Annotated in this window: 48 protein-coding genes and 1 pseudogene (1 of these 49 running past the window's edge); 25 read left to right on the top strand and 24 right to left on the bottom strand. The window is 71.7% G+C overall.

What is annotated here, in order from left to right:
• The 7 genes from ACZ607_RS19985 to ACZ607_RS19955 form a co-directional block, all read right to left on the bottom strand.
• Positions 1 to 7464 carry the 5' portion of a non-ribosomal peptide synthetase gene (locus ACZ607_RS19985; RefSeq protein WP_469736299.1) on the bottom strand. Its footprint begins 3441 nt before the window's first position, so 7464 of the gene's 10905 nt are visible here — the first part of the coding sequence; its start codon is at positions 7462 to 7464; the stop codon falls past the left edge of the window.
• 58 nt (positions 7465 to 7522) lie between these two features.
• On the bottom strand, positions 7523 to 9310 hold the full coding sequence (locus ACZ607_RS19980; RefSeq protein ID WP_469736297.1) for an ABC transporter ATP-binding protein: 1788 nt from the start codon (positions 9308 to 9310) through the stop codon (positions 7523 to 7525).
• Between the two features lie 40 nt (positions 9311 to 9350).
• On the bottom strand, positions 9351 to 10403 hold the full coding sequence (locus tag ACZ607_RS19975) for an iron-siderophore ABC transporter substrate-binding protein (RefSeq protein WP_469736295.1): 1053 nt from the start codon (positions 10401 to 10403) through the stop codon (positions 9351 to 9353).
• 115 nt (positions 10404 to 10518) lie between these two features.
• A complete protein-coding gene (locus tag ACZ607_RS19970) occupies positions 10519 to 11358 on the bottom strand; it encodes an ABC transporter ATP-binding protein (protein ID WP_469736293.1) in 840 nt (279 codons plus the stop codon).
• A gap of 67 nt (positions 11359 to 11425) precedes the next feature.
• The gene (locus ACZ607_RS19965) at positions 11426 to 12487 is read right to left on the bottom strand and encodes a FecCD family ABC transporter permease (protein ID WP_469736291.1); all 1062 of its coding nucleotides are present in this window, start codon (positions 12485 to 12487) and stop codon (positions 11426 to 11428) included.
• Entirely contained in the window at positions 12484 to 13542 is a 1059-nt protein-coding gene (locus ACZ607_RS19960) for a FecCD family ABC transporter permease (protein ID WP_469736289.1), read from the bottom strand. The genes ACZ607_RS19965 and ACZ607_RS19960 overlap by 4 nt, the downstream gene beginning before the upstream one ends.
• Positions 13543 to 13628: 86 nt before the next feature.
• Positions 13629 to 14969, bottom strand: coding sequence for a lysine N(6)-hydroxylase/L-ornithine N(5)-oxygenase family protein (locus ACZ607_RS19955; protein WP_469736288.1), 1341 nt, complete (start codon positions 14967 to 14969; stop codon positions 13629 to 13631).
• Positions 14970 to 15302: 333 nt separating this feature from the next.
• On the opposite strand from ACZ607_RS19955, the gene ACZ607_RS19950 reads away from it, so the two are divergent.
• From ACZ607_RS19950 to ACZ607_RS19905, 10 genes are all read left to right on the top strand, one after another.
• Positions 15303 to 15650: a VOC family protein gene (locus tag ACZ607_RS19950; protein WP_469736286.1), complete on the top strand. Its 348-nt coding sequence runs from the start codon at positions 15303 to 15305 to the stop codon at positions 15648 to 15650.
• 177 nt (positions 15651 to 15827) lie between these two features.
• Positions 15828 to 17282 carry a glycosyltransferase gene (locus tag ACZ607_RS19945; protein ID WP_469736284.1) on the top strand — a complete coding sequence of 485 codons (1455 nt, stop codon included), beginning with the start codon at positions 15828 to 15830 and terminating at the stop codon, positions 17280 to 17282.
• Positions 17283 to 17288: 6 nt separating this feature from the next.
• A complete protein-coding gene (locus ACZ607_RS19940; protein ID WP_469736282.1) occupies positions 17289 to 18824 on the top strand; it encodes a DUF6056 family protein in 1536 nt (511 codons plus the stop codon).
• 116 nt (positions 18825 to 18940) lie between these two features.
• The gene (locus ACZ607_RS19935; protein ID WP_469736280.1) at positions 18941 to 19888 is read left to right on the top strand and encodes a DUF1648 domain-containing protein; all 948 of its coding nucleotides are present in this window, start codon (positions 18941 to 18943) and stop codon (positions 19886 to 19888) included.
• A 2-nt stretch (positions 19889 to 19890) separates the two neighbouring features.
• Positions 19891 to 20292 (top strand): GntR family transcriptional regulator, encoded by a 402-nt coding sequence (locus tag ACZ607_RS19930; RefSeq protein WP_469736278.1) that lies wholly within the window; start codon positions 19891 to 19893, stop codon positions 20290 to 20292.
• A 255-nt stretch (positions 20293 to 20547) separates the two neighbouring features.
• On the top strand, positions 20548 to 22425 hold the full coding sequence (locus ACZ607_RS19925; RefSeq protein ID WP_469736276.1) for a CocE/NonD family hydrolase: 1878 nt from the start codon (positions 20548 to 20550) through the stop codon (positions 22423 to 22425).
• A gap of 21 nt (positions 22426 to 22446) precedes the next feature.
• A complete protein-coding gene (locus ACZ607_RS19920; protein WP_469736274.1) occupies positions 22447 to 23241 on the top strand; it encodes an integrase in 795 nt (264 codons plus the stop codon).
• Between the two features lie 135 nt (positions 23242 to 23376).
• A complete protein-coding gene (locus tag ACZ607_RS19915) occupies positions 23377 to 23466 on the top strand; it encodes a putative leader peptide (protein ID WP_469736272.1) in 90 nt (29 codons plus the stop codon).
• A gap of 210 nt (positions 23467 to 23676) precedes the next feature.
• Positions 23677 to 24828: an LLM class flavin-dependent oxidoreductase gene (locus ACZ607_RS19910; protein WP_469736270.1), complete on the top strand. Its 1152-nt coding sequence runs from the start codon at positions 23677 to 23679 to the stop codon at positions 24826 to 24828.
• Positions 24829 to 24911: 83 nt separating this feature from the next.
• A complete protein-coding gene (locus ACZ607_RS19905) occupies positions 24912 to 26252 on the top strand; it encodes an MFS transporter (RefSeq protein WP_469736268.1) in 1341 nt (446 codons plus the stop codon).
• A gap of 76 nt (positions 26253 to 26328) precedes the next feature.
• Here the strand turns inward: ACZ607_RS19905 and ACZ607_RS19900 are convergent, their stop codons facing one another.
• The 3 genes from ACZ607_RS19900 to ACZ607_RS19890 form a co-directional block, all read right to left on the bottom strand.
• Positions 26329 to 27684 carry an NtaA/DmoA family FMN-dependent monooxygenase gene (locus tag ACZ607_RS19900; RefSeq protein ID WP_469736266.1) on the bottom strand — a complete coding sequence of 452 codons (1356 nt, stop codon included), beginning with the start codon at positions 27682 to 27684 and terminating at the stop codon, positions 26329 to 26331.
• 10 nt (positions 27685 to 27694) lie between these two features.
• Complete coding sequence (locus ACZ607_RS19895) at positions 27695 to 28798, bottom strand: LLM class flavin-dependent oxidoreductase (RefSeq protein WP_469736264.1); 1104 nt, start codon at positions 28796 to 28798, stop codon at positions 27695 to 27697.
• Positions 28799 to 29134: 336 nt separating this feature from the next.
• Entirely contained in the window at positions 29135 to 29275 is a 141-nt protein-coding gene (locus ACZ607_RS19890; protein WP_469736262.1) for a putative leader peptide, read from the bottom strand.
• Between the two features lie 214 nt (positions 29276 to 29489).
• On the opposite strand from ACZ607_RS19890, the gene ACZ607_RS19885 reads away from it, so the two are divergent.
• From ACZ607_RS19885 to ACZ607_RS19855, 7 genes are all read left to right on the top strand, one after another.
• Positions 29490 to 29633: a putative leader peptide gene (locus tag ACZ607_RS19885; RefSeq protein WP_469736260.1), complete on the top strand. Its 144-nt coding sequence runs from the start codon at positions 29490 to 29492 to the stop codon at positions 29631 to 29633.
• Between the two features lie 121 nt (positions 29634 to 29754).
• A complete protein-coding gene (locus tag ACZ607_RS19880; RefSeq protein ID WP_469736258.1) occupies positions 29755 to 31371 on the top strand; it encodes an ABC transporter substrate-binding protein in 1617 nt (538 codons plus the stop codon).
• Positions 31368 to 32318, top strand: coding sequence for an ABC transporter permease (locus ACZ607_RS19875; RefSeq protein ID WP_469736256.1), 951 nt, complete (start codon positions 31368 to 31370; stop codon positions 32316 to 32318). The genes ACZ607_RS19880 and ACZ607_RS19875 overlap by 4 nt, the downstream gene beginning before the upstream one ends.
• Positions 32315 to 33244 (top strand): ABC transporter permease, encoded by a 930-nt coding sequence (locus ACZ607_RS19870; RefSeq protein WP_469736254.1) that lies wholly within the window; start codon positions 32315 to 32317, stop codon positions 33242 to 33244. Before ACZ607_RS19875 ends, ACZ607_RS19870 begins: the two co-directional genes overlap by 4 nt.
• Positions 33241 to 34989, top strand: a complete 1749-nt coding sequence (locus tag ACZ607_RS19865; RefSeq protein WP_469736252.1) for a dipeptide ABC transporter ATP-binding protein — start codon at positions 33241 to 33243, stop codon at positions 34987 to 34989. Before ACZ607_RS19870 ends, ACZ607_RS19865 begins: the two co-directional genes overlap by 4 nt.
• A 181-nt stretch (positions 34990 to 35170) precedes the next feature.
• On the top strand, positions 35171 to 35695 hold the full coding sequence (locus ACZ607_RS19860) for a GNAT family N-acetyltransferase (RefSeq protein ID WP_469736250.1): 525 nt from the start codon (positions 35171 to 35173) through the stop codon (positions 35693 to 35695).
• A gap of 70 nt (positions 35696 to 35765) precedes the next feature.
• Positions 35766 to 36593, top strand: a complete 828-nt coding sequence (locus ACZ607_RS19855) for a DUF1684 domain-containing protein (protein WP_469736248.1) — start codon at positions 35766 to 35768, stop codon at positions 36591 to 36593.
• A 101-nt stretch (positions 36594 to 36694) separates the two neighbouring features.
• Here the strand turns inward: ACZ607_RS19855 and ACZ607_RS19850 are convergent, their stop codons facing one another.
• Complete coding sequence (locus tag ACZ607_RS19850; RefSeq protein ID WP_469736246.1) at positions 36695 to 37798, bottom strand: AI-2E family transporter; 1104 nt, start codon at positions 37796 to 37798, stop codon at positions 36695 to 36697.
• Positions 37799 to 38036: 238 nt separating this feature from the next.
• On the opposite strand from ACZ607_RS19850, the gene ACZ607_RS19845 reads away from it, so the two are divergent.
• Entirely contained in the window at positions 38037 to 39518 is a 1482-nt protein-coding gene (locus ACZ607_RS19845) for a glycoside hydrolase family 43 protein (protein ID WP_469736244.1), read from the top strand.
• Between the two features lie 128 nt (positions 39519 to 39646).
• The gene (locus ACZ607_RS19840; RefSeq protein ID WP_469736242.1) at positions 39647 to 40387 is read left to right on the top strand and encodes a class I SAM-dependent methyltransferase; all 741 of its coding nucleotides are present in this window, start codon (positions 39647 to 39649) and stop codon (positions 40385 to 40387) included.
• A gap of 65 nt (positions 40388 to 40452) precedes the next feature.
• On the opposite strand, the gene ACZ607_RS19835 is transcribed toward ACZ607_RS19840, so the two are convergent.
• Both ACZ607_RS19835 and ACZ607_RS19830 read right to left on the bottom strand, forming a co-directional pair.
• Entirely contained in the window at positions 40453 to 41262 is an 810-nt protein-coding gene (locus tag ACZ607_RS19835) for an inositol monophosphatase family protein (protein ID WP_469736240.1), read from the bottom strand.
• A gap of 109 nt (positions 41263 to 41371) precedes the next feature.
• Positions 41372 to 41737 (bottom strand): hypothetical protein, encoded by a 366-nt coding sequence (locus ACZ607_RS19830; protein WP_469736238.1) that lies wholly within the window; start codon positions 41735 to 41737, stop codon positions 41372 to 41374.
• Positions 41738 to 41835: 98 nt separating this feature from the next.
• Between ACZ607_RS19830 and sigJ the strand changes: the two genes are divergently transcribed.
• Complete coding sequence (sigJ, locus tag ACZ607_RS19825) at positions 41836 to 42735, top strand: RNA polymerase sigma factor SigJ (RefSeq protein ID WP_469736236.1); 900 nt, start codon at positions 41836 to 41838, stop codon at positions 42733 to 42735.
• Between the two features lie 96 nt (positions 42736 to 42831).
• Here the strand turns inward: sigJ and ACZ607_RS19820 are convergent, their stop codons facing one another.
• The gene (locus tag ACZ607_RS19820) at positions 42832 to 43560 is read right to left on the bottom strand and encodes an esterase/lipase family protein (protein WP_469736234.1); all 729 of its coding nucleotides are present in this window, start codon (positions 43558 to 43560) and stop codon (positions 42832 to 42834) included.
• A gap of 268 nt (positions 43561 to 43828) precedes the next feature.
• On the opposite strand from ACZ607_RS19820, the gene ACZ607_RS19815 reads away from it, so the two are divergent.
• The 3 genes from ACZ607_RS19815 (at position 43829) to ACZ607_RS19805 (ending at position 46012) form a co-directional block, all read left to right on the top strand.
• On the top strand, positions 43829 to 44299 hold the full coding sequence (locus ACZ607_RS19815) for a MarR family transcriptional regulator (protein ID WP_469736232.1): 471 nt from the start codon (positions 43829 to 43831) through the stop codon (positions 44297 to 44299).
• Between the two features lie 308 nt (positions 44300 to 44607).
• Positions 44608 to 45126: a lytic polysaccharide monooxygenase auxiliary activity family 9 protein gene (locus tag ACZ607_RS19810; RefSeq protein WP_469736230.1), complete on the top strand. Its 519-nt coding sequence runs from the start codon at positions 44608 to 44610 to the stop codon at positions 45124 to 45126.
• Positions 45127 to 45277: 151 nt separating this feature from the next.
• The gene (locus ACZ607_RS19805; RefSeq protein WP_469736228.1) at positions 45278 to 46012 is read left to right on the top strand and encodes a chitinase; all 735 of its coding nucleotides are present in this window, start codon (positions 45278 to 45280) and stop codon (positions 46010 to 46012) included.
• 106 nt (positions 46013 to 46118) lie between these two features.
• On the opposite strand, the gene ACZ607_RS19800 is transcribed toward ACZ607_RS19805, so the two are convergent.
• The 3 genes and pseudogenes from ACZ607_RS19800 to ACZ607_RS19790 form a co-directional block, all read right to left on the bottom strand.
• The gene (locus ACZ607_RS19800) at positions 46119 to 46298 is read right to left on the bottom strand and encodes a hypothetical protein (RefSeq protein WP_469736660.1); all 180 of its coding nucleotides are present in this window, start codon (positions 46296 to 46298) and stop codon (positions 46119 to 46121) included.
• A gap of 73 nt (positions 46299 to 46371) precedes the next feature.
• Positions 46372 to 46521, bottom strand: a pseudogene (locus tag ACZ607_RS19795) (GNAT family N-acetyltransferase); the annotation flags it as partial.
• A 212-nt stretch (positions 46522 to 46733) separates the two neighbouring features.
• Positions 46734 to 47237, bottom strand: coding sequence for an NUDIX hydrolase (locus tag ACZ607_RS19790; RefSeq protein ID WP_469736226.1), 504 nt, complete (start codon positions 47235 to 47237; stop codon positions 46734 to 46736).
• Positions 47238 to 47321: 84 nt separating this feature from the next.
• On the opposite strand from ACZ607_RS19790, the gene ACZ607_RS19785 reads away from it, so the two are divergent.
• Positions 47322 to 47813, top strand: coding sequence for a DUF2975 domain-containing protein (locus tag ACZ607_RS19785; RefSeq protein ID WP_469736224.1), 492 nt, complete (start codon positions 47322 to 47324; stop codon positions 47811 to 47813).
• Positions 47813 to 48040, top strand: coding sequence for a helix-turn-helix domain-containing protein (locus ACZ607_RS19780; protein ID WP_469736222.1), 228 nt, complete (start codon positions 47813 to 47815; stop codon positions 48038 to 48040). Before ACZ607_RS19785 ends, ACZ607_RS19780 begins: the two co-directional genes overlap by 1 nt.
• A 42-nt stretch (positions 48041 to 48082) precedes the next feature.
• Here the strand turns inward: ACZ607_RS19780 and ACZ607_RS19775 are convergent, their stop codons facing one another.
• From ACZ607_RS19775 to ACZ607_RS19745, 7 genes are all read right to left on the bottom strand, one after another.
• Positions 48083 to 48541 (bottom strand): hypothetical protein, encoded by a 459-nt coding sequence (locus ACZ607_RS19775; protein ID WP_469736220.1) that lies wholly within the window; start codon positions 48539 to 48541, stop codon positions 48083 to 48085.
• Positions 48542 to 48603: 62 nt separating this feature from the next.
• On the bottom strand, positions 48604 to 50082 hold the full coding sequence (locus ACZ607_RS19770; RefSeq protein ID WP_469736218.1) for an aminotransferase class I/II-fold pyridoxal phosphate-dependent enzyme: 1479 nt from the start codon (positions 50080 to 50082) through the stop codon (positions 48604 to 48606).
• Positions 50083 to 50349: 267 nt separating this feature from the next.
• Positions 50350 to 51966 (bottom strand): phytoene desaturase family protein, encoded by a 1617-nt coding sequence (locus ACZ607_RS19765; RefSeq protein ID WP_469736217.1) that lies wholly within the window; start codon positions 51964 to 51966, stop codon positions 50350 to 50352.
• Between the two features lie 249 nt (positions 51967 to 52215).
• Positions 52216 to 53283: an FUSC family protein gene (locus ACZ607_RS19760; RefSeq protein WP_469736216.1), complete on the bottom strand. Its 1068-nt coding sequence runs from the start codon at positions 53281 to 53283 to the stop codon at positions 52216 to 52218.
• A 47-nt stretch (positions 53284 to 53330) separates the two neighbouring features.
• Positions 53331 to 54797: a glucose-6-phosphate dehydrogenase gene (gene zwf, locus ACZ607_RS19755; protein WP_469736215.1), complete on the bottom strand. Its 1467-nt coding sequence runs from the start codon at positions 54795 to 54797 to the stop codon at positions 53331 to 53333.
• The gene (locus tag ACZ607_RS19750; protein WP_469736214.1) at positions 54797 to 56275 is read right to left on the bottom strand and encodes a sugar porter family MFS transporter; all 1479 of its coding nucleotides are present in this window, start codon (positions 56273 to 56275) and stop codon (positions 54797 to 54799) included. The genes zwf and ACZ607_RS19750 overlap by 1 nt, the downstream gene beginning before the upstream one ends.
• A 310-nt stretch (positions 56276 to 56585) precedes the next feature.
• Positions 56586 to 57653 carry a potassium channel family protein gene (locus ACZ607_RS19745; RefSeq protein WP_469736213.1) on the bottom strand — a complete coding sequence of 356 codons (1068 nt, stop codon included), beginning with the start codon at positions 57651 to 57653 and terminating at the stop codon, positions 56586 to 56588.
• Positions 57654 to 57671: the final 18 nt, after the last annotated feature.

Below are 57671 nucleotides of genomic sequence, written 5' to 3'. Positions count from 1 at the left end.
CGTGAACCAGCCGACCGTGCGGGTGTAGTCGTGGTGCTCCAGCGCCGGTACGCGGCCGTGCCGTTCCAGCTCGACGGCGAGATCGGTGGGCGACGGCTGTACGTGGGTCAGCGCGGCCCGCAGCGCGCCGCACAGCAGCTCGGTCAGGCCGATGCCGAGTGCGGCGGGCGCGGTGCGCGTCAGCCGGTCGCTCACCTCGGGCGCGAGCACGACCGTGGTCTCGCGCCGTTCTCCGGTCGCGGGCAGCAGCGCGGGCGCCTGGAGCGTCGTGATCCAGTGCCCGAGACCGTCGACGGCCTGTACGGGGCGGGAGTTGAGGGCCTCGGCGTACTCGGCGTAGGAGGTGGTCGGCGGTGGCAGCTCCTCGCCGCGCAGGGCGGTGGCCAGGTCGTCCAGGAGGATCAGCCAGGACACGGCGTCGACGGCGAGGTGGTGGACGGTGACCACCAGGGTCCGGCTCCGCTCCAGCCACGAGAACGCGATGACGTCGCCGGACGCCGGATCGAGCCGCCCGGCGGCCTCGTTCGCCGCCGCCGTCGCGTCGGTGGTGTCCGTCCGGACCAGGGTGATCTCACGGGCGGGTTCGGTGCGCAGCGCCCATACTCCGTACTCCACGTGGAGGCGCAGCCGGAGCACGGGGTGGGCGGCCACGACGGCGTTCGCCGCGGCCTCGGCCTCGGCGAATCCGGCGCCCTCGGGCACCACGAGTGTCCTGGCCTGGGCGAACCGGGCGAGCGAGCCGCCCAGCTCCCGCTGGCGCAGGATGACCGGGGTGGGCGTCAGCGGACCGTCCTCGCGGCGGACGGGCGCCGGTGCGACGGCCTGGGGGGTACGCGAGCCGAGGTGCTCGGCGAGCGCGCGTGGTGTCCTGAAGAGGAACACGTCCCGTGGCGCGATCGACAGGCCCATCGCGCGGGCCCGGTTGATCACGGTGATGGCGACGATGCTGTCGCCCCCGGCCCCGAAGAAGTCGGTGTCGCCGTCGACGGCCGGGGAGCCGGGCAGGGACCCGGCGAAGATCTCGACCAGCGCGGCGAGCGCGGGCCCGCTCGCGGTGGCCTGCGGAACGGCTTCGGCGGCGGCCTGCGAGGCGCGCTCGGCGAGGGCCTTGCGGTCCAGCTTGCCGTTGACCGTCAGCGGCAGGGCGTCGATACGGAGCACCTGCCCGGGCACCATGTGCACGGGCAGCTTGGCGGAGAGCCGGCCGGCGAGGTCCTCCGGCACCCGTCCCACCACGTGTGCGACCAGGTGGTCACCGCTGTCGGCCACGGTGACGGCCACGTCGGTCACGCCGTCGAGTTCCCTGACGGCGGACTCGACCTCGCCGAGTTCGATGCGGAACCCCTTGAGCTGCACCTGGTCGTCGGCGCGGCCGGCGAACTCCAGCTCGCCGTCGAGCGTGCGGCGGGCCAGGTCGCCCGTGTGGTACATGCGGGAGCCGTCCCCGGCGAAGGGGTTCGCCACGAAACGGCCCGCAGTGAGCCCCGGCCTGCCCAGGTAGCCGAGCGAGACCTGGTCGCCGGCGACGTAGATGGCGCCCACCCTGCCCGGCGGCACGGGACGGAGCCGGTCGTCGAGCAGATAGGTGGCCAGCCCGGGGATGGGGCCGCCGATCGGGCTGACGTCGCCGTCGAAGTCCTCCTCGGCGAGCACCCGGTGGGTGACGTGGACGGTGGTCTCGGTGATGCCGTACATGTTGACCAGCTCGGGCGAGCGGGTGCCGTGCCGCTCCACCCAGCCGCGCAGCCGCGCGGGGTCCAGGGCCTCGCCCCCGAAGATGATCCGGCGCAGCGCGGGGAGCGGCACGGCGGCGTGCAGGTCGGCCTCGATGAAGCGGTAGAAGGCCGAGGGGGTCTGGTTGAGCACGGTCACGCCGCGTTCGCGGACCAGCCGGTGGAAGTCCACCGGGGAGCGGGTCAGCGCGTAGTCCGGGACCAGCAGTTCGCCGCCGTACGCCAGCGCGCCCCACAGTTCCCAGACCGCGAAGTCGAAGGAGTAGGAGTGGAACTGGACCCATACGTCGTCGGGGCCGAATTCCATGGCGGGCCAGGTGTGGGCGAGCAGGGACACCACGCCGGCGTGCGGGACGACGACGCCCTTGGGCCTGCCGGTCGATCCGGAGGTGTAGATCACGTACGCCGGGTCCTGCCAGCCGGGGCCGGCGGCGGGAGCGGGTGCGGTCTCCTGCGGGAGCTCCTCGCCCAGCACGAGTACGCGGGGCGGTGTGCCCGCTCCCCGGTCCAGGAGTTGCGTGAAGCGGTCCCGCTGGCCACGGTCCACGAGGACGACCTGCGGCGCGGAGTCGTCGAGGATGTACTCCAGCCGTTCGTCCGGGTAGGCCAGGTCCAGGGGTACGTACGCGCCGCCCGCGGTGACGATCGCGACCAGGGCGACGATCTGTTCCGGCGAGCGCGGCACGGCGACGGCGACCCGCTTGCCCGGCCCGACGCCGGCCGCCCGCAGGGCGGAGGCCAGGGCGTTCTTCGCCTCGGCCAGTTCGGCGTAGCTCAGGGACGTGGTCCCGCCGTCGAGTGCGCAGTGCGTGACGGCGGTGGCGTCCGGACGACGGCTCGCGGCGGCGTCGAACAGGGCGCCCAGGGTCGTCGGGGCGATGCGCGCGGGGTGCCCGGCCTCGTCGGGCACCAGCTCGGCGACGGGCGTCTCCGGCCGGGTGAGCAGGCCGGTGAGGGTACGGGTGAACGTGCGGAGGATCGCCTGGGCGCTCGCCTCGCGCAGCAGCTCACTGTCGTGGATGAGGTTGAAGCGGAGGGCGCCGGCGGGGGTGCGCTCCACGACCAGGGTCAGCGGGTAGTGGGGGGCTCCCTCGTTGACGATGCCGGTGACGGCCAGTTCGTCGCCGGGCTGCCGCAGGGCGTCCACGTCGGTCGCGACGTCGAAGACGACCAGGGTGTCGAAGAGGGTGCCGCCGCCGGCCTGGCGGCCGATCCTGGCCAGGGAGACATGCTGGTGGGCCAGTACCGCGCTCTGGTGTTCCCGCACCGTGGTGAGCAGCTCGCGGGCCGTGGTGTCACCGTCCCAGCGGGCGCGCAGGGGGATGGTGTTGATGAACAGGCCCACCATGTCCTCGATGCCGGGCATCTCCGCGTCGCGGCCGGACACCGTGGAGCCGAAGACCACGTCGCTGCCCCGCAGGATGCCGCCGAGCGTCACGGCCCAGGCGCTGTGGACCGCCACGCTGAGGGGCACACCGGCCGTCCGGGCCGCCGCGTCGATGTCGTCCTCGGGCTCCACGGCGGCGTCGGCGAACCGGTCGGAGGGGGTGTGCCCCTCGGCGACCAGCGAGGGGCCGGGCAGTCCGGCCAGCTGCTCGCCCCAGACCCGGTCGCTCTCGTCGTCGTCGAGCCCGGCGAGGTGGCGTACGTAGTCGGGGAAGCCGCCGAGCGGATAGCGGGCGCCCGGCGCGTGGTACTCGTCCAGCAGGGCGCGCAGCATCGGCGGCACCGACCAGCCGTCGGCGATGATGTGGTGGACGGTCTGCACCAGTACGTTCCGGCCGGAGCCCGCCCTGATGAGCGTGTACCGCATCAGCGGTCCGGTGGCCAGGTCGAATCCCGCGCGGCGGTCCCGTTCGGCGTGGTCGCGGATCTCGGCGTCGTCGATGCCGGGGCGATCCAGCGTGGTGAAGGGCGCCTCCGTCCCGCTCTCCAGCACGGAGACCACCCGGCCGTCGGCGAGGGCCGTGAACCGTGCCGCCAGGTTCGGGTACAGGGTGAGCAGCCGGGTGGCGGCCGACGCGAGCCGGGCCGCGTCCACCTCGCCCTCCAGCGTGAGCAGTTGCTGCTCGACGTAGCTGCCCGCCGAGTCGTCGTCGAAGACCGAGTGGAAGTAGAGGCCCTCCTGCAGCGGGGTCAGCGGGAGGATGTCCCGCAGCTCCGGTGAGTCCAGGGCGTCGACGTCGGCCTGGGTGAGCGGTACCAGGGGGAAGTCGCCGGGCGAGTGGCCGCCGTGGCCGAGCGTGGCCAGCCCGGTCAGCGCCTCGCGCAGGTACGCGCCGATGGTCGCGGTGTCCTCGTCGGTGAACAGCCCGTCGGGCCAGGAGAGGGTGGTGACCAGTTCGTACGCGCCGTCGGCGGCGGGTTCGGCGATCGCGTTGAACTCCAGGGCGCGCGGCAGGCGCATCCTGGGGTCGCGCTTCTCGCCCAGCTGTCCGGTGGCGCCGGCTGGCTGCCAGTCCCCCGAGGTGCCCGAGTCGAAGCGGCCCAGGTAGTTGAACAGCACCTGCGGGGCGGCCGGGGCGTCGAGTCCGGTGTCGGTCAGGTGGCGCAGGACCCCGTAGGAGAGGCCGTTGGCCGGCACCCGGCCGAGGTCGTCCTTGACCGCCTTGAGCGCGGCGGCCAGATAGTCGGGGGCGGTGAGGTCGGATGCCGTTCCCGGGTCCACGACCACGGGGAACAGGGTGGTGAACCAGCCCACGGTCCTGGACAGTTCGGGTTCGAAGCCGGCGGCTCCGGCCACGAACCGGCCCTCGCGGCCGTGTCCTTCCAGCTCGATGTGGGCGAACGTCTGGTCCTGCCCGAGGTCGCGGCGCCACCGGGCGAGGGAGACGGCCAGCGCGGTCAGCAGGACGTCGTTGACGCCCGCGTGGAACCTCGCGGGTATCTCCCCGAGCAGCGCCGCCGTGGTGTCGGCGCCCACCGTGACGGTCCGGCTCCGTTCCCGGGCCACGGTGTCGGCCTCCGTCAGCGCGCGCCTGCCCAGCGGTCCGTCCGCACCCGGCAGGGGACGCTCGTGGAAGGCGCGGTCCGCGGCGAACGCGGCGCCCTCCAGCAGCTGCGTCCAGCGCCGGAACGAGGTTCCCACGGGGGGCAGTGCGACCGGCAGGCCGGCTGCGGACTGCCGCCAGGCGGTGGCCAGGTCCTCCATGAGGACCCGCCAGGACACGCCGTCGACGACCACGTGGTGGACGACCACGACCAGTTGCCGTGCCGCGGGGCGCCGGACCGCGCGCAGCATCACTCCGTGGTCCGGGTCGAGCCCCCCGGTGGCGAGCTCCACACAGGCGTCGAGCGGCAGGTCGCTCTCCTCCCATGCGACGCGGGCGCCGTCCGGTTCGGGGATGTCGAAGCTCCAGTGGTCGCCGCGCACGAGCCGGGCGCGCAGCATGTCGTGCCGCCGCACCAGGGCGGTGAGGATCGTGTCGAGGGTGTCGGTGGTGAGGTCCGCCGGGGTGTTGAGCACGACGGACTGCACGAAGCCGTCGACCGCGTCCGTGGTCCGGCCGAGCCACCGGAGGATGGGCGATCCGGTGACGGTTCCGGTCGCGACGTCGCTCTCCCCCGCGGCGGAGACGTCCTCGCGGCTGACGACCGCCGCCAGCGCGCCCACGACGCTGTGGGTGAAGATCTGCCGGGCCGTGACGTAGAGCCCCGCGGCGCGCAGCGCGCTCAGCAGCGAGATGGCCAGGATGCTGTCCCCGCCGAGCCGGAAGAAGTCCTGGTCGACGCCGACCTGGTCGAGCCGCAGCACCGACGCGACCGCCTCGCAGACCAGGCGTTCGTTCTCGGTGGTGGGCGCGACGGCCGTGCCGGTCCCGATCACGGGCTCCGGCAGGGCGGTCCGGTCGACCTTGCCGTTCGCGGTGAGCGGGAACTGCTCCAGCACGACGACATGGGTGGGCACCATGTACTCGACCATGTGCTCCTGGGCCCACGCCTTGATCTCGTCGCCGTGCGGTGTCTCGCCGCCGGTGGCCGGGATGACGTATCCGACCAGGTAGGTGCCGCCCGCCGCGTTCTTCTTCGCGACGACGCAGGTGTGGCGTACGGAGGGGTGTTCGGCGAGGCCCAGCTCGACGTCCTCGATCTCCAGCCGCATGCCGCGGATCTTGATCTGGTTGTCGGCCCGGCCGAGGAAGTCCAGCGATCCGTCCGGGGCGAAGCGCGCGAGGTCACCGGTGCGGTACAGCCGGGATCCGTCGGAGGCGAAGGGGTTCGCGACGAAGCGGGAAGCGGTCAGGCCGGGCGCGTTGACGTAGCCGCGGCCCAGCAGGAGCCCTCCGGCGTACAGCTCGCCGCCGACACCGACCGGGACCGGGCGCAGCTCGTCGTCGAGGACGTACAGCTGGGTGTTGGGGTTGGCCTTGCCGATGGACGTCGACAGGCGCTCGGCCTCACCGCGGTAGATGACGTGGGAGACCCCGATCGTCGTCTCGGCCGGCCCGTAGCCGTGGTAGAGCGGGATGCCGAGCCGGGTGCGGAAGCGCTCGTACAGTTCGGGGGTCAGCACCTCGCCGCCGCACCAGACGTGGCGCAGGCTGTCCAGCTTCCCGGAGCCGCCCTCGATCTCCAGCAGCACGTCGAGCATGGACGACACCAGGTACGTGAAGGTGACGCGCTGTTCGGACAGGACGCTCAGCAGGTGGTGGGGGTCGCGTTCGCCGCCGGGCCGCAGGACCACGAGCCTGCCGCCCCGCACCAGGGGCAGGAAGATCTCGTTGATGGAGATGTCGAAGGACAGCGGTGCCTTGAAGAGTGACGCGTCGTCGTGGCCGAAGCGCAGGATCTCCCCGGACTGCCACAGCAGCCGCTCGCTGATCGCGTCGTGCCGGATCATGGCGCCCTTGGGGCGGCCGGTGGAGCCGGAGGTGAAGATGACGTACGCCAGCGCGGCGCCGTGGACGGGGGCCTCGGGGCCCTCCGCGGGGTACGAACCGAAGCGCCAGTCCCCGAGGTCGACGGCCACCGCGGCCGGTTCGCCCTCCCGGGGCTCACCCGATCCGTCGAGTTGCAGCACGGCCCGGGCGTCCTGGACGACGACGGCCCGGCGCTCGGCGGGCCACTGCGGGTCGAGCGGGACGAAGGCGCCCCCGGCCTGGAGCACGCCGAGCAGCCCGATCACCATGTCGGCGGAGCGGGGCAGCGAGATGCCGACGACCTGTTCGGCGGTGAGGCCGCGTTCGATCAGGTGGTGGGCCAGCTGGCCGGAGAGCTCCGCGACCTGGCGGTAGGTCAGCGACCGGTGCTCGTCGACGACCGCGACGGCGTCCGGCCTGGCCCGTGCCTGCTCGCGGAACATCTCCACGACGGTCGGGCGGGTCCGGTCGGCGGCGGTGTCGTTCCACTCGGCCAGGGCCTTGAGCCTCGCCTCCGCTCCGACCGGGCCGATGGTGCCGACGGGCCGGTCGGGGAAGTCGGCCAGGTCGTCCAGCGCCAGCTGCGCGTCGGCGGACGAGACGCCGGCCGGGACGGAGATGCTCCGGCCGTCGGCGCCCACCTCCCAGCCGGCGGGGGCGGACCCGCCGTTGCCGGCCCACCGGAGTACGTCGGCGAAGAGGGTGCCCGGGGTCAGATCGATGCCTTCGGGACTGCGGCCCGTCGCCCAGTACGACAGGCCGATGGCGCAGGCCGCCGCGATGGTCCTGTCCGCGTGGTCACCGGTCCGCCTGCGTACGTCGTCGAGGCTCGCGGGGGAGAGCAGCACGGGGCGAGCGGTGGGGTCCGTCATCGGAGACTCATCGTCCTTCCAGCGTAGGAAAGTGGGGCCGACCTCAACTCAGGGATGTCTAACTGCCCTCGCGCCAGGCCCGCCACAGTCGTGCGTACCGTCCGCCGAGGGCCACGAGTTCCTCGTGGGTTCCCTGCTCCACCACGCGTCCCTCGTCCAGCACGGCGATCCGGTCGGCCGCCATCGCCTGGGTCAGCCGGTGCGCCACGAACAGCGTGGTCCTGTCCGCGCAAGCGGCCCGTACGGACCGCTCCAGTTCGGCGGCGCCCTCGCTGCCCGCCTCGGCGGTGGACTCGTCGAGCACCACCACCGGTGCCCGGCTCAGCACCAGCCGGGCCAGGGCGATCTGGGCGACCTTGGTGACGTCCAGGCGCTCGCCGCCCTCACCGACCATGGTGTCCAGGCCGTCGGGCAGCGCGGAGACCCAGTCCGCGGCGCCGACCGTGCGCAGGGCGTCGGTCAGTTCCGCGTCGCTCGCCCCTGGGGCGGCCAGCCGGAGGTCGTCGGCGAGCGGGCCGGAGAACACATGGGTCTCCTGCGTCAGGATGCTCACCAGGGCTCGTGCGCCGGCCTCGTCCAGGCCGGTGAGGTCGTGCTCCCCGACGCGCACGGAACCGGACTGCGGGCTGCCGATGCCCGCGATCAGGGCGGCCAGGGTCGACTTGCCCGCGCCCGTCGCCCCCACGAGGGCGAGCGAACCGCCGGCCGGGATCGTCAGGCTGACGTCCCGCAGCACGGGGTCCTCGGCGCCGGGATAGCTGAAGGTCAGCCCCTCGACGGTCACCGGGTACTCGGCGATGTCCGCCGGGCCCACGGCGGCGTCGCCGACCAGCCGTTCGTCACCGGACTCCCCCAGCACCCCGACCAGCCGGGTGAGGCTCGCGCCCGACTTCTGCGCCTCGTCGAAGGTGAACATGATGGCGCCCAGCGGGGTGAACAGCCGGTGGAACACGAGCGGTGCCGCCGAGACCTCGCCCAGGGTGGCCGCGTCGTTCTCCAGCAGGACGAATCCGACCACGAGGATCAGGACGAGTCCGATGAACTCGGCGCGGTTCTCCCGGCCGACGAACCGCCCGAAGATCCGGAAGACGTCGATGCCGAGATCGCGTACCCGCCACGACCTGTCGGTGACCTTCTCGCGGAAGGCACCTTCGAGGCGGTAGGCCCGTACGGTGTCGATCCCGTTCAGTCCGCTGATCAGGGCCTGCGCACGGTCGGCCTGGGCCACCCGCTGCTGCCGGTACAGCGGGGCGGACCGCGGCAGGTACCAGCGCAGGGCCAGCGCGTACGCGGGCAGTGCGCCGGCGCCGGCCAGGCCGAGCCTCCAGTCGAGCCCGAACATGCCGATCGTGGCGATGGCCACCAGCACGCCCGCCGAGAACACCGTGGGGATGGCTGTGCGGATGCCCCTGGACAGGACGGCCACGTCGTCGCCGACGCGAGACAGCACATCGCCCCGGCCGACCTGCTCGACGCGGGCGCTCGGCATGCCCAGCACCGCCCGGACCGCGGCTTCCCGCAGCCGTGCGAGCAGGTCGGCGCCCAGCCGTCCGATCAGATACGTCGACAGCGCGGTCGCCGCGGCGCCGAGCAGCGCGGCGGCTCCCATCAGGATGCCGATCGTGACCAGGACCGAGCGGCCCTCGCCATCGACCACTCCGTCGACCACCCGGCCGAGGAGGAGCACCGGCAGTACCTGGAGCGCCGCCCCCGCCACCGTGCTGAGCACGGTGGCGGCGGTCAGCCACGGCATTTCGCGGCAGCGCGCGACCACCCATCGGGTGGACTCGCCCCCGGCCGCCGTGCGCAGGGTGACGGGGGCGACGCGCGTGGCGGTGCTGCTCACCCGGGGACCGGTCCGGGGCGGCGGGACCGGACGGCGTGCGTCACTGGTCGACCGACTTGACGAGCTCGTCGATCGCGTACGGCAGCGACAGCAGGGTGCCCTGGGACAGAGCCGCGCCGACGGCCGGGCCCTCGCTGTCCAGCAGGTAGGAGACCTTGCCCTCCTTGACCGCGGACAGGTTGGTGAACAGCTCGAACTTCTTCAACGCGTCCGTGTCCGCCTTGTCGTTGACGACGAAGATGCGGTCGACGTCGATCAGGTCGACGCGCTCGGGGGAGAGAGCGGTGGAGAACTCGCCACCGGCGACCTTGTCGATCTGGGTCGCGCCCTTGTAGCCGAGGCCGGTGAGCAGCCGGCCGCGCACGTCGGTGGTGGTGAAGGCCGAGATCGAGTCCTTGTACCAGGACACGGCGACGGCGGTCTGGTCGGCGAACTCCGGGTGCGCCTTGCGCTGGGTGTCGAGCTTGGTCTGGATGCCCTCGACCAGCTCCTTGCCCTCGCTCTCCTTGCCGAGCGCCTTGGCGATGTGCACCGCGTTGTCCTGCCAGGGAGCGCTGAACAGGTCCTTCTCGCCCTTGGTGCGGCCCACCGTGGGAGCGATCTTGGAGAGCTTGCCGTAGGCGGCCTCGTCGATCTCGGAGTAGACCGCGATGATGAGGTCCGGCCGCAGCGAGGCGATCTTCTCGTAGTTGGGGCCCGCGTCGCCGTTCTTCATGACGACCTCGGGGCGTGCGTCGCCCCACTTGTCCTTCACCCAGGGCCACTGGGTGTTGATGTCGGGGGACTTGCCGGCCGGGTTCGGGTACTGGTCGACCATGCCGACCGGCTTGATGCCGAACGCCAGGACGGCCTGGTCGTCCGTGTAGCCGACGGTGACGACCCGCTCCGGGGCCTTCTCGATCTTCGTGGATCCGAAGGCGTGCTCCACGGTCACGGGGAACACCCCGGTCGAGGCGGCAGGGGCCTTGTCGCTCTTGGCTTCGTCCGCGTCGGAGCCGCAGCCCGCGAGGAGGCCGGCGCCGAGCGTCACGGCGGTGAGAGTCACCGCAAGCCGCCGCCATGGCTTCTGAAACGTGGATCTGTGGAAGAGCATCCGGAATCTCCTGCTTTCGCGCTGTCCGCTACACCCCGTCTGAGGGCAGCCAAACCTTATCCACAAGTGGTGAGGTTAGCCTAGCCTAACTCTGTGAATTTTCCCTGCTCGGAGCTCAGTTGAGCCGCACATGGGTACGCCCGATGGGCACGACGAGGGGGCGGTCCCCCACCGGGTCGTCGATCACCTTGGCCCTCAACCCGAAAGCCTCGTACAGGAGTTCAGCCGTGATCACATCGCGCGGGTGCCCCTGCGCCAGGATCGAGCCGTCGCGCATGACGACGAGGTTGTCGCTGTACCTCGTGGCCAGATTGAGATCGTGGAGCACCATGACGACGGTGCGGCCCGACTCGTGCAGATCGTCGACCAGGTCGAGCACATCGATCGCATGGGCCAGATCGAGGTACGTGGTCGGCTCGTCCAGCAGCAGCAGATCGGTGCCCTGAGCCAGCGTCATCGATATCCAGACGCGCTGACGCTGCCCGCCGGAGAGCGAGTCGACCGGACGGTCCGCGAGGTCCGACACCCCGGTCATGGCCAGCGCGCGTTCCACGACGGAGACGTCGTCCGACGACCACTGCCGCAGCCAGCTCTGGTGCGGATGGCGGCCGCGGGCGACCAGGTCGGACACCGTAAGCCCCTCCGGCGCCACCGGGGTCTGCGGCAGGAGGCCGAGCTTCTTCGCCACGTCCCTGGTGCGGAGCTTGACGATGTCCTCGCCGTCCAGCACGACCGCGCCCGCGGTGGGTTTGAGCAGCCGGGTCAGGGTGCGCAACAGGGTCGACTTCCCGCAGCCGTTGGGGCCGATGATCGTGGTGATCAGGCCGGGCGGGACCGTCACGTCGAGCCCGTCGATGACGGTCCGTCCGCCGTAGCCGACGGTGACGCCCTTCGCCGCGAGCCGAGGGACGTCCTCGACCGCCGATCCGCTCTTCGTCAGGTGTTCAGCGCCCACAGGTCCCCCCGTTGTCCGGCTCGTACGGTCGTGTCGTGTGTCGTGTCGTGTCGGTCGTGTTCATCGGCTATCTGAGGTTCGCCCGCACCAGCAGATATACAAGGAAGGGGCCGCCGATGGCTGCCGTGACCACACCGACCGGAAGGGTGACCGGCAGCGCCGAGCGGGCCGTGAGGTCCGCGCCGATCAGCAGCAGAGCTCCCACCAGCCCCGAAGCCACCAGCGGCGGGGTCGGGTACCGCACCAGACGCATCGCCACCTGAGGCGCCACCAGCGCCACGAAGGGGACCGGGCCCGCGGCGCTCACCGCCGCGGCGGCCAGCAGGACCGCGCACAGCAGCAGGACCGCCCGCACCCCGGAGAAGCGGACCCCCAGCCCGGCGGCGATGTCGTCACCGAGGTGCAGGGGCTTGAACTGGAACGCGACGGCGGCCACGACCACCAGGAGGACGAGCGTGCACCAGAACACCACCCGGACCTCGTCCCACGACCGGTTGTCCAGCGAGCCGACCAGCCATACCTGTGCCCGCGCCACGTCCCTGATGTCGGCCTTGGTCAGCAGCCAGGTGGTGATCGCCTCCATCACGGCCGTCACCGAGATGCCGATGAGGATGAGCCGGAAGCCGTCCACCCCGCGCCGCCACGCCAGGAAGTAGACCAGCAGTCCGGTGCCGAGTCCGCCCACCAGCGCCGCCGCGGACAGGCCCACGGTGCTGACGACCGCGGCGGCGGTCCCGCCGGACACCGTCACCAGGAACACGGCGGTGGCACTGGCTCCCCCGGTGATCCCGAGGATGTCGGGGCTGGCCAGCGGATTGCGTGCCACGGACTGGGTGATCGCGCCGGACACGCCGAGGGCGATGCCCACGAGGAGCCCGGCCAGGGCACGCGGCATCCGCAGATCCATGATCACGAACTCGTCCACCTGCTCGCCCCGGCCCAGGATCGTGGCGATCACCCGGGGCAGGCCGATGGGGAAGTCACCGATCCCGATGGACAGGCAGAACACCAGGAAGGTGGCCGCCGCCAGCAGCAGCGTGACGCTCACCATCCAGGGCCGCCAGACGAACGACACCTGGCCGAGCCGCACGCCGGGGGTCACCCGGCGCTCCACATCTGTCCCGTTCATGCGCTCCTGAACTTTCCTCGCCACACGAGCGCCGCGAAGAACGGGGCGCCGAGCAGGGCGACGACGACGCCGGCGTCCAGCTCGCCCGGCCGCACCACGACGCGTCCCACGATGTCGCCGGCCAGAAGGACGACCGCTCCGAGGAGCCCCGCGTAGGGCACCAGCCAGCGGTAGTCGGGCCCGGTCACGTACCGGGCGACGTGGGCCACCATCAGCCCGAGGAACGCGATGGGGCCGCACGCCGCCGTCGCCGCCCCCGCGAGCAGGGTGATGGCGACGATGCCGACGGTCCGGCTCAGCGCGATGTTCACGCCCAGCCCGCGCGCCACGTCGTCCCCCAGGTTGAGCAGGTTGAGGGAGGGCAGCGTCGTCAGGGCCAGGACCACGCCGACCCCGATGAACGCGGTCACGGGCCAGATCACGTCGAAGCCGACGCCGGCCACGGAGCCCGCGTTCCAGAACCTCAGCGCGTTCAGCGACTGAAGGTCCGACAGCGCCACCGCCGTGGTCATCGCCGCGAGGAACACCGTGACCCCCTGGCCGGCCAGAGCGAGCGTCAGCGGGTTGCCGGCCCCGCGCCCGATACTCGACAGCCCGAACACGACGACACCGGCGGCCGCCGCCCCGAGGAGGGCGAACCAGACGTACTGGAACGGGTCGGCGAACCCGAACACCGCGATCACCGTCACCACGGCGAACGAGGCACCGGAGTTCACCCCCAGCAGCCCCGTGTCCGCGATCGGGTTGCGTGTGTACCCCTGGATCAGCGCCCCGCCCATTCCCAGGGCGATGCCCGCCACGATCGCGAGCACCGTCCGGGGCACCCGCACCGTCCGTACGATCAGCCTGATCTCGGTGAGACGCTGGTCGGCGTCGGGGGCGGCGAACAGCCCGTGCCAGACCTCCGCCGGGCTCAGCGCGCGCGCCCCGACCGCCAGTGACGCGGCGGACCCGATCACGAGCACCACCACCAGCACGCCGAGTCCCACCATCCGTCGTCGACGGGCTTCCGTGGCCCCCCTGGGAGCAGGACGCTCCACTGCAGTCGTGCTCATGTCGACGTACGTTATCCCTTTGATCTGCACGGTAGGCATCGGTGGTCGGGCACCCGGCGCGGGCCGGGGAGGCGAGCTCCTGCGGGCTAGCCGGCGGTCCCCTCGGCCACCAGCCGGGCCTCGTCGGAGGCCGACTTGACGCCCCGGGCGAGCAGCGAGTCCAGGATCTCGCCGACCCGTATCGCGGTGTTGGACAGCAGGGCCGACGTGATGCCGTGCGTGTGTTCCGTACCGCCCTGCAGGTAGATACCGCAGTCCAGGCCGGGGTCGGTGGCGATGCGGTAGTCGCGTTCGACCCGGACGCGCCCCTCCTCGTCACGGAGGCAGCGGCCGGCGGCCTCGCCGAGGAGACCGAGGGGATCGACCGGGCTGTACCCGGTGGCGAACACCACGACGTCGGCGTCCAGGACGGTCTCCTCCCCCGTGACGAGGGACTTCACCGTGGCATGGACGGTGTCGGGTGTCTCCTCGACGGCGGTGAGGCGGGACACGTTGAGGAAGCGCAGCCGTTCGGCGCCGAGGACCTTCTCCCGGTACGTCTGCCGGTACAGGTCGTCGATCAGGTCGATGTCCACCACGGAGTAGTTGGTGTTGCCGTGATAGTCCATCAGCCTGCGCTTGACGTTTCCGGGCGCGGCGAAGTACTCGTCGACCGCGCCGGGGTCGAAGATACGGTTGGCGAAGCTGCTGTCGTCGGCGGGGCTGTAGCCGTAACGCGAGAAGACGGCGCAGACCTCGGCCCCGGGGAAGCGGCGGTGCAGGTAGGCGACGTTCTCGGCGGCGCTCTGTCCGGCGCCCACGACGACGAAGCGGGAGGGCGAGGTGCCTTCCAGCGCGTCGACCTTGGCCAGGAGTTCGGAGTTGTGCCAGACACGGTCGCCGCGCTCGACTCCCTCGGGCATGAGCGGGCGCAGCCCGGTGCCGATGACCACGTTACGGGCCCGGTGGGCCACCAGCCCCTCCCCCGAGCGGACCGTCACGTCCAGGTACTCCACGACTCCGTCCCGCTCGACGGGCGTGACGCCGACGACCTCGTGGCCGTACGAGGCCATGTCCGCGACCTTGGACGCCGCCCACTCGAAGTAGTCGTGGAACTCGACCCGGAGGGGGAAGAGGTTCTTGTGGTTGATGAAGTCGACCAGCCGGCCCCTGCTCTTGAGGTAGCAGAGGAAGCTGTACTCGCTGGCGGGGTTCCGGAGCGTCACCAGGTCCTTGAGGAAGGACACCTGCATGGTCGCGTCGTCGATGAGCATGCCGCGGTGCCAGCCGAAGCGCGGCTGCTGCTCGAAGAAGCGGGCGGTGACCGGCGCCTGAGCGCCCGCGTTGTGCTCGCTGACGGCGAGCGCCAAGGCCACGTTGGACGGCCCGAAGCCGATGCCGATGAGGTCCAGGACCTCGGGTGCGTCGCCAGGCTGAACCTGTGACATGTCACTCCCATCGTGCGGGGAAGGCCGCCTGAGGGCGCACGGGAACCGAGAGGCGGGCACGCGGGACCGAGCGGCCCGGTTGCGATTTAGGTGAGCCTAAGCTCATCTCCCGGAGCTGTCGATAGGGGCATGGCGAAGCCCGGGACCGGCGATCGCCAACGGGGCCCTCACGAGGCCCTGTTACATACTAAGGTAAGCCTATCTTTGCCGAACTGGCACCGGCCCCCGCTCCGGGGGAACCCGGGCCCGGTCCGGGTGAAGCGGATGCGTCGCTGCGGCCTGATGGACAGAATCGGAGGCGTCACCGTCCCGCCAGCCCAGCAGGAGGCCCCGATGTCCATCCGCCGCGTCATGCCCGATCTCCGGTCGGCGTCCATGGAGGAAAGCCGGGGGTTCTACGAACGTCTGGGGTTCGAGGAGGTCATGAACCTCGGCTGGGTCATGACTCTGGCCTCCCCCTCCAACCCCACGGCGCAGGTCACCTTCATGAGCCACGACAGGACAGGACCGGTCGTGCCCGACCTCAGCGTGGAGGTGGAGGACGTGGACGCGGCGTACGCGGTGATGCGGGAGGGCGGGGCGGAGATCGTGCACCCCTTGCAGGACGAGGAGTGGGGCGTGCGCCGGTTCTTCGTCCGTGACCCCGACGGCAACGTGGTCAACGTGGTGGGCCACCGCTGATCCACCCGCGCGGCGGGCTCCGGCCCCTCCTGCCCGTGCGCCGTTCGTGCGAAAGAGACCGACGGCTCGCGCGTCCGGAGCGGGATGAGGGGGACTTCACGACCGGATGGGCGACTGTGGGGGGACGGAGCGCGCCGAAACCAGCGCTCCGGGTCCCCGCACGTCCGGAGGTGTCGCGTGACCGGCCTTCAGCTGTCGGTCGTCGTGCCCTGCTTCAACGAGGCCGAGGGCATCGGCTCCTTCCACGCGGCACTGGTCGCCGTCCTGGAGGGGCTCGATGACTCCTTCGAGATCTGTTACGTGGACGACGGCAGCGCCGACCGCACCCGGGCGCTGCTCGGCGCGTTCGCCGCCCGGGACGGGCGGACCCGCTACACGGCGTTCAGCCGGAACTTCGGCAAGGAGGCCGCCATGCTCGCCGGGCTCCGCATGGCGCGGGGCGCCGCCGTGGTGATCATGGACGCCGACCTCCAGCACCCGCCCGAGCTCATCCCCCGCATGCTGGAACTGCACCGGCACGGCTACGACCAGGTCGTGCCCCGCCGTGACCGTTCGGGCGAGGGCGTGATCCGCAGCGCGGTCAGCCACGCCTACTACGCGATCGTGCGCCACTGCGTGGACGTGGAGCTCCTCGACGGCACCGGGGACTTCCGGCTGCTGTCCCGCCGGGCCGTGGACAGCGTCCTGTCCATGCCGGAGAGCAACCGCTTCTCGAAGGGGATCTTCTCCTGGATCGGCTTCGACACGGTCAGCTTCCGCTACCGCAACAGCGAACGTGTGGCGGGCCGGTCGAAATGGGGAAGCCGGCGGCTGCTGAACTACGGCATCGACGGGCTGCTGTCCTTCAACAACCGCCCGTTGCGGCTGGCCATCTACACCGGCTTCTGGGTGTTCCTCTCGGCCCTGGCCTACGCGGTGTGGACGGTGGTGACCGTGGTGCTGCACGGCGCCGACACACCGGGGTACGCCACTCTGCTGACCGCGGTGGTGGCCCTCAGCGGCATCCAGCTGGTCACCCTCGGGGTCATCGGCGAGTACGTGGGCCGCATCTACCACGAGGCGAAGCACCGGCCGCCGTACGTGGTGCGGGAGACGGACGAGAACGCCCCGACGCCGTCGGACCGTCCTCCGCCCGCCGTGTCGGCGCTCGTCTCCCCCGGGAACCGCACGGTGCGCCAGTTCGCGAGCTTCGTCCTGGTGGGGTGCGTGAACACCGCCGTGTATCTCGGTGTCTACGCCGTCCTGAACCGGTGGATCCCCTATCTGGTCGCCCACGTCCTCGGATACGCGCTCAGCATCGTGTGCTCGTTCCTGCTCAACTCGTACGTCACCTGCCGGACGAAGCCGACATGGCGCGCCTTCGTGCGCTATCCCCTGTCGAGCGCCGTCAATCTCGTGGCGTCGGGCGCTCTGCTCTACGGGGCGGTCAGCGGTCTCGGCATGGACAAGAACCTGGCCGCGCTGGTCGCCGGCGTCCTCGTCACGCCGGTCTCCTTCCTGCTGGCCCGGTGGGCGATCATGTCGGGCCGCCGCGCCACCCCCGCACCCGCCGGGACGGCCGCACAGCCGCCGGAACAGCCCCTGGGCGCCCCGGTCCACGACCTCCCGCTCCGCGCCTCCGAGGACCGGTGAGCGCGGATGTCCGACGGCACCCCGGAGTCCGCGGCCCCTGACCGGCCGGACGCCACGGCGCCCGGTCCCCGGGACGCTCCCGGTCGCCCTCGTCGTCCGACCTCCCGGCCGTGGACGTGGACCTCGCTCTGGCTGACCGCCCTCTGCCTGCCGCCGCTGGCCCTGCTCGCCGCGGCCGCCTGGTTCGGGCGGTCGGTCCGGCCCGGCGCGGACGACTGGTGCTTCCTGCCGACGGTACGGGACGGCGGTGTCACGGGCCTCGTCGGCCGGTTCTACTTCGACGACAACGGGCGGGTCGCCAATGCCGTACTGGTCGGCGCCTACGCGAAGTTCCAGGTGGCGGGTCACCAGTGGTTCGGCCTGGTCACCGGTGTCCTGACGCTCGTGGTGCTGTGGGCGGTGGTGGTCCTCTCGCTCCGGCGGCTCCGCCTCGCCGTACCGCGCGGGCTGCCCCTGCTGGTCGCGGCCATGGGGACGGTGCTCTTCCTGTTCGTCACGCCCAACACGTACAAGACCTTCTACTGGCCGGCCGCGTCGGTCTCGCACACGATGCCTCCGGTCCTGGCCTGCGCCGCGCTGCTCCCGTTCCTGGCGGCCCGTTCGCGCCGTGGCAGGGGTGCGGCCGTCGCCGTGGCCCTGCTCGCCGGTCTGGTCATCGGCACCCTCTCGGAGGAGACGGCGATCGTCGTGGCGGTGCTGCTGTTCACCGTCCTCGCCCTCAGCTGGATCACCGCCGCCGGCCCCTCCCGGTCCTTCCTCCGCCTCTGGTGCGCGGCGGGCCTCACGGGGGTCGTCGCCGGGGGCGTCGTCCTGATCACCTCGCCCGGCTCGGACCACCGCCGGGGACGGTTCGGCGCCGGGACGACGTCCATGGTCGCCCCGGAGTCGCTCGCCGCCTCGCTGCGTGGATTCGCGAAGATCGCGCTGACGGTGGCCACCACCTGGCAGTACGTCGGAGCGGTCACGGTGGGGGTGCTCCTGGGCTTGTTGTGCCGGCGTCAGGACGGAAGCGCGCCCGGCCTGCCCGCGCACCGGCGCCTGACGGCCTGTGCGGCGGTGGCCGCCCTCCTCGTGTCCGGATTCCTGTGCACGGTCGTGACCTACCCGGTGTTCCAGGACCGGGTGAGCCATGCCAGCGCCAACCGGCTGTGGAACGACTACCTGTGGGTCTACGTGGCCCTGCTCATCGGGGCCGGTGCGCTGCTGGGACTCGCGGTCCGGCAGCGGGCACGCGGGACCGGCCCGCTGCGGGCGGCGTGCGCGGTGCTGTGCGTCCTGGTCTGCTTCGGGCCGGCGACGGCACTGCTCGACCTCGACACGAACATGCGTGACCGGGCCGCGAAGTGGGACGCCCAGGACCGCCGGCTGCGCGAGGGGGCGAGCGCGGGCGCACGGGTCCTTCCGTACGAACGGCTCGTGATCAGCCAGATGCTGGAGCCGTTCAGCCGGGGTGGACGCGCGTACTGGCCGGGCGGATGCGTCGCCGACTATTACGGGCTCGACCGCGTCACCGACGCCACCCGGTCCCCGGGCCGCGGGTAGGACGGCGGCGAGCACAAGGGCGGTGGACAGGACGGGCTGCCGCTTCCCGGCGCGCACCGGAGGGCATGCTGCTATTGTTCTACTTCAATGCGAACAACTTCAGGGGGAGGGTTCAGATGACCGCGATCAGAAGGAGCGCCCTGGCGGCCGTGCCGTACGGCGTCGCCACCGCTGCCTACGCCGGTGTCTTCCTGGCGAACCAGGACCGGCTGCCCGCGCGGATCGCCACGCATTTCTCGACGGGCGGCGGGGCGAACGACTACATGGGCCGGGACGGCGCGCTGTGGTTCGGGTGTGCCCTGCTCATCGGCCTCGGACTGCTCTTCACCGTGCTGACCCTGGTCTCCAAGGAGAGCGCCGGGTCGAGGCTGAACACGGCCGTCGGCGCGGGGACGGCCGTCACGGTCGGCTACCCGCTGGTCCTCACCGTCCTCGTCAACACGGACGTCCAGGACCCGGCCGACGTACACCTGCCCCTGTGGCACGTGGCGGTGCTGCTCGTCGCGGGCCTGGCCACCGGCGCCCTGGCCTGGTGGCTGACGGGCCCGGGGCCGCGCCCCGAGCCCGCGCCGAAGGCTCCCTCGCTGCCGCTGGCCGACGGTGAGGCCGCAGCCTGGAGCCGCACCATGTTGTCCCGCGTGCTGGTGGCGACGGCCGGGGCCGTCACGCTCGCCGGCGCGGTCACGCTGGTGTTCGGCCCCTGGCAGGCAGGACTGCTGCCGCTCGTCCTCGGTCCGGTCTGCGCCGCGTTCGCCGGTGTCCGGGTCACGGTGGACCGGCGCGGCCTGACGGTCACCTCGACGGTCCTGCCGCGGCCCCGACTGGCCCTGCCGCTCGGCAGCATCGTGGGCGCGGACAGCGTCAAGGTCGACGCCGTGGGAGAATTCGGCGGTTGGGGCTACCGGGTACGGCCGAACCGGCGCGGCGTGCTGCTGCGTTCGGGAGAGGCGCTCTCCGTCCGTACGGCCAAGGGGCGCGAGTACGTCGTCACCATCGACGACTCGACCACCGCGGCCGCGCTGCTCAACGGCCTGACCGACCGCCACGCAAGGGAGCACCACTAGCCATGCTGTTCCGGGTGCTCCCCGGCTCGCCCGTGCCGCTGGGTGAGCAGATCGCGGCCTGTGTGCGGGGAGCGGTCGCCAACGGCACGGCGGCGCCGGGTGAGCGGCTGCCGCCCGCCCGGGAGGTCGCCGAATCGCTGGGCGTCAATGTGCACACCGTGCTCCGGGGTTACCAGCGGCTGCGTGACGAGGGCCTGATCGAGCTGCGCCGCGGCCGGGGCGCGGCGATCACCGCCGCGCCCGGCGCCGCGGGACAGGCCCGTCTCACCGAGGCCGTGCACGGGCTGATCGGCCAGGCGCGGGAAATCGGCCTCACGGACGAGGAGTTCCTGGACCTGGTCCACCACGGCCTGGCCAGCACGCCCGTGCCGGCGCGCCCCGGCCCCGAAGGCCCGGCGCACTGAACGGGCGAGGCGCGAGCGCGGTCCACCGGGCCGCGCTCCGCGCCCGGAATCAGTAACACGCGTGACATACGTGCCTGTTGAAGCATTCCCGATGTGATCATAGACTTCATCGCCGTCGGCTCCGGTTCACCTCCGCGTCCGTGATCCAGCTCCGCGGACGTGCGTGAGCACCGGTGCGCTCTCACGGGCGGGCGGGGGCCGCTGCTCGGCCTGCACCACTGCGACACCCCGTACCCACCCAGCCGGGAGAAGCATGTGAGAGCACGTCGCACGGCCACCTGGGCCGCCTCCGCCCTCGTCACCACCCTCGCGCTGACCGGCGTACTCGCCGGTCCGGCAGCCGCCTCCGCGCCCACCGCGGCGCAGGACCGCACGGGGCCGGCCGCCACCGCCTCCGGCCCCGTCACCCACGAGGAGAACGACCGCGTCCCCCAGGGCGCTCGGTGGACGCAGCACTACTTCCCGTCCTCGGACCGCTCCGGCACCGAGCTGCACGCCGACGTGTTGCTGCCGGAGGGGCTCCCGAAGAAGGCGAAGGTGCCCGTCATCCTGTCGGTCGGCCCGTACTTCGGGCACTCCGGGCAGACGGACGCCGAGGGCTGGGCCCACACCGGCCCCTCCTCGCGCTTCCAGGACTTCATCGAGGGCACCGACCTGTTCGACCAGGGGTACGCCTTCGTCATGGTCGACCTGCGCGGCTTCGGCGGCTCCACCGGCTGTCTCGACTGGGGCGGCCCGGGCGAGCAGGCGGACGTGAAGGCGGCGATCGACTGGGCCGCGAAGCAGTCCTGGTCCACGGGCGCGGTGGGTCTGTACGGGAAGTCCTACGACGCCTCGACGGGTCTGATCGGCAACAACCTGGACCAGCGCGCCCTCAGGGCCGTCGTCGCCCAGGAGCCCGTCTGGGACATGTACCAGTACATCTACTCCAACGGGGTGCCCCGCCCGAACGTCACCGGCACCGCCAACGCCTACAACTCCATCGCCACGCTCGGTCAGCTGCCGGACGACGACCCGCACTACGTCGCCAACTCCCGTTATGAGGAGGACCATCCGGAGTGCCTCACGCAGAACGCGGCCGGCTACCGGACAGCCGACCAGAACGACCCGTTCTGGACCTCCCGGGACCTGGCCAAGGCGGCCAGGGGCACGGACACCCCGCTCTTCGTCACCCAGGGCTTCATCGAGAACAACACCAAGCCCGAGGAGATGCAGGAGTACCTGGACAACCACAAGGGCCCCGAGCGCGGCTGGGTCGGCCAGTGGGAGCACGTACGCGGCGGGGACCGCACCAGCGACGGACGCCTGTCCATGGGGCGTGAGGGCTGGTACGACGAGACCCTCTCCTTCTACGACCAGTACCTCAAGGGGATCAAGCCCGCCGTCCGCTACCCGGCCTACTCCGTCGAGGACTCCACCGGCGCCTGGCGCGCCCAGAAGACCTGGCCGGTCGTGGAGCGTTCCGTCAAGCTCCCCCTCGGCGGCGGTGCCTATGTGGACGACGGCGGCCTCTCCTCCCTCGCCGCACTGGCGACGTCCGGACTGCCGGAGCTCCGGGGGCGCGTGAAGGTCTCCGGCGAGTGGGACATGGAGAACGCGCCGACGATCGACCCGGCGGCGCCGAAGGGCCTGGCCGAGGGGCAGGCCCGGCTCCAGAGCACCGGGGCGGTCACGTCCAGCTTCTTCGTGTGGTCGAAGGCGCTCAAGAAGTCCGTACGGGTCACGGGCACCCCGCAGATCTCCCTGACCGCCAAGGGCAAGGGCAACGTCATGCTCAAGCTGTATGACGTCGCCCCTGACGGCACCGCCGTGATGTTCGACGAGCAGGTCTCGCTGCTGGACTCGGGCAGGCTCACCGTCGACCTCAAGGCGACCGACTGGACGCTGGCGGCCGGGCACGTCCTGGCGGTGGAGATCGGGTCCATCCGGACCGGCTCGTGGCAGGACACGCCCTCGGGCGAGAAGATCCAGGTCAAGGGCGCACAGCTCCGGCTGGCCCTGGACGACCCCTCCGACGACGTCCCCACCGGAGGTGCTCGCTCTCCGTACCTGGACACCTATCTGCGCCAGTACACGGTGGATCTGCCGGCCGGTCCCGCCTCGTTCACGATGGTCCCGGGCGGCCGTCCCTGACCCTCCGGAAGGCGGAGCGGCATGCGGGTGCGGATGGCGAGCGCCGCGGCACGGGACGGCCGGGTGAACGAGGACTTCACCGGCGCCGTGCCGACGGCGGCCGTTCTGGTGGACGGCGCCGGGATTCCCGGCTCCGAGTCCCTCTGCCGGCACGGCGTCGCCTGGTACGCCACGCGGCTGGGAGGCAGCCTGCTGGGCCTCCTGTCGCTGGTGCCCGGGCGCGGCCTCCCGGCGCTGCTGGCCGAGGCGATCGAGCAGGTGGCGGACGTCCACCGGGACACCTGCGACGTCGCCGACGTCATCGCTCCGTCGGCGGCCGTAGCCGTCCTGCGTCTGTCCGGCGGTCTCGTCGAGTACGCGGTCCTGGGTGACGCGACCGTCGTGCTCGACCGGACGGACGGCCCCCCGCTCGTCGTCTCCGATCCCCGGGAGGTGGTCATCAGCCGGTCGTACGAGGCCGCGTTCGAAGCCGCCCCCGAGGGGAGCGACGCGCGCCACCGGGTTCTGCGGGACCTGCGGTCCCACCGGAACCAGCCGGGCGGCTTCTGGGTGGCCAAGGACGATCCGCGAGCAGCGGACGAGGCGGTCACCGGAAGCTGCCCGGTCTCCGGGCTGTCCGGTGCCGTCCTGCTCAGCAACGGCGCCGGCGGCATCGTGGACCGGTTCGGGATCTGCGACTGGCCGGAGGTCATGGCCGTCCTGGCGTCGAGCGGCCCCGACGAGGTCATCCGCCGTGTCCGGCGGGAGGAGGCGCGCCACGCGGTGGCGCCGGACGATGCGACGGTCGCGTACTGCACCGGCCTCGACGAGTTCTGACGCCTGCCGGGGCCGGTCACCGGCCCGGTACCCGCCGCGCGTCCGCCTCCGGCACCACGCGCTCCGCCTCTCCGGTCTCACCTGCTGACACGGTGGCCCGTCAGGACTTGAGCCGAACGGTGCCACTCCCCCACAATGCCTGGCATGACCGCTGCTGCCGACCTCCTCGTGGCGCGCCTGCACGTCGACCTGTGTCGCCAGTCCAGCGCCACCTGTCGCGGCTGACGCCTGCCGGGCCCTTGGGGCCCCGGGGCCACCGGCCCTGAGCCTCTCGCGCTTCGGCATCCCCCCACGGCACCGCACCACCGCGGCCCTTTCTCCCCCGTGTCCTCGCCTGCCCCGGCGCGCCCTTGAACGTGCGCCGCCGGGCAGCCGCGGCATGCCCCCAACGGCATGCCGGCACGCCGTCCTCCGCATCCCCTCCGGAGCCCCCGTATGTCTGCTCTCACCTTCCACTGGTTCCTGCCCACGACCGGTGACAGCCGCCACGTCGTCGGCGGCGGCCACGGCTCGACGCCGGGCACCGCCGGCGGCGACCGCCCGGCCTCCATCGAGTACCTCGGCCAGATAGCCCGCACCGCCGAACAGCTCGGCTTCGTCGGGGCGCTCACCCCGACGGGCGCGTGGTGCGAGGACGCCTGGCTGACCACGGCCATGCTCACCCAGGTCACCGAGCGGCTGAAGTTCCTCGTCGCCTTCCGCCCCGGCCAGATCAGCCCGACGCTGTCGGCACAGATGGCGGCGACCTACCAGCGGCAGTCCCACGGCCGGCTGCTGCTGAACGTCGTCACGGGAGGCGAGTCCGCCGAGCAGCGCGCGTACGGCGACTTCCTCGACAAGGACCAGCGCTACGCCCGTACCGGGGAGTTCCTCGACATCGTGCGGCGGCTCTGGGCCGGTGGGACGGTCGACCACCGGGGCGAGCATCTGCGGGTCGAGGGCGCCGCGTTGAACCGGCTGCCCGACCCGGTGCCGCAGATCTACTTCGGCGGCTCGTCACCGGCGGCCGGTGAGGTGGCCGCGCGGTACACCGATGTGTATCTGACCTGGGGCGAACCTCCTCAGCAGGTGAAGCAGAAGATCGACTGGGTGCGCTCGCTGGCAGCCGCCCGGGGACGCACCGTACGGTTCGGCATCCGTCTGCACACCATCACCCGGGACACCTCGGCGCAGGCGTGGGCCGAGGCGGAGCGGCTCCTGTCCGCCATGGACCCGGAGCGCGTCAAGGCGGTGCAGGAGGGCCTGGCGACCAGCGAGTCCGAGGGGCAGCGGCGGATGCGCGAGCTGCACAACAGCGGGGACACCGGAAATCTGGAGATCTACCCCAATCTGTGGGCGGGCGTCGGCCTGGTACGCGGCGGTGCGGGCACGGCCCTGGTGGGCAGCCACACGGAGGTCGCGGACCTCATCGAGGAGTACCACCGGCTCGGCATCGAGGAGTTCGTCCTCTCCGGCGTGCCGCATCTGGAGGAGGCGTACTGGTTCGGCGAGGGTGTGCTGCCGCTGCTGGAGAAGCGCGGTCTGTGGCGGCACCCGGCCGGTCCGCGTCCCGTCGAGGCGGGCATCGTCCCGTTCGCGGGCCGTTGAGCGCCGCCCCCGTGCCCTCGGAGGCACGAGACGGCGACCCGGATCCGGGTCAGGGCCCCACGTCCCCCCGGCGGCTGAGGACCGTGGTCTTCGCCAGCCTGCTGGGCACCACGGTGGAGTGGTACGACTTCTTCCTCTACAGCACCGCTGCCGGGCTGGTCTTCAACAAGCTGTTCTTCCCCACGGCCGACGGCACGGTCGGCACGATGCTGTCGTTCGCGACGTTCGCGGTGGGGTTCGTCGCCCGTCCGGTGGGCGGGCTGCTCTTCGGGCACCTCGGCGACCGGATCGGCCGTAAGCACACCCTGGCGTTCACGATGGGTCTCATGGGCGTCTCCACCGCGCTCATCGGCCTGCTGCCCACGTACCAGCAGGTCGGTGTCCTCGCTCCCGCTCTTCTCCTGGTCCTGCGGGTCGCCCAGGGCGTGGCGCTGGGCGGGGAGTGGGCCGGGGCGGTGCTGCTGGCGGTGGAATACGGGCCGCCGGGGCGCAAGGGCAGGTTCGGCAGCTACCCACAGATCGGGCTGGCGCTCGGACTCGCCCTGGGCACCGGTGTGTTCGCGCTGCTGAGCAATGTGCTCAGCGAGTCGGCGTTCATCGACTACGGGTGGCGCGTCGCCTTCCTCATCAGCCTGGTGCTGGTCGTGGTCGGGCTGACGGTGCGTCTGAAGATCGACGAGACGCCTGCCTTCAAGGCGGCGCGCCGCCTCCAGGAACTGCCGCGCGGGGCGCCGCTGGTGGAGCTGTGGCGTGAGCCCGCCGCGCGCCGGCACGTGGTGCTGGGCATGCTGGCGCGATGGGGCGAGGGGGCCGCCTTCAACACCTGGGCGGTCTTCGCCATCACGTACGCGACCGGGACGCTCGCCCTGGACCGTACGCCGGTGCTGCTCGGGGTGACGGCGGCGGCGCTCGTCATGGCCGCGCTGATCCCGGTGTCGGGGACGGCCGTCGACCGCTACGGGGCCCGCCGGGTCTACCTGGTCGGCATGGCCGCGTTCACCGTCTCCGTCTTCCCGGCGTTCCGGCTCTTCGGCACCGGCGGGACCTGGGGCTTCGCGGCTGCTCTCGTCGTGACGCTGGGGATCGTGCACGGCTCGTTCTACGGGGCCCAGGGCACCCTGTTCGCCGGTCTGTTCGCGACGCCGGTCCGCTACACCGGCATGTCGTTCGTCTATCAGATGTCCGGCATCTTCGCGTCCGGCATCACTCCGCTGATCATGACCGCGCTCCTGGCGCTCGGCACCGGCAGCCCGTGGTGGGCCTGCGGCTACCTGGTGCTGACCGGCCTGGTGAGCGTATGGGCGACCGGCCGGCTGCGGGATGCCGATCAGCACGTACCGACCGGGCGTACGTCCCCGGCCGGCCCCACGTCGGCGGATCCCGCCGCCCTGGTGGGCGCGGGCGCCGACGGCTCGCGGACCTGACGGGTCCGGCCGCCGGCCCGGGTGGGTACCACCCGGGCCGGCGGTTCGGCCGATGGGCTCCGCGCGAGGGGGACGCTCAGGCCGGCGCGGGGAGGTCGAGGTGTTCGCGCAGGGTGGTGCCCCGGTATTCCGTGCGGTAGACGCCCCGTTCCTGGAGTTCCGGGACCAGCTTGTCGACGATGTCGGTGACGGAGGCCGGCAGCAGGTGCGGCAGGAGGTTGAATCCGTCGACGGCGCGGGCGTCCGCGTAGCGGGTCCACTCGTCGGCGACGGACGAGGGGGTGCCGACGAACGACGGGTGTCCCGGGGACACTTCGAGCGCCAGGTCGCGGATGGACAGTCCGCGTTCGGCCGCGAGGTCCCGCCACTTCTGGATCAGGGCCAGTTTGCCGGTGCGCCGCTCGATGGAGATCGTGCCGCGCGAGGGGTCGAGTTCCTCCTCGCCGGGCTCGATGTCGGGCAGCGGTCCGTCCGGGTCGTACGCGGACAGGTCGGTGCCCCAGTACTGCTCCAGGAAGGCGACCGCCCTGGCCCCGTTGACCTGCTCGCCGCGCACCCAGCGCGCCTTCTCCTCCGCGTCCGCCGCGGTGTCACCGAGGACGACGCTCGCTCCCGGCAGGATCCGCAGCGAGTCCGGGGTCCGGCCGTGGCGGGCCAGCCGGTCGCGCAGGTCGGCGGCGTAGGCCACGGCCTTGCCGTACTCGGTGTTGGCGGAGAAGACCACATCGGCGTGGCGGGCGGCGAGTTCGCGGCCGCCGTCGGAGTCCCCGGCCTGGAACAGCACCGGGCGGCCCTGACGGCTGCCCGGCACGGTGGCGGTCGCCCGCAGGGCCACGAGGTCGGTGTCCCGCTCCACCTGGCTGACCGATCCGGGGCGTGCCCAGCTCGCGGCGTGGCCGTCGGAGGCCACGGTGTCCGGGGCCCAGGACGCCCACAGCTCCTTGGCCGCCTCGACGAACTGTCCGGCGCGCTCGTAGCGGCGTTCGTGCTCCAGCCAGCCTCCGTGACGGAAGTTGGCACCGGTCCAGGCGTTGTCGGTGGTGACGATGTTCCAGCCGGCCCGGCCTTCGGAGAGCAGGTCCAGGCTGGCCAGCCGGCGGGCCAGGTCGGCCGGATAGTTGTACGTGGTGTTCTGGGTGGCCACCAGTCCGATCCGTTCGGTGACGGCGGCCAGCGCGGACAGCTGGGTGATCGCGTCGGGGCGGCCCGCCACGTCGAGGTCGAAGACCTTTCCGCGGTTCTCCCGGACCCTCAGGCCCTCGCCGAGGAAGAACGCGTCGAACAGGCCGCGTTCCAGGACCCGCGCGATGTCGACGAACGTCTCGAACTCCGTGTGGGAGGGCGCGTGCGGATCGGTCCAGATCAGCTGGGGCCCGACGCCCGTGAAGAACACTCCGAGGTGGAGCTGCGGACGGGCGTTCCGTTCGGACATGGCAGTCACCTCAGGCGTTCGTGGCCGCTGCGGCGGCGTAGCGGTTGGCGGGACGGACGAGGCCGAGCGTGTCGCGCAGCGTGGCGCCGGCCCTGGGCAGACCCGCCCCGGTCAGTTCGGGCAGCACCCGCTGGGCCAGGACCGGGAGGTCGACGGCGAGCACGGCCGGGTGCAGCCTGACTCCGTCGACCGAATCGGCCAGTTCACGCAGCAGCTCCAGCAGCGACTCCGGGGAGCCGACGTGGCGCAGCCGCCCCGAGTCCGGCCAGGGGGCGGCACCGTCCAGTTCGGCGAGCCGGTCGGTGGCCGGGACCGCCGCGTCGAGGACCACCTCCAGCTCGGCGAAGACCAGCGGCGCGCCCGCCTCTCCGGCTGTGGCCGCGCGGGCGGCGATGGCGGCCGGGTCGGGCCGCCCGACCAGGACCACGTCGGCCCGCGCGTCGGCCTCCAGTGCGTCCGGGGCCAGGACGACGATCTGGCCCTGCGGCGGACGCGGGGTGATCAACGGCCCTTTGACGGTGAAGGACTCCCCTTCGAAGTCGATGTGGTGCACCCGGGCCGAGTCGAGGAACCGGCCGCTCGCCACGTCCTTGATGACCGCGTCGTCCTCCCACGAGTCCCACAGAGCCCGGGCGGTGTCGATGACATCGGCGGTCTCACGGGCGAGGGCGGCTGCGGAAGGGGCCGCTCTTCCGACGGTGGCGAGGTCGTCCTGCCCCGCCGCCGCACCGACCACCCAGCCGGCCCGCCCGTGCGAGGCGTGGTCCAGACTCGCCAGCTGGGTGGCGAGGTGGAACGGTTCCGTGGTGGCGACGTGCAGGGTGGGCGCCAGACCGATCCGGTCGGTCAGGGGTGCGGCGTACGAGGCACGGGTCCCGGCCTCCAGCCGTCCGGCCGCTCCGGGGCCCTCGCCGGGCGGCAGCGGTGAGTCGGCGAAGGTGACGAGGTGGAAACCCGCGTCCTCGGCCGCGGCGACCACGTCGCGGAGGGCGCGTGGGCCGAGGACGGCTCCCGGGGCTCGCCCTGAATGGCGCCAGGCGGCGGGGTGGGCGCCGTCGCCGTCGACTTCCAGGGCCGGGCTCAGTCCGGCGAGGCCGGTTTCACGGTCGGTCATGGGGTGGTACCTCCGGTCGGAGTGGAATCGGACGCATGGGGATCGGCAGGGGTGGGAGGGCGCTCCGGGCCGGCCGGCCGGCCCCGGCCGGGGGCGGATCGTCAGCAGGCCGGCGGGAACCACCGCGAAGGACACGGGGTTCACCGCGAACGCCCCGCCCGTACCGGTCAGGGCGGTCAGCACTCCGGCGCGGAGCTCGTGACGGCATGGGCACGTGGCTCGCGGCGCACGTCGGCGCGGCGGGACGGGAGTGTGAACGCGCGGGGGCACGCGGAGGGTCGCGCGGGGTGCGCGTTCAGAGAGCGGCGCGGACCGGAGCGAGGGGCCCGTACGTGCTCAGCGCCGAGGCGAGGTCCTTTGACACAGCGCGCTGCTCACCCTGAGCAGGTCGACGTGGCGCCGGCCGACCAGCAGCCCGGAGGCCGCGTCGTGGTGCGTCGCACGGCCGGGGTGCTCGCGGGAGATTCGCTTCTGCACGGGCCGGGTCACCTCGCAGCCGTCGGATCGGTCAGGGGCTCGGCGGAGGCCGCTGACGCGTGTGATCTCTTCACGTTAACCGTTCGACCACCGTTGAACAATGCCGCCATGGGAGCAGCCAACGCTTCCTTCTCACACCGGTGTTCGAGCTGATACGTTGCGTGGCACCGTCCCTCGTGGACGATGCCACATGTGCGAAAGGACCGCGCCTCCCATGCCGTACCAGCCGATCGCCGCCGGGGTCACGCCCCCGAGCCGGGCTGCTGGTGCGCACCGCGCGGGATTCTTCCGGCCCCGCCTCGCGGCCCGTCGGCACATCGATCTGCACCGCGTCTCCAGCGCCATCTGTCAGGCCTGACGTCATTACCGCCTGACCGGCCCGCGTCACAGCCTGGCCCGTTCCCGCGTACACCCGTGTCCGCGCGGGGCACCGGCCGTGCCCGGGTGCCTTCCCCTTTCTGTTTCCTGGAGAAACGCCGATGTCCGGACCACGTCCGCAGCTCCGCTCCGCCCTGACCGCGCTCGCCGCCGTCACCGCCCTGTCGCTGTCCACCACCGCCTGCTCCTCGACCTCGGCGGACAGCGCCGGCGGCTCGACGCCGCACTCCGGGGGCCGGCTGTCCTTCGCCCTGGCGTCCGACCCGATCTGCGTCGACCCGCAGCAGGCGGGCAACAACGACGCGATCTATCCGGCCCGCCAGCTGGTGGACTCGCTGACCGACCAGGACCCGAGGACGGGGAAGATCGTGCCCTGGCTGGCGAAGTCCTGGGAGGTGAGCGAGGACGCGACGGCGTTCACCTTCCACCTGCGCGAGGGCGCCACCTTCAGCGACGGCACCCCGGTGAACGCCGCCTCGGTGAAGAACAACTTCGACGGCATCATCCGGCTGGGGGCGGAAGCCGTCCTCGGCAGCAGCTACCTGGCCGGTTACCGGAGCACCACCGTCATCGACGAGTACACGGCGAAGGTCACCTTCTCCACCCCCAACGCGCAGTTCCTGCAAGCGACATCGACGTTCACGCTCGGGCTGCTCGCCGAGTCGACCGTCGAGCTGCCCGCCGACAAGCGGTGCACGGACAACCTGGTCGGCTCCGGACCGTTCACCCTCGTCGACTACACGCCGAACAGGTCCGTGGAGGAGCGCAGGCGCGCGGGGTACGACTGGGGCTCCTCGCTGTGGCGCCACAAGGGCCCCGCCTACCTCGAAAAGCTGTCCTTCAAGGTGATCCCGGAGTCGGGGGTACGCACCGGAAGCCTGCGGTCCGGCCAGGTCGACGCGGTGGGCGGAGTCGCGCCGCAGGACGAGGAAGGGCTGAAGGGCGCCGGTTTCGCGCTCCAGGCCCGGGCCAACCCGGGGCTGCCGTTCGCGCTGTCGCCGAACGTGGCGCGGCCCTTCACCAAGGACGTCAGGGTCCGTCAGGCGATCCAGAAGGCCCTCGACCGCCAGGAGATCGTCGACACGGTCCTGAGCGGCAGCTACAAGCCGGCGACGAGTTCGCTGGCGAGCACCACGGCCGACTACACCGCTCTCCGGGACAAGCTCGGCCATGACGCCGCGGGGGCGGGCAAGCTGCTCGACGAGGCCGGCTGGAAGACCGGCTCGGACGGCATCCGCACGAAGAACGGGAAGAAGCTCACCCTCAAGGTCGTCTGGGCGTCCAACTTCGGGCCCAACCAGACCGCCCTGGAGCTGATCCAGCAGCAGCTCAAGAAGGCCGGGATCCAGATCACCCTGCGGTCCTCCACCATCGGGGACTACGTCGCGCTCCGTCAGAAGGGCGACTACGACTTCGCCTGGGGCAACTCGACCCGGGTGGACCCCGACATCCTGCGCACCGGGTTCTCCGGCAAGCTGCTCAACTTCGGCCACCTCTCCGACCCCGAGCTGGACGGCCTCCTGGACAAGCAGGCGGCGGCGAGCGACCCGGCCCGGCGCGCCGCGTACGTGGCGCAGGCCCAGGAGACCGTGCTGGACAAGGCGTACCAGATCCCGGTGTTCGAGCTCACCACCGTCCTCGGACTGTCCGAGAAGGTCCACGACCTGGACTTCGAGGCCTCGTCCAGGCTCCAGTTCCACGACACGTGGCTGTCATGAGGACGTATCTGGCGCGCCGGCTGGCGCAGGCGGTGTTCGTCCTCTGGGCGGCGTTCACCCTGTCCTTCGCGGTCCTGTACCTGCTGCCCGGCGACCCCGTGTCGATCATGGCGGCGGGCGGCGGCGAGACCAACGACGTCGGCCCGGAGCAGATCGCCGAACTGAAGAAGGCGTACGGGCTCGACAAGCCGGTGGTCGCGCAGTACGGCACCCAGCTGTGGCACGCGCTCCAGGGGGACTTCGGGAGCTCGGTGCAGAGCGGTGAGGAGGTGGGCCGTCTGATCGCCACGAGCCTGCCGGCCACGCTGGAACTCACCTTCGCGGCCCTGCTGCTGGCGCTGATCCTGGGCGCGGGTGTGGCGCTCCTCGGTACGTACACCCGGTGGCCCTGGCTGCGGCAGGCGCTGCTGTCGCTGCCGGCGCTCGGCGTCTCCGCGCCGACGTTCCTGGTCGGTCTGGTGCTGGTGCAGCTCTTCTCGTTCCGGTGGGGCCTGCTGCCGGCCATCGGCAACGAGGGCTTCGAGAGCCTTGTCCTGCCGGTGATCACCCTGTCGCTGCCCGCCGCCGCGGTGATCGCCCAGGTCTTCGCCAAGAGCCTGCGGACCACGCTGGCCGAGCCGTACGTCGAGACCGCGCTGGCCAAGGGGGCGAGCCGGGCGCGGGTGCATTTCCGGCACGCCACCCGCAACGCGTCGATCCCTCCGCTGACGGTGCTGGGCATGCTGGTCGGCAATCTGCTGGCGGGCTCGGTGGTCGTGGAGACGGTGTTCTCGCGGACCGGAGTGGGGCGGATCACCGCCACGGCGGTGAGCGCCCAGGACATTCCCGTGGTCCAGGGTCTGGTGGTGTTCGGTGCGCTGGTGTTCGTCCTGGCGAATCTGGCGGTCGATCTCGTGTATCCGCTGCTCGATCCGAGGATCACGACGGGCGGGGTGGTGGCGCCGTGACCGAGCTGATGACCGCCGAGGCGCTGACCGGCACCGGCGGGACCCGGAGCCCGCGCCCGCCGGCCGTCGACCCCTCGGAGCGGGAGGGCACGGGCGAACGGGCCCGGCGCACGGGCCGGTTCCTGCTCCGCTCCCCCGGGCTGGTGCTGTCGGTCGTGCTGGTGGCCTTGGTGGTCGTGGCGGCTTTCTTCCCAGGTGTGTTCACCTCGCGGGATCCGCTGTCCGGGGTGCCTCGGGACCGGCTCCAGGGCCCCGGCGCGGACCATCTCTTCGGCACCGACCAGCTGGGCCGTGATCTGTTCACCAGGGTGGTGCACGGCTCGGCCCTGTCGCTCCAGGCGACCGTCGTCGCGGTGGCCGTGGGCCTGGTGGTGGGGTCACTGATCGGGCTGCTGGCCGGATATCTCGGCGGCCGTGTCGACGATGTGCTGATGCGTGCCGCGGATGTCCTGCTGGCCATCCCGAGCCTGCTGCTGTCGCTGGCCGTGGTGACGGCGCTGGGCTTCGGGACCGTCAAGGTCGCGATCGCCGTGGGTATCGCGAGCGTGGCGAGTTTCGCGCGCGTCATGCGCTCCGAGGTGCTGCGGGTGCGGGGCGCGGTGTACGTGGAGGCGGCACGCTCCTCCGGGGTGCGCTGGTTCGGTGTGCTCCTGCGGCATGTGCTGCCGAACTCCGCCGGCCCCGTACTGGTGTACGCCGCCCTCGACTTCGGCGCCGTCATCCTGCAGGTGTCCGCGCTCAGCTTCCTCGGTTACGGCGCCGTCCCGCCGGCCCCCGAGTGGGGCTCGCTGGTCTCGGGCGGCCGCGACTACCTGGCCACGGCGTGGTGGCTGACCACGCTGCCGGGCCTGACCATCGCGGCCACCGTGCTGGCCGCCAACCGGATCTCCCGGGCGCTCGACGGGGAAGGCGGGGAGAGGCGATGAGCGAGGAACCACTGCTCCACGTGCGCGGGCTGCGGGTGTCCTACCGCACCCGCTCGGGGACCGTACCGGCCGTACGCGGGGTCGATCTGGCCGTGGGGGCGGGCGAAGTCGTGGCGGTGGTCGGTGAGTCCGGCTCCGGCAAGAGCACGACGGCCCACTCGGTGATCGGGCTTCTGCCGCCCGGTGGGACGGTGGAGGCGGGGCAGGTCCTCTTCGACGGGGTCGATCTGAGCCGGGTGACGGACAAGGAGCTCCGGGCCCGGCGCGGCCGCGACATCGGGCTGATCCCGCAGGATCCGATGGTGTCGCTCAACCCCGTGCAGCGCGTGGGCGCCCAGGTCGCCGAGGTACTGCTGATCCATGGGCTCGCCGACCGGGACACCGCGGCGGAACAGGCCGTGGAGATCCTCGGTCAGGCCGGTCTCCCCGACCCGGCGGTCCGTGCCCGGCAGTATCCCCACGAGCTCTCCGGCGGGATGCGGCAGCGGGTGCTGATCGCCGTCGCGGTGGCCGCGCGCCCCCGGCTGGTGATCGCCGACGAGCCGACCAGCGCCCTGGACGTCACCGTGCAGCGGCGGATCCTGGACCATATCGGGAGCCTCACCCGGGAGTCGGGCACAGCCGTCCTGCTGATCACCCATGACCTCGGGGTCGCGGCCGACCGGGCGCGGCGGATCGTGGTCATGGCCCAGGGCGAGGTCGTCGAGACGGGTTCCACGGAGCAGGTGCTGAACGCCCCCGGGCATGCCTATACCCAGCGGCTGCTGGCCGCCGCGCCGAGCCTGGCGGGAGGCAGGCTGGTCGTCCGGCGCAGGGGTGCCGCCGTACCGGCCGGCACACCGGCGGCCGGTACGCGGGCCGATGCCCGTGGGCGCGACGGCGACACCGACCCGGGCGTCGCCACGGACCTCGGCGCGACCAAGGATCTCGGCCTCGCCACGGATCTCGTCGTCGCCCGCAACCTCGTGAAGCACTTCCCGCTGCCCGCCGGGGCGGGCGGGCACGGCGGGGCCCGGACCCTGCGGGCGGTCGACGACGTCAGCTTCCGGATCGGCCGTGGGGAGACGTTCGCGCTGGTCGGCGAGTCGGGTTCCGGCAAGTCCACCACGGCGCGGCTCGTGGTCCGGCTGGCGGACCCCTCGGAGGGCGGTGTCACCTTCGACGGGCAGGACATCACCCGGCTGCGCGGCGGCGCGCTGCGCCGGCTGCGGCGGCGGATGCAGATCGTCTACCAGAGCCCGTACGCGTCGCTGGACCCGCGCCAGTCCGTCGGGGAGGTGATCGCCGAGCCGTTGCGGGCGTTCGGCGTCGGCAGCCGCCGGGAGCGGGCGCGGCGGGCGTCCGACCTGCTGGAACGGGTGTCGCTGCCGGTTTCCGTACTGCGTCGCAGGCCGTCCGAACTGTCCGGCGGCCAGCGGCAGCGGGTGGCGATCGCCCGGGCGCTCGCTCTGGAACCCGATCTGGTGGTGTGCGACGAGCCGGTGTCGGCGCTGGACGTCTCCGCGCAGTCCCAGATCCTGGAGCTGCTCGTGGACCTCCAGCGCGACCTGGGCCTGAGCTACCTCTTCATCTCCCACGACCTGGCCGTGGTGCGCCAGATCGCCGACCGGGTGGGGGTGATGCGGCGGGGGCGTCTGGTGGAGACCGGCACGACGGACGACATCTTCGCGGCGCCGTCCGATCCGTACACGAAGGAACTGCTCGCCGCCATCCCCGGCAGGCGGCGGGAGACCGCCGCCCCGTGAGCCCCGGAGGCCACGCCCGGAGCCGGGCGGGGCACCCGGGTCCGCGGCAGAGACCGTCTCGACGCAAGGAGCACGCTGCATTGGACGTCCACGCATCCCCGGCCGATGTCCTCGGTTGCACGCCGCCGGTGCGGCGCAGCCGTGCCACCGGCGCGGCGCCCGCACCCGTCCGCGGTGCCCGGTGAACGCGGAGCGGCCCCTCGACACGGACGTCCTGCCGTCGCGTGGGCCCACCGTGCGGTGGGTCGCGGCGGGCTGGGACCACCCGGACGCGCTGGCCCTGCGCAACCGGATGGACGCCGAACTCCGGCCCCGCTACGCGCCCTTCGACGCACAGCGCGCGGGCCGTCGCCCCGGGCCGCCGACCGCCGGGGAGATCGTCGTCACCTGGCTCGCGTACGAGGCCGGGCGGCCGCTGGCGACGGCGTCCCTGAGACTGCTCACCCGGCGGGACCGCGAGGACCTCTACGAGGTCAAGCGCGTCTACGTGCATGACGAGCACAGGGGACGCGGCCTGGCCAGGGCGGCGCTCGACGCCGTCGGGGCCAGCGCGCGGGCGCTCGGCGTGCGCCGGCTCTCCCTCCAGACCGGAAAGCTGCAGCCGGAGGCCATGGGGCTCTACGAACGGCAGGGCTGGCGCCGGATCCCCTGCTACCCGCCCTACGACACCGACCCGTTCAGCGTCTGTTACGGCAAGGATCTCTGACCCGTCCGGAACGGGCGGGCGGCCCGGTCCCGGCCACGTATCCACCTGCACACCACACGAAGGAGCTGACATGACTGTCCAGGACGCCGGCGTCGACCGGTCGGATTTCGTCAAGGACTGGGAGCAGTGGCACCAGGAGCACGAGGCGGTGCTCGCCGGACCGCACGGTTTTCTCGCCATCACGAGCCTGCACTGGCTGAACGCCGAACCCACCCGCTTCGAGGACGCCCCCGGAGCCTGGTCGACGACGCCCGAGGGAGTGGTGGTCGAACTGGCGGAGGGCGAGGAACTCACCGTGGACGGTGTGGCGGTGCGCGGCCGGTACGACTTCGGCGTCATCGGGGAGAGGGAGAGCCTGTACCCGGGATTCGGCGACGCGGTGATCGAGGTCGCCAAGCGGGGCGGACACGACATCCTGCGCCCCCGCCACCCGGGGAACGCCCTGCGCACCGCGTTCACCCGCACCCCCACGTACGCGCCCGACCCCCGCTGGGTGCGCCCCGGCCGCTTCGTCCCCTTCGACGCGCCGCGCGCGGTGACCGTCGGCGCGGCGGTCGAGGGCCTGGAGCACGTCTACGACTCCCCCGGCCAGGTCGAGTTCGAGCTGGACGGTGCGGTTCACCGGCTCACGGCCTTCAACGGCAGGGCCGCCGGAAGCCTGACGGTGCTGTTCACCGACGCGACCTCAGGGGTGACCACCTACGCCGCGAACCGGTCCCTGCCGATCGCGGCTCCCGACGCCGAGGGCAGGGTGACCATCGATTTCAACCGCGCCGCGAACCTTCCGTGCGCCTACACGGATCTGGCGACCTGCCCGCTGCCCCCGACGGAGAACCGGCTGCCGGTCGCGATCGAGACGGGCGAGAAGATCCCTCTGGAGCGCGGCGGACAGCCCTGACCACGTAGGGCTCCCGGGTCGTTCCGGCCGGCGGAACGACCCGGGAGCACGTGTCCGGAGCCGGGCCCCCAGGCCGTTTGGTGGAGAAGGCGGGACAGTGCTCAGGCCGCCGATCCGGCGTCGCTCGTCTCCGGCTCCTCCGCCGGCTCGCTGAGCTGTTCGCGCAGATAGTTCCAGACCACCGCGACCAGCGCCGCGGCCGGTACGGCGAGCAGGCTGCCCACGATGCCGGCCAGGCTGCCGCCCAGTGTCACGGCGAGCAGGACCACGGCGGCGTGCAGGCCGAGCCCGCGACTCTGGATCATGGGCTGGAACACATTGCCCTCCAGCTGCTGCACCACGACGATGATCGCCAGCACGATGAGCGCGTCGGTCGGTCCGTTGGACACCAGGGCGATGAGTACGGCGACGAAGCCGGCGAACAGGGCTCCGACGATCGGCACGAAGGCGGAGACGAAGGTCAGCACGGCCAGCGGGAGCACCAGCGGCACTCCCACGATCCACAGGCCGAGGCCGATGAGGACCGCGTCGAGCAGACCGACGTAGGCCTGGGAGCGCACGAATCCGCCCAGCGTCTCCCAGCCGCGCTCCGCCACGGCCGGAACGTCGGTGGCGAACCTGCCGGGCAGCTGACGCGCGAGCCACGGCAGGAACCGGGGGCCGTCCTTGAGCATGAAGAACATCAGGAAGACGGCCAGCACGGCGGTGACCACCCCGTTGACCACGGTGCTGACGCCGGTGACGACCGTGGTGACCATACTGCCGAGACTGTCCTGGATGCGGGCGGTCGCGGAGTCGAAGGCGCCGGTGATCTGGTCGTCGCTGACGTTGAGCGGCGGCCCGGAGGCCCACTCGCGCACCTTCTGGATGCCGCCGACCACACCGTCGGCGAGTTCCCCGGACTGGGAGGCGACCGGCACCGCGATCAGCGCCACGACCCCCATGGCGAGCACGAGGAACAGCACCGTGACGGCCGAGGCCGCGAGGGCCGGGGGCCATCCGCGCCGACGGAGGTAGCGCGCGAGGGGCCAGGTCAGGGTCGTGAGCAGCAGGCCGACCACGAGCGGCCAGACGACCGACCACATCCGACCGAGTGCCCACACGGCCACGACGGCCATGGCAAGGACCAGGAGCAACTCGCCCGAGACGCGGGCCGAGACGCGGAGTGCGGCGCGGGTCTTGCTGGGGCTCAACGTGACAGACATGCGCGTCAGCCTATGGGCCGCAGGTTCCACCCGTGATGTCAGGTCCCTCTCAAGCCTTCGAGGAGGGTGGCGGCGGCGTAGGGCCCCGCCGTCGAGGGCGACCTCATCGCGTGGCCGCCTGTGACAGGCATTGACACGGCGACGGCCCGTCCTTAACGTGGCGCCCCGTCATTACATCGATGTAAACGCGCGTGTGGTCCCCCCAGCCCCAACGGGTCCAGCCCCGGAAGGAAACCTCATGCCCCCGCAGTCACACCGACACCCGGCAAGACACGTCCTCCCCCTTCTCGTCGCGCTCCTCGGGCTGGTCCTGGGTCTGCTTCCCGCCGGCGCGGCCCCGGCCGCGGCAACACCCGCGGCTTCGGCGTCACCGCTTCCGGCCGCCGCGGCGGGGACGTTCCGCAACCCGCTCAACACGGGGCCCGACCCGTTCATGACCCACTGGAACGGGAACTACTACCTCACCACCACTCAGGGCGACAGCATCAGGATGTGGCGTTCGCCCTCCCTCGGCACCCTCGCCGCCGCCGACCCCGTCACCGTGTGGACCGACACCGACGCCTCCCGCAACCGCAACATCTGGGCTCCGGAGTTCTACCGCTTCGGCGACCGCTGGTACCTGTACTACACGGCGGACGACGGAGTGGACGACCACCACCGTCTGTACGTCCTGGAGTCGGAGCGCGACGACCCCACCGGCCCGTACCACTTCAAGGCGAAGCTCGCCCCGCCCAACCACGCCGACGAGTTCGCCATCGACGCGGGCATCCTCCAGCTGAACGGCCGTCTCTACCTCGCCTACAGCGGGATCAACCAGTACCAGCACAACGGCCTGAACATCGCCCCGATGTCCAACCCGTACACCGTCTCCGGCAACGCCGTGCCCATCGACGCGGCCGGCGGGTGCCCGGAGGTGCGTGAGGGGCCGGAGTTCCTGTACCGCAACGGCCGCGTGTGGATGACGTACTCCGCGTGCGACACCGGCAAGCCCGACTACCAGGTCCGCATGATGTCGCTCCCGACGGACGCCGACCCGCTCGTGCCGGGCGCCTGGTACCAGCACCCCGACGCGGTGTTCTCACGTGCCGACGACCGCGGTGTGTTCGGCCCCGGCCACCACGCGTTCTTCACCTCACCGGACGGCACCGAGGACTGGATCGTCTACCACGCCAAGACCACGTCGGTGAACACCTACAGCAACCGCACCACCCGTGCGCAGAAGTTCACCTGGCGCGCGGACGGCACCCCCGACTTCGGCCGCCCGCTCGCCCTCGGCGCCACCCAGGACCTCCCCTCCGGCGACCCCGGTTCGGGCAACTACTGGATCAACGACGACGGCCGCTCCAGCGGAGCGGGCGGCGTGACCTACAGCGGTGCCTGGAACTCCGGTACGGGCTGCGCGACCCAGTGCTTCTGGGGCGACGACCACTGGAGCGACGCCGCCGGAGCCACGGCCACGTTCACCTTCACCGGTACGCGCATCGCCCTGCTGTCCGTCAAGGACACGGGCAACGGGTACGCGGCCATCAGCATCGACGGCGGAGCCGAGCAGACGGTGGACCTGCACGGTGCCATCCGGGTGGGCGAGGCGGTGCAGTACAGGAGCCCACGGCTCGGATACGGCGCGCACACACTCCGCGTGCGCGTCACCGGTCAGCACAACGGCCAGTCCCAGGCGTCCTTCGTGAGCGTCGACCGCGCCGAGGTCTACGTCGACTGAGTCCGCACACGCCGGCCGTCGGCGGGAACGCCCACGGCCGGCGTCCCCGCCGACGGACCGGCCGAGCCGAGGGATCCCGGTGCCCTGATCGTGTTGACCACCCCCGGCAGGCGTGCTGGAGTCGGCGCGTGGACAGCATCCCCGCCAACCGGCGGCTCTGGAACCGGATCAGCAGCACCTACCAGCACGAGCACGACCCCCAGATCGGCGCCGCTCCCCGGCTCTGGGGCATGTACTCCATCCCGGACGCGCGCCTGCACGCCCTGGGTGACGTCAACGGCAAGCGCGTCCTCGAACTGGGCTGCGGCGCCGGCCAGTGGTCCAGGGCGCTCGCCTCCGAGGGCGCCACCGTGGTCGGGATCGACCTGTCCGAAGCCCAACTCGCGGCAGCGGCCGGTTCGATGGGAGCGGCCCGCTACTCGCTGGTGCAAGGCGCCGCCGAGCGGCTCCCCTTCGCCGCAGACAGCTTCGACCTGGTGTTCTGCGACTTCGGCGGACTCAGCTGGGCGCCCCCGCACCTGGCCGTCCCGCAGGCCGCACGCGTCCTGCGCCCAGGCGGGCGCCTGGTGTTCAACGTCGCGAGCCCGTGGTTCGAAGCGTGCTACGACGAAGCCGCCGGCCGCGTGACCACGACGCTGCGGCAGGACTACTTCGGGCTGAGCGCCATCGCCGAAGGCGAGGGCGCGACCAGTTATCAGCTCACCTACGGCGGCTGGGTCAAGGTCCTGCGCGGGGCGGGTCTCCTCATCGACGACCTCGTCGAGCCGCGGCCCGAACCCGGAACGCCCAACGGCTACAACGAGACCGACCCACCCGACTGGGCACACCGCTGGCCGGCGGAACTGCTGTGGGTGACGCACAAACCGTAGGTTCCGCCGCGCAGAGCGGCGCGCGGAGAGGTGAGGGGCTCCCGTCGCCCCGGCGGGCGCTGCTTTCAGGACATGCCCTGGCCCCGCCGACGGATCATCGACAGCAGGGCACCGTGGGTCTCGGCGTCCGCTGCCGCCACCAGCCCACGCCCCGACTCCCCGACCGGGGCGCCGTCGACTCCGGTGACGACACAGCCGGCGGCCCTGCACAGAGCGATGCCGGCCGCGAAGTGCACGCTCCCGCCGAGGCCGTTGCCATCGGTGACGTACGCGGCGCGCCTGCCGGCAGCGACCCAGGCCAGCGCCAGCGACGAGGAGACGACCCGCGGCCGGAACCGTTCGGCGAACCGGGGGTGGGCGAGCAGGTCCACCGCCCTGAACGCCGGCGCGCCGGGGAAGGGCGGATCGAGGTTCACGTCCACCAGTCCGGTGGCTGCCGTCGGCGCCAGCGGCGCATCTCCCCCTTCGCCCCGGACCCGGGCGGCCCCGTCGCGGGTGAAGAAGACCTCGCCGCTGAAGGGGTCGGCGACCGCCGCCGGGCCGTCGGTCAGGGCCACGTTCACGGCCACCAGCATGGTGCCGACGGAGTAGTTGAGCGTGCCGCACAGGGGGTCCACCAGCCACCGGCGCGCCGCGTCGGCCGAGCCCCGCTGTCCGCCCTCCTCGCCGCGCACCGCGTCCTCGGGCCGCGCGGCACGGATGACGCCCAGGATCGCCTCCTCGGCGGCCACATCGACGTCGGTGGCGAAGTCACCGGCGCCCTTCTCGATGCGGCGGTGCCGCCGTCCGTATCCGTCGCGCACCACCTCCGCCCCGGCGCGCGCCGCGGCCACCGCGATCTCTGCGTCGTCCAGGCCCGCATATGAGTCGATCACGGAGTGCAGGCTACGGGACGGCCCTCGGCGGAGCGCGGCCGCCGAGGCCGGTCGGCGGTGGGGGCCGGGGCGACAGCACCGAACCCCTCCTCCTGGCACGCGCCCCGGTTCACGGCCGCCGCGCCAGCGCCAGCAGGCTCAGGCCGAACATCAGGACTCCCAGGGGGAGATGGACCGACGGTACGTGCGCGATGCCGAGCACGACCTGGACCGAGGCGAGGACGAGGAAGCCGGAGGCGTACCCGATGGGCCGGGGCGAGCCGCCGCCCGGCTTCCACGCGAGCACCGCCGCGAGGACGTACAGCATCGCCGCCGCGTACATCACGCGGGCTCCGACACTGTGCAGGGTCTCCCCGTAGGACGAGGTCAGCAGCAGTCCGGCGGAGACCGCCTGAAGGAAGATGGTCAGGGTCTGCAGGGTGAGCGCGATCTGCAGAAACGAGAAGCGGTGCTGTGCCGTCGCCTGTGTCGCCATGCCACGTTCCCCTTTTCCCGCCCGGAGGCAGTAGGTCGATAAGGTCTCACCAGCCCGACGACGCGGGGCTGCGAAAGGTAAGGCCGGGGGGCAGAAGCATGGGGACGACCGAAGCGAGTACCGAGGAGATCGCCGGTGAGCGGCGTCAACTGATGAATGTGGCCTATCGGTTGCTCGGCTCGCTCGCCGAGTCCGAGGACGCCGTGCAGGAGGCCTACGCGCGCTGGTACGCACTGCCGCCGCGCAGGCAGGCCGAGATCGTGTCCCCCGGCGCGTGGCTGACGACGGTGACCGGTCGTATCTGCCTGGACGTGCTCGGCTCGGCCCGGGCCCGGCGTGAACGCTATGTCGGCGCGTGGCTGCCCGACCCCCTCCCCGACCACTCCGAGTGGACGCACGGCCAGGGCTCCGACCCCGCCGACCAGATGGTCCTGGACGAGTCGGTGACCATGGCCTTCCTCGTCGTCCTGGAGTCGATGACGCCCGCCGAGCGGGTGGCGTTCGTCCTGCACGACGTGTTCCGTTACCCCTTCGCGGAGATCGCCGGAGTCCTCGGCCGTACACCCGGGGCCTGCAAGCAGCTGGCGGCCTCCGCCCGGCGGCGGGTGGGCGCCGCGCGCCCTCCGGTGACGGCCGCGGGGCAGGCGGAGGCGGTGCGGCAGGTGAAGGAGGCGTGGGAGTCGAAGGACATCGCGGCCCTGGTCGACCTCCTCGACCCGGCCGCCGTGATGACTGCCGACGGGGGTGGACTGGCCGGTGCCGCCCTGCGCCCCATCGGGGGCGCCGCACGCATCGCCCCGTACATGGTCGCCATCGCCGACAGGGCTCCGGGGCTCGAACTCCTGGAACGGACGGTCAGCGGTGCGCCGGGCCTGGTGGCGCGGCGCGCCGGCGTCGTCCTGACCGTGGCCTCGTTCGACGTCGCCGACGGCCGGGTGACCCGGATCTGGGCGGTCCGCAATCCCGAGAAGCTTCGACCCTGGGCGCGGGGCGGCTGACGGCCGGGCCGGGAACACCCACCCGAGCGCACGGCACCCCCACCCCGGTGTCACGGATGCCGGGGCGGGGGTGTGCGCGGATCGGCGTACGACGGGTCAGGACGCGACGAAGCGCGCGATCTGGGCCAGCACGATCGTGTCCGCCAGGTACCCGATGTGCGTCTGGCAGGCCACATTGTTGTTCGTCGCTCCGCTGAGCTTGGTGCTGGTGTACGGGAGGATGACGCCGTCGCAGGCCGAGTACCAGGTCGCGTACTTGGTGTCGCCGGGCGTCTCGTCCCCCGCGGTGATCTGCGCGATGAACGAGGAGCCGGGATACATCTGCTGGCAGGTCGTGTAGATCAAGCAGGCGCCGGCGTACGTCGTGCCGTGGTTCGCGCCCGCGATCGACGCGAGATGGCTGACGTTGGTGTTGCCGCCCAGCACCTTCAGGTAGTACTGGCTGACGAGGCCGCCCATCGAGTGGTTGACGATCGCGACCTTGCTCGCGCCCGTCCTGGACTTGACGTCGTTGACGAAGGTGGCCAGGCCCTGGGCGTTGGTGATGTTGTTCCCGTAGGAGTTGTACTCGTACGCGAAGAGGTTGGAGCTGGACCAGCCGTTGAGCTGGAAGACGCTTCTGGCGGTGACCCAGTTGGAGGCGTTGCCGGTGTACCCGTGGACGAAGACGACCGGTGTGCTGGTCGACAGCGGCTGAGCGGCGGCGGCGCGTGCCGCGGGAGCGGCGGTCTGGGCGGCGCCTGCCGTCGGTGCCGAGGAGAACAGGGTGAACGCGACGGTGACGGCGGCGAGGGCGCCGAAAAGCCGGCGGGGGGAACGACGCATGGAGCACTCCTGACGGGGATGCGGGTGCCTGACCCGACAAGAGTCGGGGGGCGCGGCTCCCCCGCCATCGGTGAAATCACCGGCGTTCGCGAGCGGGTGCGGGGTGTCCGGCGGGCGGGCGCATGGGTCGTACGGGTGAAGAGTCGTCCGGGCCGGGGGCCGGCGCGGCCCTTGCCCACTTGCCCTCAACCACACTTGAGGTCCTACGTTCTCGGCATGACCGCACACCGTGCGGGCCCTACGCCGAAGCACCGGGAGAGGCCACCCCATGACGACGCCCCAGCAGACCTCCGACGCCGAACTCACCGGACAGCCCGCCGCCTACTGGACCGGGGTCGCCTACGAGGCACTGATCGCGTACACCCGCGCCCGGCAGGCCGACAAGGGCTACACCCAGCCCCAGTTCTGGCTGCTGCGCAATCTGTCCGCGAACGACATCTCCCCCGACGGCGAGGGGATGACCCTGGCCGAGCTACGGAAGGCGATGGCCTCCTACATCAGGCCCGAGGACGATCTGGCGGCGGAGGCCGAAGACCTCCTGAAGCGCGGCTGGCTGGCCCGGGACGCCGAGGACAGGCTGTGGCTCACCGAGGAAGGGGAACGGGCCCGTGTCGACCTCGCCCGCAACGCTCCCGCGATCCGTGCCGCCCTCCACGAGGGCATCGACGACGCGGACTACGTCATCACGCTGAGGGTGCTCCAGCGGCTGATCCGCAATGCCGGCGGGCCGGTCGACTGAAGCGGCAACGGCGCCGCCCCGGCCTTCCCGGACACGCCCCGGCGCCTCGCCGGGCCGGCCGACGTCCACAAGCGAGACCGCGACACATGCTTGACACGAACACGTCCGCTTGTATGGTCTAGGCCAACAGAACTCACCGCTCCGCTTGCGGAGTTCGGCCCTGTCGGCTTCTCCGTGCGCCGACGAGGCCGGTGAGTGCGCGTGACCTTCGCGCCTCTTGGCCCCCACCCAGAGGCCGCATCCGGCACGTGCGGTCACCCCCACATATGACCGCACCCGCCCGGGCGGCCTGATGTGAAGGAGTACGTATGCACGCCAGTAGGAAGACGGCAGCGCTGATCGGTGCGGCCCTGGCCCCCGTCATCGCGATCAGCCTGCCCGCCGGTTCGGCGAGCGCCCACGGCTACATCTCGGATCCGCCCAGCCGGCAGGCCCAGTGCGCGGCGGGGACGGTGTCCTGCGGGGACATCACCTACGAGCCGCAGAGCGTGGAAGGGCCCAAGGGCCTGACCAGCTGCAGCGGCGGGAACAGCCGCTTCGCGGAGCTGGACGACGACAGCAAGGGCTGGGCCGTCACCTCGGTCCCGAAGAACGCGACGTTCTCCTGGAAGCTCACCGCCCAGCACTCCACCAGCACCTGGGAGTACTACGTCGGCGGACAGCAGATCGCCCTGTTCGACGACGGCGGCGCCAAGCCGGGCGCCGTGGTGAACCACGAGGTCGACTTCGGCGGCATCACCGGGAAGCAGAAGGTGCTCGCCGTGTGGAACGTGGCCGACACCGACAACGCGTTCTACGCCTGCATCGACGTCAACGTCGGCGGCTGACACCCCGAGTGGAGTGGGCCGGGTGAGTCCGGTGGCCCCGATCCGGGCCCGCCGGGCGCACCCGGCGGTCGGAGGGCGCGTCTCGCCGAGCCCTCCGGCCTCCCACCCCGTCCCCCTTCGCCTTCACCTTCGTCCAGCAGGAGTCGACCTCGTGAAGTCCCGCACACTCGCACTACTGGCCACCACCGGCGCGGCCGCCACGCTCTGCACCCTGATCCTCGCTCCGACAGCACTCGCCCAGAAGACGGACGCGCGGTCCACCGCCGCCGAGTTCGTACTCTCCGAGGCGCAGTTCGACGAGATGTTCCCGAACAGGAACTCCTTCTACACCTACAGCGGCCTCACCGACGCGCTCAGCGCCTATCCGGAATTCACCAATGCCGGCAGTGACACGGTGAAGAAGCAGGAGGCGGCCGCCTTCCTCGCCAACGTCAGCCACGAAACCGGTGGGCTGGTGTACGTCGTCGAACAGAACACCGCCAACTATCCGCACTACTGCGACGCCACCCAGCCGTACGGCTGCCCGGCGGGCAACGACAAGTACTACGGGCGCGGGCCCATCCAGCTCAGCTGGAACTTCAACTACAAGAGCGCGGGCGACGCCCTGGGCATCGATCTCCTCAACAACCCCGACCTGGTCCAGAACGACGCGTCCGTCGCCTGGAAGACGGGCCTGTGGTACTGGAACACCCAGAGCGGACCCGGCACCATGACGCCGCACAACGCCATGGTCAACAGCGCCGGCTTCGGCGAGACCATCCGTGCCATCAACGGCAGCCTGGAGTGCGACGGCGGCAACCCCGCGCAGGTCCAGAGTCGCATCGACATCTACCAGCGCTTCACCCAGGTCCTGGGCGTGGAGCCCGGAGACGGTCTCAGCTGCTGAGCTCCCGTCCCGCAACGTGAGGCAGGCGGCTGGACCGGAAGGTCCGCCGCCTGCCTCTCCCTTGCCACCAGGCCTGAGGGCGGCTCAGGTCACCCACGCCCTGCGGTCATGGCGCCAGGCCACGCAGATCCGGGCGGTTCCTGGGCAGTCCGAAGCCCGCCATCTCCTTCTCCTCGTAGGACAGGAAGCCCAGGCTCCGGTAGAACGCGTGGTTGCGCTTGCCCTCCGGTGACGACTCGTGGTCCGTGGACAGCAGGAAGAAGCGGCAGTGCGAATAGCGCGGCATGAGGTCTTCGATCAAGGCCCTGCCGATGGTGGGCGGGGTCGACCACGACGTCCTGGACGTAACAGATGTGCTCGTCGTCGGAAATGGTCCGGGCCAGTCCGAGGAGCGTTCCCGAACCGTCGCGTGCCGTGATGACGAGGTGCGAGTTCAGCAGGCCGCGGCAGAGCTTTTCGACGTCGCGGGTGTAGCCCTCCCAGCCGACCGATTCGTACAGGCTGAGCATCTCCTCGGGGTCGAAAACATCCTCTTCCGCTATGAACACACCGAACTCCTATGGGGTAGGACCGCTTCTGATGACGAACCAGACACCGCACTGCATCTGACTCCACGACCGGGCGTGATCCGGGCCACCGCGTGCCACTGACGCAGGATCCATCCGTCGGGCGGGTCCGGCGTCGAGGACGCGACCCGCGCAGCGGTGGCCCCTGTCGGGCGTCACCAGCGCGCGACGAGCGTCTCCTTCCCGCCCCGATCGCGGTACAGCCAGGTGGTCCCCGGCGCGATGGCTCCGGTCAGATAGCCGACGATGGGTTCCCGCTGCGTTGCGCTGTCCAGTTCGCCGAGCAGCTTCAGCGCGTCGGGCAGGGGAAAGAACGCGGCCTGTTCGATGTCGTCGTCCTGCGGCGTGAGGTCCCCCGCCCACTCGTCGACCTCGAAGGCGGCGGCCAATGCCGAGGGGTGCCGCTCGGAGTCGATGTGCATGAGGAACGCGGTCCGCACCGGGTCACCGACCAGCAGCCCGGTCTCCTCCCGCAGCTCACGCCGGAGAGCTTCGTGCAGGAGCTCGCCGTCCTCGACCCCGCCACCGGGTAGCGACCAGAGCATCTCGCCGTCGGCGCCGAGCTCCTCCCGTACGAGCAGGATCTCGTCGTCCCGGCGGACGATGCCGATGACCAACTGCACCCGGGGTTCGGGGGCCTTCACCTCTTCTGCTGTCATGCCACAGACCGTACGTGAGGACCACCTTGCTTCACCTATCGATATTCGATAGATTCCCATCGTAGTTCGATGGGAGGACGGTTCATGGGAAAACTGACCGTGTACGCGCTGCGCGCCGTGCTCGTGGTGGTGCTCACCGGCACCGTGTTCGTACAGGTTCTGATGGTGTGGGTGTTGGCCGGTGGGAGCGACCCGGAGGACGGGTCGCTGCCGCTGACCCCGCTGCGCGTGTGCACGATCCTGGGCATCGGGGCGGCCCAGGTCGCGCTGGTCTGTGTGTGGCGGCTGGTGACGATGGTGCGACGCGGAACCGTGTTCTCCCACGCCGCCTTCCGGTACGTGGACGTCATCATCGGCGCGATCGTCGGGGCTGCTGTCGTGTGGTTCGCGGTGACGGCCATCAACGCACCAGGTCAGCGGGACGACCCGGGAGTCACCCTCATCATGGGCGGCATCGGCCTCGCCATCCTGGGAGTCGCGCTCATCGTGCTCGTGCTGCGGAAGCTGCTCGCCCAGGCGGTGACGCGGGACATCGAAGCGGGGCAGATGCAGGCCGAGTTGGACGAGGTCATCTGATGGCGATCGTCGTCGACATCGACGTGATGCTGGCCCGGCGCAAGATGTCCGTGGGCGAACTCGCCGACCGCGTGGGGATCACGCCCGCCAACCTGGCGGTACTCAAGAACGGCCGCGCCAAAGCGGTGCGCTTCACGACGCTCGCGGCGCTCTGCGAGGTGCTCAGGTGCCAGCCGGGTGACCTGCTTCGCTGGGAGGGGGAGGCCGACGACACCGTGAGCGAGTGAACCGCCCGCCTGCCACCACGGCCCCCGCGAACGGCGTCACCGCTACTGGTCCACGGAAGCGACGATGCCGTAGGTGACCAGGCCGTACACGACGTGCGGGACGGCGTCGGAAGCCCAGTCGCGCGCCGACCAGGTCCGGGGATCGCTGACGCCGAGGCGGGCGATGGGCGTGTCGGTGAGCGCCATCGCCAACGCACCGGTGAGCAGACCGCCCCACCCCACGGGCATCCGTACGCCGGCCCGGCTCAGCAGCGACATGGCGGCGCCCGTCCCGACACCGACGGCGATGCCCGACAACGCCCCCAGCCCTGTGAGCCGGCTGCCCCTGGCGTCCGTGTCCGGGAGCGGGTGCCCGAGGCGGGTGGTGATGCGGTCGACGACGGTCTCCGGGACGCTGCTGGCCGGCCTGCCCCGCACAGCCATGTCCGCGTACGTCACGGCGTTCAGCGCTGTGGTGCCGGCCGCCCCTGCGGCGCAGCCGCGCACGATGGTTCTGATCATGCTGGCTACGGTTCCACGAACGTCGGCGCGCGAAACGGAGCGCTCTCCACGTCTGCCCGCACTCAGTCGGCGCCGACGTCGTGCACGGACACACGGATCGTGCCGATGGTGCCGTCCACGGCGTCGGGAATGAGCATTCCCGCTTCGGCGCCGCTCCGCAGGTAATCGACTGCGGCCTGGTCGAGCACTTCGCCGGGGAGGGCGGCGGGGATCCCTGGCGGGTAGGGCGTGAGCATCTCGGCACAGACCCGGCCGACCGCCTGATCGGCGGGGACCTGCTCGACGGCACCGAAGAAGGCGTCGCGCGGAAGAGTGGCCTGCTGGAGACGGAGGTCGCCGGGGTCCGGGACGCGGATGTCCGGTGCGCGGGGCAGCTCGTCGGCGTGGGCCACCAGGTCACGCAGGCCGTCGAGGAGCCGTGCGGTCGTCGTGTCGTCGTCGGCGTGGGTGAGCTGGGCGTTGATGCGCCGGTGGTCGGACGTGTGCAGGTTGATGCGGTGGTTGCGGCGCATCCAGTCGGCGGCGTCGTACCCGTTGAAGTCCACTCCGCTCAGGTCGATGAAGATCTGGAGGGGGTCCAGGTCGAAGGCGCGCCCGGGCGCACAGAAGTCGTCGCGGCCGTTGACGTGCAGGCCCTCGATGTCCTCGATGGCTTCGCGCACACGGCGGGCCCGGGAGAGCGCGTCGCCCATAAGTTGACGGCCGTGTTCCACCATCTGGCGGCGCCAGCCGTCGAGGGCCGCATAGATGAGGACCGAGGGGCTGGTGGTGTCCAGGAGGTCGGCGCGGGAGGCCAGGGTCGAGGCGGCGACCAGGTCGCCCTGCAGGTGGAAGACCGACCCTTGTTCGAGCCCGGAGCCCATTTTGTGGACCGAGGTGACGCATACGTCCGCACCGGCGTCCATGGCCCAGGTGGGCAGCTCGAGGTGGAAGGGCAGGTGCGCTCCCCATGCCTCGTCCACGATCAGCGGTACGCCTCGCTCGTGGCACAGCGTCGCGATGGCTCCGATGTCGGCGCAGGTGCCGTACGGGGTGGGGCTGGTGATCAGCGCCCCTCGTACGTCCGGGTGCCGCTCGAACGCCGACCGGAAGGCCTCGGGGGCCGGGGGGTGGGCGAGGTGGAGATCGGGGTCCCACTGGGGGTCGACCCAGACCGGACGGATTCCGGCAAGGATCAGGCCGGAGATGACCGATTTATGCGCGTCGCGACCGACCAGGAGCTTTTCGTGCGGTCCGGCCACGGTCAGCATGGCGGCCTTCACCGACAGTGAACTGCCGCAGGTGGAGAAGAAGGTGTGCTCGGCACCGACGGCGTCGGCCATGAGGTCTTCCGCCCGCTCCAGGACCTTCTGCGACTGTGTCCGGTCGTCCAGACCCGACACGGCAAGCATGTCCGCGTCGAACACAGCATCTCCGAGCACGGCCCGCACCCTGGGGTCGGCTCCCCGGCCCTGCTTGTGACCGGGCGGAGTGAACGGCAGTTGCTGCTGCGCCCGGTACGCCTTCAAGGCGTCCAGAACGGGAGCTTTCGAATGGTCCATGGTGTGCGGCTTCCCGGTACAGGGGGGCGAAAACGACAGGGGTGAAGGCCCCGAGAAGGTGACACGGGCATCCCGGAGGACCCGGTTCCGGCGGGGTCGATGCCCGGCATCTGTCGGAGAGTGACTGTGCGGCGGCCCCAGGCACGGTCTCCCCCGCGCCCGGGCGGGAGCGGCACCGCGACGACTCCTGAAGCAGTGCGGGCATCACAGGGCGTGTGCAGGCGCCAGGGTGGCTCCCTGGCTTGCGGCGCGCTCGGAGGCATCGGGTCATTCGCTGTTCCGCCCCGAGCGGACGGACCACGGCACGGCCGGTGCGTGAAGCCCGCGCACGCTCCTTCCGCGCAGCGCGGCACGCGCGGCGTTGGCGCCGGGGGCTCCGTGCACGCCGCCGCCCGGGTGGGCCGAGGCCGACGCGAGGTACAGGCCCTTCACCGGTGTTTCGGGCCGCCCGGTGCCGACGGTCGGGCGGAAGACCAGTTGCTGGTGGGCGGCGGCGGTCCCGCCGTTGATCGCGCCGCCGTACAGGTTGGCGTCCATGGACTCGAGGGTGGGCGGCGCGAGTGGACGCCGGGAGGCGATGCGGGAGCGGAACCCCGGTGCCCAGCGTTCGACTTCCTCCTCCACACGGTCGGCCATGGCTTCCTGCTCGCGCCGGTCCCATCGCCCCGTCAGGCCGTCCTCGCCCGCGTCCCCCTTGATCCGGTGCGGGACGTGGGTGTAGGCCCAGGCCGACTCCGTGCCGGCAGGTGAGCGCGTGGCGTCCGCGGTGGTCATCTGCCCGAAGAGGAGGAAGGGGCGGTCGGGCACCTGGCCCGTCGCGATCTGGGCGGCGAAGCGGGTGAGACCGTCGACCCCGTCGGCCAGATGGACGGTCCCCGCCGTGGACGCGGCCCCGGCGGTCCAGGGCACGGGACCGTTCAGCGCCCAGTCGACCTTGAACGTCGCGAAGTCCCACTGGAACCGGCGCAGGTCGCTCAGCGTCCGGCCGGGCAGGTGCCGTGCGCCGACCAGCTCGCCGTACAACGCCGGCGCGGAGACGTCGGCGAGGACCGCACGGGAGACCGGAACGGCTTCACCCCCCGCGGTGCGCACGCCCACAGCGCGTCCGCCGCGTACGACGACCTCGGTCACGCGCTCCCCGCAGCGGACCACACCGCCGTGCCGCTCCAGCCGGCGCACCAGGGCCGCGACGAGCGCTCCGGCTCCCCCTACCGGCACCGGAAAGCCGTAGGTCTGTCCGAGCATGGACATGAGCCATCCGTATCCCCCGCTTCCCGCTGCCTCGGGGCCGAGGTCCGCGTGCAGCGCATTGCCCGCGAGGATGAGCCTGGCCCCTTCGCCGCGGAACTCCTCCTCCCCGAGGCGACGCACGGGCAGCACCATCGTCCGCGCCATCCGGAGCCCGCCGGAGGCCCGGAGCCTGGCGGCGAGGCGGAGAGCGGAGCGCACCGGCGGAAAGGGGGTGAACAGGGCCCGCAGGATGTCGGGGCTCAGGCGGCTCCACGTCCCGTACAGATCGAGCCAGGCGGCCCCGTCGCCCGCCGCGAACGTGTCCAGCCCCGCCGCTGTCTCCTCCGCCTCGCGTTCGAGGACCGCGCACCGGCCGTCCGGAAGCGGGTGCGCCAGCACGCGCGGGGCGTGGCTCCATCGGAGCCCTTCCCGATGGAGGTCCAGGCCGTCGAGGACCGGCGAGGCCGCGGCCAGCGGGTAGAAGGCGCTGAAGAGATCGCTGACGTAGTCGGGATGGACGCCTCGGTCGCTGCGGACAGCGCCGCCCGGCTCGGGCTGTGCCTCCAGTACCTCCACGCTCCACCCCGCAGCGGCGAGAAGATTCGCTGCGACGAGGCCGTTGGGCCCCGCGCCGATGACCACCGCGTCCGGCATCGATACCTCCAGCTGTTCCGGGCCTCACGGTCGGTCCCGCCGCCTCGCCGTGCGGGCAGCGAGTCCGTACGGTCGGCAGTCCTCCAGATCTCGTCGGACACCGGGCGTCCGGACGTGGCCCGCTCCTACTCACTCTCGCAAGCATCCGGGCATCCCGCCGCGCCACCGACGCCGTCGACGGACTCTTCCGCAGCGGTCCCCGGGTGGGAACGCCGCACCCTCGGGCGGTCCGCATCGGTGCCGGTCCGGCTACCCCCCGGGATGCGCCCGGCGTTCGAGGGCGATCTCGGTGGACCCGTCGCGCACCGCCCGCACGGCCTCGTCCGGGTCGGCGCCCGCGAAGACCAGGATGTCCGCCGCGACCAGCCGTACGCTCTCCCCCACCGCGACCGGCACGGCGGAGCCGCGTTCCGGGGCGTCCCTGACGACGTCGAGGGTCCGCCGGGCGGCGTGCTGGAACACGGCATGGCTTCCGTGCGCCTCCGCCAGGGCGTCCAGGACCCCGGACAGCCCCCGCACCGTGGCGGCGAGTGCCTTTCTGTGGCCGGGGTCGAGGAGCGTGGCGCCGCGGATGAGGGTGAGGCAGCTGTTGCCGAGCAGGTCCAGGTAGCGCGTGGCGGAGATCTCCCGCTGGATGTGCTCCCGCCGGCCGCGCCATCGCGGCGTCCGGCGGGCGACGGCGATCGCGTCGTCACGGGTACCGCCGAGATCGTTCAACAAGGTGTAGACCGGGCGCAGTTCCCTCCAGGACTGGTCCTCCCGCTCATCGGTCGAAGCGTCGAGCGTCCGGGCCACCAGCTCCAGCGCACGGCTCAGCCCCTTCAATGTGGCGCTCTCGGCCCCCCTCAACAGGGTGAACGGGTGTGGAGGGAAGAGGACCTGGCTGAACACGAGTGCGACCCCCGCCCCGAGCAGGGCATCCTGTACGCGGTCGATACCGGCCCGCTGCCCCGCCGCGACGGAGATCACCGCGCCCACGGCGGCCTGCGCCATCGTGATGCGCTCCCCGTCGATCACGAGCGCGACGAGGAGCGCGCACAGCACGGCGGCGCCGACAGCTCCGTCACCGTGGCCGAGAAAGCGGAAGGCCACCTGCCCCACGAGCACACCCGCGATGACCCCGGACATGACCCGTACCGCGTTGGTGCCGCGCCCGCCCACCGGTGTGTTGAGGGCGACGAGGGTCGCGATCGGGGCGAACAGGGGGACGTGGTGGTCGAAGACGTTCCCGGCGATCCACCAGGAGAGCGCTGCCGCCCCGGACTGCTGGAGTACCGGCCACAGGTTGTCCTTGACGCGCGACCACGCCTCGTACATGGCCCTCCCTCCCTGCCCCGGGCAGGGTCGGTTCGCGGCGGGGGTGCTCAGCCGGGCGGGTTGCCGTCGGGACCGTGCTCCCCGGTCGGGTGGGCGTCGTCGAACAGTCGGGGGCGCAGCTCGTGCCAGTTCCGCAGTCCGGGAAGGCGGTCGCCGGCTTCCGGGCCCCAGCTTCCGGGCGCGTACGGCAGCGGCGGCTCCGCCGGGTCGAGGACCGGGCCCACGATGCGCCAGCACTCCAGGACGGTGGGGAAGAAGGCGAAGCACTCGGGGTCGCCGACGACGGCCCCGTGCAGGATGTTCTCGTACGGGAGTTCCTGCCGCCCCAGCACCTGCGCGAAGTCGACGCCGATGGGCACGGTCAGCGGTCCGTCGGTGCTTTCGGGCTTGTTGAGCATCAGGTCCGCCCGGATGCCGGTGTCGCCGTCGATGCGGAAGCGGATGATGTTCGGCGGCGTCTGTATGTCGTCGCCGCCGAAGAGTTCCAGCGGGGGCTTGCGCAGTTCGACGACGACCTCGGTGGCGGAGACGGCCAGCGCCTTGCCGCTGCGGAGGTAGAAGGGGACGTCGGCCCAGCGCCAGTTGTCGACGAACATACGGGTCGCGAAGTAGGTTTCCGTGGTGGAGCCGGGCCCGACGCCCTCGACGTCCCGGTAGCCGTCGTACTGGCCGCGAACGGTCGCGGCGGGGTCCATGGTGCGGGTCGCGTGCAGGGCCCGCCACTTCTCCAGCCCCTGTGCCTGGGCGTTGGTGGCGCTCGGCGGTTCCATCACGAGGAGGGCGAGGACCTGGAGCATGTGGTTCTGGACCACGTCGCGCAGACAGCCCACCGCGTCGTAGAAGGAGCCGCGGTCGGCGACGTCGAAGTCCTCGGCAAGGGTGATCTGCACGTTGTCCACATAGGCGCGGTGCCAGATCGGGGCGAGCAGTGTGTTGGCGAACCGGGAGACCATCAGGCTCTCCACCGCGCGGTTGCCGAGGAAGTGGTCGACGCGCAGCAGATGGGCGTTGTCGAAGTGGGCGGAGAGGTCGTCCTGGAGCTTCCGCGCGGAGTCGAGGTCGTGGCCGAACGGCTTCTCCACCACCAGCCGGGCGTTCCGGTTCAGGTGCCCGGTGGCCAGCGAGCCGGCGACCTCGGTGAACAGCGCCGGCGGGATCGCCAGGTAGTACGTCACGAAGCCGCGCCCGGCCACGGCCTCGCGCAGCCGGGTGAAGGTGGCGGCATCGGCGAAGTCCCCGGTGACGATGGACAGGTTCGCCGCAAACCGGGCGAAGACTTCCTCGTCGATGTCCGTGCCCTCGGCGGCGACCGCCTCCCGCGCGTGCCGACGCAGGGCGTCGTCGTCCCAGTCGGTGGCCGCCACCCCGATGACGGGCACGGTGAGCTTGCCGGACTCGGTGAGCCGGTACAGCGCGGGCAGCAGCATCTTCTTGGCCAGATCGCCGGAGATGCCGAAGAGCACCAGGACGTCGGACTGCTCCATCTCGGTCGGGCTGAGGAGGGTTTCGGTCATCACGACCGTCCTTTCCGGTGGGCTGCCGCCTTCGAGGGGCTGTCCGGCGGGCCCTGGTCGCGCCCGAACCGAGCATTCAGCGCCGCCTCGATCTGTTCGGGGTCACGGCCCTTGGTCTCGGGCAGATAGCGGCCGACGAAGAAGAACGCGGCCACGCAGATCGCGGCGAAGATCCAGAAGGTCTCCCCCTGGCCGAGGGCGGAAGCCACGGGGAGGAAGGCGAGGCTGACGACGAAGTTGGAGATCCAGTTGACCGCCGTGGCCACGCTCGATCCCTCCGCCCGGACGGACGGCGGGAAGATCTCGCCCAGCAGCGTCCAGAACACCGGGCCGAGGCCGCCCGCGTAGGCGGCGATGTAGATGACCATGAACAGCAGTGTCAGCACCGAGTTCATGCCGACCACGAACGCCAGCCCCAGCATGAAGATCGACACCGCCATGAGGGCCAGGGAGACGAGCACCATGACACGGCGGCCGGCCCGGTCGACGAGGCGGATCGCGACGAGCGTCATGACCAGGTTGATCAGGCCGATGAACACGGAGTAGAAAATGGAGTTCGACGCGTTCAGACCGGTCTGCTGGATGATGGTCGGCGCGTAGTAGATGATCGTGTTGATCCCGCCGAACTGCTGTACGGCGGCGAGGGTGAGGCCGACGACGAGGGCCGGACGCAGGTCGGGCGTGAGCAGCCTCTTGGCCGTCCCCCCGGAGGACTCGGCGTCCCGTTTCTGCTGCTCGCGGTCCTCGGCGATCCGGTGCTGGGCCCGGGCGATCAGGGCGTCCGCCGTGGCCTCGTCGGCGACCGAGGCGATCCCCTCGCGCGCCCTCTCCGCCTGGCCGTGCGCGATGAGCCACTGCGGCGACTCGGGCAGGAACCACAGGGTCGCGGCCACCATGAGAGCGGCGGGGACCGCACCGACGGCGAACATGGCCCGCCACATCTCGCTGCTGGAGAAGGCGAGGTTGACCAGGTACGCGATCAGGATGCCGAGGGTGATCATCAGCTGGTTCATCGTGAGCAGCCGGCCGCGGATCTTCGTCGGTGAGATCTCGGAGAGGTAGACCGGAACCGTCGCCGACGCCGCTCCGACCGCGAGGCCGAGGATGATACGGCCCACCATGAGGACGGGGTACCCGTTCGCGGTGCTCGCGATCGCCGTACCGACGATGAACACCACGCCGATCAGCCCGAGGGCCTTCCTCCGGCCGAGGCCGTCGGAGAGCCGGCCGGCCGAGGTGGCGCCGATCACCGCGCCGATGAGCAGCACGCTGACCACGCTGCCCTGCTCGAAGGAGTTCAGGTCGAAGTCCTGCTTGATGTACAGCAGGGCGCCGGACACAACCCCGGTGTCGAAGCCGAACAGGAAGCCGCCCAGAGCGATCGCGGCCGCCCAGCGGGTGATCTTCCGCTGGCCCTCCGCCGGGATCTCGGTGAGCGGCCCGTGGGTTCCGGGTTCCCTGGAAAAGCCCTGGGCCATGTCGCTCCCTCCGTCGTGAGTGGGCTCGTCCTGGCCACACCACCACCTTTCCGGACGAAAGGACGGTGGTGCGAAGCAATCGGGTGGCCTGAGGACGAAGTGAACTGGACGTTGGCGACCACGACGGGCCGGCACTCGCCCTATCGGGTGACGCGCCGCCGGACGGTGAGGCCCGTCCCGGCGTCCAAGGTGTACGTGACCTCAGGGGCCGGACCGGAAGGGGCGGCCCGTCGACCCGTGCAGGCTGTGGGCGTACGGGAGCAGAAGCGGTTCGCTCTCCCGCGTCGCGGTAACGCCGCGGAAGCCTCGCTCAGTCCTTCTCCTCGTCACCTGCCGTCCGCCGGCGGGACGCGGGTGTCTCGCGGGCGATGACCAGGCGGTCGTCGGCGCGGACGGTGCCGATCCGGGAGTCGCTGTACCGCAGGGGCTTGCCGTCGCGGACCACGGCCAGCACGGACTCGGCGATCTGTCGGGGATCACGGCCGACCTCCGTCGGTTCCGGGGAGCGTTCGGCGACCTCCAGTCCGAGTCCGGCGGAGAGCAGCTCCTCCAGCACCGTGCCGACCGAAGGGGTCAACGATGCGACGCCGAGCAGGTGTCCGGCTGTCTCGGAGGATGTGATGACGTTGTCCGCGCCGCCTTCGCGCAGCAGGGCGACGTTCTCGGCGTGGGACACGGAGGCGGTGATGACGGCGGTGGCGTTCATCCGGCGGGCGGTCAGGGCCGCGAGGACGGCGGTGTCGTCGCTCGCGGTGGCGATCAGCACGTGCCCCGCCTTGCCCAGCTCCGCCCGTGCCAGCACGTCGGAGCGGGTTCCGTCGCCGACGATGCCGACGAGGCCGTGCCTGTTCGCCTCACCGACGGCGGACGCGGCGACGTCGACCACCACGATCTTCTGGGGCTGTGTGCCCCGTGCCCGCAGGGTGGCCACCGCGGCCCGGCCCTGGGTGCCGTAGCCGACCACCACGGCGTGCTGTCGCACCTTGCTCCTCCAGGTCTGCTCGCGCCATTCGGCCCGGGTCCGTTCTGTCAGCGCGCTGATCGTGGTGCCGACCAGGACCAGCAGGAAGCCGAGGCGCAGGGGGGTGATCACCAGGGTGTTCACGGTCCGCGCCGAGTCGCTGGCCGGGACGACGTCCCCGTACCCGATCGTGGTCAGGGTGACGACCGAGTAGTAGAAGCTCGTCAGTAGACCGAGTGGGTGTCCGGTGGAGTCGCGGTAGCCGCTGCGGCCGAGGTAGACGACCACCGTGCCGAGAAGGATGAGCCCGAAGGCGAGGACGAGCCGCGACACGATGATCCGGAACGGGCCGCGCGGCCGGTAGGGGAACCCGAACCGCGACCGCCGCCCGGCCTGGTCCTCGCCCTGGACGTCCACGGGGCCGAGTCTCCGGCA

The organism is Streptomyces sp. NPDC104381, from assembly GCF_055583745.1.
The sequence above is the reverse complement of the archived record's forward strand: the minus strand, read 5'-3'. Positions and strand labels throughout refer to the sequence as shown.

Coding starts and splice junctions, on each gene's coding strand:
- ACZ607_RS19975 (WP_469736295.1), bottom strand. CDS start 10,403: ATGCTCTTCCACAGATCCACGTTTCAGAAGCCATGGCGGCGGCTTGCG.
- ACZ607_RS19965 (WP_469736291.1), bottom strand. CDS start 12,487: ATGAACGGGACAGATGTGGAGCGCCGGGTGACCCCCGGCGTGCGGCTC.
- ACZ607_RS19960 (WP_469736289.1), bottom strand. CDS start 13,542: ATGAGCACGACTGCAGTGGAGCGTCCTGCTCCCAGGGGGGCCACGGAA.
- ACZ607_RS19955 (WP_469736288.1), bottom strand. CDS start 14,969: ATGTCACAGGTTCAGCCTGGCGACGCACCCGAGGTCCTGGACCTCATC.
- ACZ607_RS19950 (WP_469736286.1), top strand. CDS start 15,303: ATGTCCATCCGCCGCGTCATGCCCGATCTCCGGTCGGCGTCCATGGAG.
- ACZ607_RS19940 (WP_469736282.1), top strand. CDS start 17,289: ATGTCCGACGGCACCCCGGAGTCCGCGGCCCCTGACCGGCCGGACGCC.
- ACZ607_RS19935 (WP_469736280.1), top strand. CDS start 18,941: ATGACCGCGATCAGAAGGAGCGCCCTGGCGGCCGTGCCGTACGGCGTC.
- ACZ607_RS19930 (WP_469736278.1), top strand. CDS start 19,891: ATGCTGTTCCGGGTGCTCCCCGGCTCGCCCGTGCCGCTGGGTGAGCAG.
- ACZ607_RS19920 (WP_469736274.1), top strand. CDS start 22,447: ATGCGGGTGCGGATGGCGAGCGCCGCGGCACGGGACGGCCGGGTGAAC.
- ACZ607_RS19915 (WP_469736272.1), top strand. CDS start 23,377: ATGCCTGGCATGACCGCTGCTGCCGACCTCCTCGTGGCGCGCCTGCAC.
- ACZ607_RS19910 (WP_469736270.1), top strand. CDS start 23,677: ATGTCTGCTCTCACCTTCCACTGGTTCCTGCCCACGACCGGTGACAGC.
- ACZ607_RS19900 (WP_469736266.1), bottom strand. CDS start 27,684: ATGTCCGAACGGAACGCCCGTCCGCAGCTCCACCTCGGAGTGTTCTTC.
- ACZ607_RS19895 (WP_469736264.1), bottom strand. CDS start 28,798: ATGACCGACCGTGAAACCGGCCTCGCCGGACTGAGCCCGGCCCTGGAA.
- ACZ607_RS19885 (WP_469736260.1), top strand. CDS start 29,490: ATGCCGTACCAGCCGATCGCCGCCGGGGTCACGCCCCCGAGCCGGGCT.
- ACZ607_RS19880 (WP_469736258.1), top strand. CDS start 29,755: ATGTCCGGACCACGTCCGCAGCTCCGCTCCGCCCTGACCGCGCTCGCC.
- ACZ607_RS19875 (WP_469736256.1), top strand. CDS start 31,368: ATGAGGACGTATCTGGCGCGCCGGCTGGCGCAGGCGGTGTTCGTCCTC.
- ACZ607_RS19865 (WP_469736252.1), top strand. CDS start 33,241: ATGAGCGAGGAACCACTGCTCCACGTGCGCGGGCTGCGGGTGTCCTAC.
- ACZ607_RS19855 (WP_469736248.1), top strand. CDS start 35,766: ATGACTGTCCAGGACGCCGGCGTCGACCGGTCGGATTTCGTCAAGGAC.
- ACZ607_RS19850 (WP_469736246.1), bottom strand. CDS start 37,798: ATGTCTGTCACGTTGAGCCCCAGCAAGACCCGCGCCGCACTCCGCGTC.
- ACZ607_RS19845 (WP_469736244.1), top strand. CDS start 38,037: ATGCCCCCGCAGTCACACCGACACCCGGCAAGACACGTCCTCCCCCTT.
- ACZ607_RS19830 (WP_469736238.1), bottom strand. CDS start 41,737: ATGGCGACACAGGCGACGGCACAGCACCGCTTCTCGTTTCTGCAGATC.
- sigJ (WP_469736236.1), top strand. CDS start 41,836: ATGGGGACGACCGAAGCGAGTACCGAGGAGATCGCCGGTGAGCGGCGT.
- ACZ607_RS19820 (WP_469736234.1), bottom strand. CDS start 43,560: ATGCGTCGTTCCCCCCGCCGGCTTTTCGGCGCCCTCGCCGCCGTCACC.
- ACZ607_RS19815 (WP_469736232.1), top strand. CDS start 43,829: ATGACGACGCCCCAGCAGACCTCCGACGCCGAACTCACCGGACAGCCC.
- ACZ607_RS19810 (WP_469736230.1), top strand. CDS start 44,608: ATGCACGCCAGTAGGAAGACGGCAGCGCTGATCGGTGCGGCCCTGGCC.
- ACZ607_RS19800 (WP_469736660.1), bottom strand. CDS start 46,298: ATGCCGCGCTATTCGCACTGCCGCTTCTTCCTGCTGTCCACGGACCAC.
- ACZ607_RS19790 (WP_469736226.1), bottom strand. CDS start 47,237: ATGACAGCAGAAGAGGTGAAGGCCCCCGAACCCCGGGTGCAGTTGGTC.
- ACZ607_RS19785 (WP_469736224.1), top strand. CDS start 47,322: ATGGGAAAACTGACCGTGTACGCGCTGCGCGCCGTGCTCGTGGTGGTG.
- ACZ607_RS19780 (WP_469736222.1), top strand. CDS start 47,813: ATGGCGATCGTCGTCGACATCGACGTGATGCTGGCCCGGCGCAAGATG.
- ACZ607_RS19775 (WP_469736220.1), bottom strand. CDS start 48,541: ATGATCAGAACCATCGTGCGCGGCTGCGCCGCAGGGGCGGCCGGCACC.
- ACZ607_RS19770 (WP_469736218.1), bottom strand. CDS start 50,082: ATGGACCATTCGAAAGCTCCCGTTCTGGACGCCTTGAAGGCGTACCGG.
- ACZ607_RS19765 (WP_469736217.1), bottom strand. CDS start 51,966: ATGCCGGACGCGGTGGTCATCGGCGCGGGGCCCAACGGCCTCGTCGCA.
- ACZ607_RS19760 (WP_469736216.1), bottom strand. CDS start 53,283: ATGTACGAGGCGTGGTCGCGCGTCAAGGACAACCTGTGGCCGGTACTC.
- zwf (WP_469736215.1), bottom strand. CDS start 54,797: ATGACCGAAACCCTCCTCAGCCCGACCGAGATGGAGCAGTCCGACGTC.
- ACZ607_RS19750 (WP_469736214.1), bottom strand. CDS start 56,275: ATGGCCCAGGGCTTTTCCAGGGAACCCGGAACCCACGGGCCGCTCACC.